General features: G+C 69.1%; 54 protein-coding genes and 2 tRNA genes (1 of these 56 running past the window's edge). 31 read left to right on the top strand and 25 right to left on the bottom strand.

Going from position 1 to position 57,092, the window contains the following annotated elements; translation table 11 throughout:
• Window positions 1-200, bottom strand: the 5' portion of a protein-coding gene (locus F0U44_RS20785) for a nitroreductase/quinone reductase family protein (protein WP_149730305.1). The gene continues 223 nt to the left of window position 1, outside the view; 200 of the gene's 423 nt are visible here — the first part of the coding sequence; the start codon lies at window positions 198-200; its stop codon lies off the left edge, out of view.
• Between the two features lie 118 nt (window positions 201-318).
• Between F0U44_RS20785 and F0U44_RS20780 the strand changes: the two genes are divergently transcribed.
• A complete protein-coding gene (locus F0U44_RS20780; RefSeq protein WP_188113599.1) occupies window positions 319-756 on the top strand; it encodes a DUF6069 family protein in 438 nt (145 codons plus the stop codon).
• Here F0U44_RS20780 and F0U44_RS20775 read toward each other — a convergent pair.
• Window positions 753-3,284 (bottom strand): replicative DNA helicase, encoded by a 2,532-nt coding sequence (locus tag F0U44_RS20775; protein ID WP_246160744.1) that lies wholly within the window; start codon window positions 3,282-3,284, stop codon window positions 753-755. The two genes, F0U44_RS20780 and F0U44_RS20775, sit on opposite strands and share 4 nt — an antisense overlap.
• Window positions 3,285-3,858: 574 nt before the next feature.
• Between F0U44_RS20775 and F0U44_RS20770 the strand changes: the two genes are divergently transcribed.
• A complete protein-coding gene (locus F0U44_RS20770; RefSeq protein WP_246160724.1) occupies window positions 3,859-5,226 on the top strand; it encodes an MATE family efflux transporter in 1,368 nt (455 codons plus the stop codon).
• On the top strand, window positions 5,223-5,792 hold the full coding sequence (locus F0U44_RS20765) for a hypothetical protein (protein ID WP_149730302.1): 570 nt from the start codon (window positions 5,223-5,225) through the stop codon (window positions 5,790-5,792). The genes F0U44_RS20770 and F0U44_RS20765 overlap by 4 nt, the downstream gene beginning before the upstream one ends.
• 159 nt (window positions 5,793-5,951) lie before the next feature.
• Here the strand turns inward: F0U44_RS20765 and rplI are convergent, their stop codons facing one another.
• From rplI to F0U44_RS20735, 6 genes are all read right to left on the bottom strand, one after another.
• On the bottom strand, window positions 5,952-6,398 hold the full coding sequence (rplI, locus tag F0U44_RS20760) for a 50S ribosomal protein L9 (protein ID WP_149730301.1): 447 nt from the start codon (window positions 6,396-6,398) through the stop codon (window positions 5,952-5,954).
• A 26-nt stretch (window positions 6,399-6,424) separates the two neighbouring features.
• Entirely contained in the window at window positions 6,425-6,661 is a 237-nt protein-coding gene (gene rpsR, locus F0U44_RS20755) for a 30S ribosomal protein S18 (protein WP_149730300.1), read from the bottom strand.
• A gap of 76 nt (window positions 6,662-6,737) precedes the next feature.
• On the bottom strand, window positions 6,738-7,295 hold the full coding sequence (locus F0U44_RS20750) for a single-stranded DNA-binding protein (RefSeq protein ID WP_149730299.1): 558 nt from the start codon (window positions 7,293-7,295) through the stop codon (window positions 6,738-6,740).
• 98 nt (window positions 7,296-7,393) lie between these two features.
• On the bottom strand, window positions 7,394-7,681 hold the full coding sequence (rpsF, locus tag F0U44_RS20745) for a 30S ribosomal protein S6 (RefSeq protein WP_149730298.1): 288 nt from the start codon (window positions 7,679-7,681) through the stop codon (window positions 7,394-7,396).
• A gap of 136 nt (window positions 7,682-7,817) precedes the next feature.
• Window positions 7,818-9,794 carry an FHA domain-containing protein gene (locus F0U44_RS20740; RefSeq protein ID WP_149730297.1) on the bottom strand — a complete coding sequence of 659 codons (1,977 nt, stop codon included), beginning with the start codon at window positions 9,792-9,794 and terminating at the stop codon, window positions 7,818-7,820.
• A 10-nt stretch (window positions 9,795-9,804) separates the two neighbouring features.
• Window positions 9,805-10,245 (bottom strand): hypothetical protein, encoded by a 441-nt coding sequence (locus F0U44_RS20735; protein ID WP_149730296.1) that lies wholly within the window; start codon window positions 10,243-10,245, stop codon window positions 9,805-9,807.
• An 82-nt stretch (window positions 10,246-10,327) separates the two neighbouring features.
• Between F0U44_RS20735 and F0U44_RS20730 the strand changes: the two genes are divergently transcribed.
• From F0U44_RS20730 to F0U44_RS20720, 3 genes are all read left to right on the top strand, one after another.
• Window positions 10,328-10,990 (top strand): TetR/AcrR family transcriptional regulator, encoded by a 663-nt coding sequence (locus F0U44_RS20730; RefSeq protein ID WP_149730295.1) that lies wholly within the window; start codon window positions 10,328-10,330, stop codon window positions 10,988-10,990.
• Between the two features lie 9 nt (window positions 10,991-10,999).
• Window positions 11,000-11,815: a deoxyribonuclease IV gene (locus F0U44_RS20725; protein ID WP_149730294.1), complete on the top strand. Its 816-nt coding sequence runs from the start codon at window positions 11,000-11,002 to the stop codon at window positions 11,813-11,815.
• A 93-nt stretch (window positions 11,816-11,908) separates the two neighbouring features.
• On the top strand, window positions 11,909-12,493 hold the full coding sequence (locus tag F0U44_RS20720) for a hypothetical protein (RefSeq protein WP_149730293.1): 585 nt from the start codon (window positions 11,909-11,911) through the stop codon (window positions 12,491-12,493).
• Here F0U44_RS20720 and F0U44_RS20715 read toward each other — a convergent pair.
• Window positions 12,481-13,725, bottom strand: coding sequence for an MFS transporter (locus tag F0U44_RS20715; RefSeq protein ID WP_149730292.1), 1,245 nt, complete (start codon window positions 13,723-13,725; stop codon window positions 12,481-12,483). The genes F0U44_RS20720 and F0U44_RS20715 overlap by 13 nt on opposite strands.
• Window positions 13,726-13,783: 58 nt before the next feature.
• Here F0U44_RS20715 and F0U44_RS20710 point away from each other — a divergent pair, with 58 nt between their 5' ends.
• Both F0U44_RS20710 and F0U44_RS20705 read left to right on the top strand, forming a co-directional pair.
• On the top strand, window positions 13,784-14,911 hold the full coding sequence (locus F0U44_RS20710; RefSeq protein ID WP_188113598.1) for a lipid II:glycine glycyltransferase FemX: 1,128 nt from the start codon (window positions 13,784-13,786) through the stop codon (window positions 14,909-14,911).
• Between the two features lie 2 nt (window positions 14,912-14,913).
• Window positions 14,914-15,978, top strand: coding sequence for an alanine racemase (locus F0U44_RS20705; protein WP_149730291.1), 1,065 nt, complete (start codon window positions 14,914-14,916; stop codon window positions 15,976-15,978).
• On the opposite strand, the gene F0U44_RS20700 is transcribed toward F0U44_RS20705, so the two are convergent.
• Window positions 15,883-17,370: a glycosyltransferase family 87 protein gene (locus tag F0U44_RS20700; RefSeq protein WP_149730290.1), complete on the bottom strand. Its 1,488-nt coding sequence runs from the start codon at window positions 17,368-17,370 to the stop codon at window positions 15,883-15,885. The genes F0U44_RS20705 and F0U44_RS20700 overlap by 96 nt on opposite strands.
• A 7-nt stretch (window positions 17,371-17,377) precedes the next feature.
• Window positions 17,378-19,795, bottom strand: coding sequence for a transglycosylase domain-containing protein (locus F0U44_RS20695; RefSeq protein WP_149730289.1), 2,418 nt, complete (start codon window positions 19,793-19,795; stop codon window positions 17,378-17,380).
• Between the two features lie 180 nt (window positions 19,796-19,975).
• Here F0U44_RS20695 and F0U44_RS20690 point away from each other — a divergent pair, with 180 nt between their 5' ends.
• Both F0U44_RS20690 and F0U44_RS20685 read left to right on the top strand, forming a co-directional pair.
• Complete coding sequence (locus tag F0U44_RS20690) at window positions 19,976-20,551, top strand: PadR family transcriptional regulator (protein WP_149730288.1); 576 nt, start codon at window positions 19,976-19,978, stop codon at window positions 20,549-20,551.
• 26 nt (window positions 20,552-20,577) lie between these two features.
• Window positions 20,578-21,663, top strand: a complete 1,086-nt coding sequence (locus F0U44_RS20685) for an inositol-3-phosphate synthase (protein ID WP_149730287.1) — start codon at window positions 20,578-20,580, stop codon at window positions 21,661-21,663.
• A 53-nt stretch (window positions 21,664-21,716) separates the two neighbouring features.
• On the opposite strand, the gene F0U44_RS20680 is transcribed toward F0U44_RS20685, so the two are convergent.
• Genes F0U44_RS20680 through F0U44_RS20670 form a run of 3 tightly spaced genes read right to left on the bottom strand, consistent with a single transcriptional unit; the run spans window position 21,717 to window position 25,040 of the window.
• On the bottom strand, window positions 21,717-23,039 hold the full coding sequence (locus tag F0U44_RS20680) for an adenylate/guanylate cyclase domain-containing protein (protein WP_149730286.1): 1,323 nt from the start codon (window positions 23,037-23,039) through the stop codon (window positions 21,717-21,719).
• 26 nt (window positions 23,040-23,065) lie between these two features.
• Window positions 23,066-23,530, bottom strand: a complete 465-nt coding sequence (locus tag F0U44_RS20675) for an SRPBCC family protein (RefSeq protein ID WP_149730285.1) — start codon at window positions 23,528-23,530, stop codon at window positions 23,066-23,068.
• Window positions 23,531-23,585: 55 nt separating this feature from the next.
• Window positions 23,586-25,040 (bottom strand): CCA tRNA nucleotidyltransferase, encoded by a 1,455-nt coding sequence (locus tag F0U44_RS20670; RefSeq protein ID WP_188113597.1) that lies wholly within the window; start codon window positions 25,038-25,040, stop codon window positions 23,586-23,588.
• Window positions 25,041-25,118: 78 nt separating this feature from the next.
• On the opposite strand from F0U44_RS20670, the gene F0U44_RS20665 reads away from it, so the two are divergent.
• The 8 genes from F0U44_RS20665 (at window position 25,119) to trxA (ending at window position 35,211) form a co-directional block, all read left to right on the top strand.
• Window positions 25,119-27,254 carry a DUF6049 family protein gene (locus tag F0U44_RS20665; RefSeq protein WP_149730284.1) on the top strand — a complete coding sequence of 712 codons (2,136 nt, stop codon included), beginning with the start codon at window positions 25,119-25,121 and terminating at the stop codon, window positions 27,252-27,254.
• Window positions 27,251-28,921 (top strand): murein biosynthesis integral membrane protein MurJ, encoded by a 1,671-nt coding sequence (gene murJ, locus F0U44_RS20660; protein ID WP_149730283.1) that lies wholly within the window; start codon window positions 27,251-27,253, stop codon window positions 28,919-28,921. The genes F0U44_RS20665 and murJ overlap by 4 nt, the downstream gene beginning before the upstream one ends.
• Before the next feature lie 36 nt (window positions 28,922-28,957).
• A complete protein-coding gene (locus F0U44_RS20655; RefSeq protein WP_149730282.1) occupies window positions 28,958-29,860 on the top strand; it encodes an alpha/beta hydrolase in 903 nt (300 codons plus the stop codon).
• 280 nt (window positions 29,861-30,140) lie between these two features.
• Window positions 30,141-32,135 carry a protein kinase family protein gene (locus F0U44_RS20650; RefSeq protein ID WP_149730281.1) on the top strand — a complete coding sequence of 665 codons (1,995 nt, stop codon included), beginning with the start codon at window positions 30,141-30,143 and terminating at the stop codon, window positions 32,133-32,135.
• Window positions 32,125-32,832, top strand: a complete 708-nt coding sequence (gene sigM, locus F0U44_RS20645; RefSeq protein ID WP_149730280.1) for an RNA polymerase sigma factor SigM — start codon at window positions 32,125-32,127, stop codon at window positions 32,830-32,832. The genes F0U44_RS20650 and sigM overlap by 11 nt, the downstream gene beginning before the upstream one ends.
• 20 nt (window positions 32,833-32,852) lie before the next feature.
• Complete coding sequence (locus tag F0U44_RS20635) at window positions 32,853-33,620, top strand: hypothetical protein (RefSeq protein ID WP_188113596.1); 768 nt, start codon at window positions 32,853-32,855, stop codon at window positions 33,618-33,620.
• Window positions 33,621-33,765: 145 nt separating this feature from the next.
• Window positions 33,766-34,773, top strand: coding sequence for a thioredoxin-disulfide reductase (gene trxB, locus F0U44_RS20630; RefSeq protein ID WP_149730277.1), 1,008 nt, complete (start codon window positions 33,766-33,768; stop codon window positions 34,771-34,773).
• A 111-nt stretch (window positions 34,774-34,884) separates the two neighbouring features.
• On the top strand, window positions 34,885-35,211 hold the full coding sequence (trxA, locus tag F0U44_RS20625) for a thioredoxin (RefSeq protein ID WP_149730276.1): 327 nt from the start codon (window positions 34,885-34,887) through the stop codon (window positions 35,209-35,211).
• Between the two features lie 39 nt (window positions 35,212-35,250).
• On the opposite strand, the gene F0U44_RS20620 is transcribed toward trxA, so the two are convergent.
• Entirely contained in the window at window positions 35,251-35,898 is a 648-nt protein-coding gene (locus F0U44_RS20620; protein ID WP_149730275.1) for a GNAT family N-acetyltransferase, read from the bottom strand.
• 70 nt (window positions 35,899-35,968) lie between these two features.
• On the opposite strand from F0U44_RS20620, the gene F0U44_RS20615 reads away from it, so the two are divergent.
• Together F0U44_RS20615 and F0U44_RS20610 are read left to right on the top strand one after the other, a co-directional pair.
• Complete coding sequence (locus F0U44_RS20615) at window positions 35,969-37,183, top strand: pyridoxal phosphate-dependent aminotransferase (RefSeq protein WP_149730274.1); 1,215 nt, start codon at window positions 35,969-35,971, stop codon at window positions 37,181-37,183.
• Between the two features lie 95 nt (window positions 37,184-37,278).
• The gene (locus tag F0U44_RS20610; RefSeq protein WP_149730273.1) at window positions 37,279-38,070 is read left to right on the top strand and encodes a lysophospholipid acyltransferase family protein; all 792 of its coding nucleotides are present in this window, start codon (window positions 37,279-37,281) and stop codon (window positions 38,068-38,070) included.
• Window positions 38,071-38,171: 101 nt separating this feature from the next.
• Here the strand turns inward: F0U44_RS20610 and F0U44_RS20605 are convergent, their stop codons facing one another.
• The 8 genes from F0U44_RS20605 to rpmH form a co-directional block, all read right to left on the bottom strand.
• A complete protein-coding gene (locus F0U44_RS20605) occupies window positions 38,172-39,197 on the bottom strand; it encodes a ParB/RepB/Spo0J family partition protein (RefSeq protein WP_149730272.1) in 1,026 nt (341 codons plus the stop codon).
• Complete coding sequence (locus F0U44_RS20600) at window positions 39,194-40,063, bottom strand: ParA family protein (RefSeq protein WP_246160722.1); 870 nt, start codon at window positions 40,061-40,063, stop codon at window positions 39,194-39,196. The genes F0U44_RS20605 and F0U44_RS20600 overlap by 4 nt, the downstream gene beginning before the upstream one ends.
• A 290-nt stretch (window positions 40,064-40,353) precedes the next feature.
• The gene (gene rsmG, locus F0U44_RS20595) at window positions 40,354-41,136 is read right to left on the bottom strand and encodes a 16S rRNA (guanine(527)-N(7))-methyltransferase RsmG (RefSeq protein ID WP_246160720.1); all 783 of its coding nucleotides are present in this window, start codon (window positions 41,134-41,136) and stop codon (window positions 40,354-40,356) included.
• 16 nt (window positions 41,137-41,152) lie between these two features.
• Entirely contained in the window at window positions 41,153-41,722 is a 570-nt protein-coding gene (locus F0U44_RS20590; protein ID WP_438616539.1) for a Jag family protein, read from the bottom strand.
• Entirely contained in the window at window positions 41,692-42,678 is a 987-nt protein-coding gene (gene yidC, locus F0U44_RS20585) for a membrane protein insertase YidC (protein ID WP_438616538.1), read from the bottom strand. The genes F0U44_RS20590 and yidC overlap by 31 nt, the downstream gene beginning before the upstream one ends.
• Before the next feature lie 33 nt (window positions 42,679-42,711).
• Window positions 42,712-42,987 (bottom strand): membrane protein insertion efficiency factor YidD, encoded by a 276-nt coding sequence (gene yidD / locus F0U44_RS20580; protein WP_149730269.1) that lies wholly within the window; start codon window positions 42,985-42,987, stop codon window positions 42,712-42,714.
• A complete protein-coding gene (gene rnpA / locus F0U44_RS20575) occupies window positions 42,984-43,355 on the bottom strand; it encodes a ribonuclease P protein component (RefSeq protein ID WP_149730268.1) in 372 nt (123 codons plus the stop codon). Before rnpA ends, yidD begins: the two co-directional genes overlap by 4 nt.
• A 37-nt stretch (window positions 43,356-43,392) precedes the next feature.
• Window positions 43,393-43,530: a 50S ribosomal protein L34 gene (gene rpmH, locus F0U44_RS20570; RefSeq protein ID WP_149730267.1), complete on the bottom strand. Its 138-nt coding sequence runs from the start codon at window positions 43,528-43,530 to the stop codon at window positions 43,393-43,395.
• Window positions 43,531-44,110: 580 nt separating this feature from the next.
• On the opposite strand from rpmH, the gene dnaA reads away from it, so the two are divergent.
• From dnaA to gnd, 3 genes are all read left to right on the top strand, one after another.
• Window positions 44,111-45,661 (top strand): chromosomal replication initiator protein DnaA, encoded by a 1,551-nt coding sequence (dnaA, locus tag F0U44_RS20565; protein WP_246160718.1) that lies wholly within the window; start codon window positions 44,111-44,113, stop codon window positions 45,659-45,661.
• A gap of 386 nt (window positions 45,662-46,047) precedes the next feature.
• Window positions 46,048-47,193 carry a DNA polymerase III subunit beta gene (gene dnaN, locus F0U44_RS20560; RefSeq protein WP_149730265.1) on the top strand — a complete coding sequence of 382 codons (1,146 nt, stop codon included), beginning with the start codon at window positions 46,048-46,050 and terminating at the stop codon, window positions 47,191-47,193.
• A gap of 47 nt (window positions 47,194-47,240) precedes the next feature.
• Window positions 47,241-48,122 (top strand): phosphogluconate dehydrogenase (NAD(+)-dependent, decarboxylating), encoded by an 882-nt coding sequence (gene gnd, locus F0U44_RS20555; protein WP_149730264.1) that lies wholly within the window; start codon window positions 47,241-47,243, stop codon window positions 48,120-48,122.
• 9 nt (window positions 48,123-48,131) lie between these two features.
• On the opposite strand, the gene F0U44_RS20550 is transcribed toward gnd, so the two are convergent.
• Both F0U44_RS20550 and F0U44_RS20545 read right to left on the bottom strand, forming a co-directional pair.
• Window positions 48,132-48,509: a DUF2752 domain-containing protein gene (locus tag F0U44_RS20550; RefSeq protein ID WP_188113594.1), complete on the bottom strand. Its 378-nt coding sequence runs from the start codon at window positions 48,507-48,509 to the stop codon at window positions 48,132-48,134.
• A gap of 76 nt (window positions 48,510-48,585) precedes the next feature.
• Window positions 48,586-49,020, bottom strand: coding sequence for an NINE protein (locus tag F0U44_RS20545; protein ID WP_149730262.1), 435 nt, complete (start codon window positions 49,018-49,020; stop codon window positions 48,586-48,588).
• Between the two features lie 110 nt (window positions 49,021-49,130).
• On the opposite strand from F0U44_RS20545, the gene recF reads away from it, so the two are divergent.
• The 8 genes from recF (at window position 49,131) to F0U44_RS20510 (ending at window position 56,963) form a co-directional block, all read left to right on the top strand.
• The gene (gene recF / locus F0U44_RS20540) at window positions 49,131-50,270 is read left to right on the top strand and encodes a DNA replication/repair protein RecF (RefSeq protein WP_149730261.1); all 1,140 of its coding nucleotides are present in this window, start codon (window positions 49,131-49,133) and stop codon (window positions 50,268-50,270) included.
• Window positions 50,257-50,844, top strand: coding sequence for a DciA family protein (locus F0U44_RS20535; protein ID WP_246160715.1), 588 nt, complete (start codon window positions 50,257-50,259; stop codon window positions 50,842-50,844). Before recF ends, F0U44_RS20535 begins: the two co-directional genes overlap by 14 nt.
• Before the next feature lie 268 nt (window positions 50,845-51,112).
• A complete protein-coding gene (gyrB, locus tag F0U44_RS20530; protein WP_246160742.1) occupies window positions 51,113-53,188 on the top strand; it encodes a DNA topoisomerase (ATP-hydrolyzing) subunit B in 2,076 nt (691 codons plus the stop codon).
• 135 nt (window positions 53,189-53,323) lie between these two features.
• The gene (gene gyrA, locus F0U44_RS20525; protein ID WP_149730402.1) at window positions 53,324-55,954 is read left to right on the top strand and encodes a DNA gyrase subunit A; all 2,631 of its coding nucleotides are present in this window, start codon (window positions 53,324-53,326) and stop codon (window positions 55,952-55,954) included.
• Window positions 55,954-56,523 (top strand): DUF3566 domain-containing protein, encoded by a 570-nt coding sequence (locus F0U44_RS20520; RefSeq protein ID WP_149730259.1) that lies wholly within the window; start codon window positions 55,954-55,956, stop codon window positions 56,521-56,523. The genes gyrA and F0U44_RS20520 overlap by 1 nt, the downstream gene beginning before the upstream one ends.
• Before the next feature lie 105 nt (window positions 56,524-56,628).
• Window positions 56,629-56,702: transfer RNA gene (locus F0U44_RS20515), tRNA-Ile, on the top strand.
• 44 nt (window positions 56,703-56,746) lie between these two features.
• Window positions 56,747-56,869, top strand: a complete 123-nt coding sequence (locus F0U44_RS23315) for a DLW-39 family protein (RefSeq protein ID WP_223163776.1) — start codon at window positions 56,747-56,749, stop codon at window positions 56,867-56,869.
• Between the two features lie 18 nt (window positions 56,870-56,887).
• Window positions 56,888-56,963 (top strand) — tRNA-Ala (locus F0U44_RS20510).
• Window positions 56,964-57,092: the final 129 nt, after the last annotated feature.

Below are 57,092 nucleotides of genomic sequence, written 5' to 3'. Positions count from 1 at the left end.
CCGCCGTGGTTGGAGGCCACGATCAACACGTCGGCGCCGTCGCGGGCGTAGACGAGGGCGGAGATGCGCTCGAGCCCGCTCTTGCGGCCCTTGGTGCGGAGCAGGATCGTCGGTACGCCGAGCAACCGGTGGCCGAGGCGTCCGTTGGTGCGCTCGTAGACCTTGCCGTGCCACTGGAGCATGCGCGTGTAGAGACTCATCGCGGCTCAGGCTATCGATCGTCAACGAATTCTGATGACTTGTCGTATCAGCGTCGGTCTCTTCGTGGAGAGGACATGAGCGGGTCACCGAGGCCCGCCACCGCCTGAGGAGAACGCCATGACCAGCACGATCCAGAACCCCGCCAGCACCACCACTGTCGCGCCGGCCGCACGTCCGACGATCTGGAAGCACGGCATCGGCGTCGCCGTCGCTGCCGCGGCGACGACCACCGCCCTCGCCGCCGCCGCGTCGGCCGCCGGCGTCTCGTTCGCCGACAGCACCGGGGAGTCGATCCCCGTGCCCGGCTTCGCGACCGTGACCCTCTTCCTGGTCGCGATCGGCGTCGGCATCGCCGCGGTGATGGCGCGCGTCGCCCGCCGGCCGCGCTCGACCTTCATCCGGACCGCCGTCGCCCTCGTCGCGCTGTCCTTCGTGCCCGACGCGACCTTCGGCTTCGACGTCGCTTCCGCCCTCACCCTGATGACGCTGCACGTCGTCGCGGCCGCGATCGTGGTGCCGGTGATCGCGGGTCGGCTCGTGGAGAAGCGCCGCTAGTGCGCCATGTCGACGAAGCGCGAGTAGTGACCCTGGAAGGCCACGATGATGTCGCGGGTCGCACCGTTGCGGTGCTTGGCGACGATCAGGTCGGCCTCGCCAGGGCGCGTCGACTCCTTCTCGAAGACGTCGTCACGGTGGAGCAGGATCACCATGTCGGCATCCTGCTCAATACTGTTGTGGAGCGGGATTCCGTTGGCGACAAAGTTGTGAACGCCGAGCACGGTTGCGTCGTAGACCGGCATTTCGCCGAGCGACTCAACTGAGGCGATCTCATCCCAAAAGATGTCATTCGTCGCAGTCAGAGCCAGGTCGTTGTCCCCCAGGATCGCGGCGACGTGGGCCAGCGTGTTTCGCCCAGGGGGTCGCCGCATCAATGTCGCTACCGATCCATACTCGGCCACGAGCTCTGCCACTGGAGTCGGCTCGCGGCTGATGGAGTCGCGAACCCGGTCCCAGACGCCAGCCGGCACCGTGTCCATACCCGGTTGCGCGATCACCGTCCTGAGGAAGTCCGCCAACTCGTGCGCCTTGTCCTCCCGCGCGCCTGACGCGCCCACGGCGTCGAGGAACCGGAGCTGGTTCTCTGCCCCGGAGACGTGCACCTGGTAGCAGACGCGGTAGTTGCCCTTCTTGTACGCCCTGATGCGAGTGAACACGTTGAACCGGAGCAGGAGCCGAGCGACATCGTCGGCCAAGCGACGGCTCGTTGTTCCATACATGATGACGCCGCGACGGGCCTTGGAGTCAGTGTGAATGCAACCGTCGGTCGCCCAGAGGCTGCGCAAGAACAGCGCCAACTGCTCCTTCGGCAACGCCGAGACCCAAGCGGGAACGAACTTTTCGTGACTACGAAGGCCGAACAACCCCATCTCGTCGAGCCACGAAGCGATCGGGTTTCGCTTACCGCGCGCCAGTCGATAAGGCGCCGGAAGCCGGAGCGAGGTCACCCGCGCCGCCGGGTATTCGTCACGCACTGCCGTGATGCCGAACAGTTGGCGAGCTGCCCACGCGACGGTCGCTAGGTTGTGCTCGTCGATGCTCGCGTATCGAATCGGTTGGCGCTTCACGAACGAGCCGTCGCCGATGAGATGTCCAAGGAGCACGATCTCGTTGGGATCGCGGGGCTTGATCTCAAGGGGCGGCGGAACATGCCTCGTCGAACCCACCCGGCTGCCAACGGTCAGTTCGGCTAGGGGCATCCAGCCCTCGTAGGTCAAGAAGGGATGATTGCCCGTCGCCTTGACCGTCCGACCGGACGCGAGTGTGACCTCGTAGACCTGCTTGGTCCCACTCGGGAACGCGTGCGTCAGGGTCCGCGGTACCAGCTTGAGGCGGTCGTCGAGCGCCCACACCGGGATGTCCTTGGCTCCGGACTCCATCAGCTCGCCGAGCGAGATCTCAGCGTTGGTGTCCGCGCGCATCAACCGCGTGTCGGCCGTCAGGCAGCCGGACTCACGAAGGTCGCTCATCATCGGACGCTTGTCGGCACGCTGCTCCGGACCACGGTTGAGCTGCGAGAGCGCGATGATCGGGACCTCGAGCTCCTTCGCCAGCAGCTTGATCTGGCGCGAGAACTCCGAGACCTCGAGCTGACGCGACTCGACCTTCTTGCCCGACGTCATCAGCTGCAGGTAGTCGATGACGATCAGCTTGAGGTCGTGGCGCTGCTTGAGCCGCCGCGCCTTCGCGCGGATCTCCATCATCGTCATGTTGGGGCTGTCGTCGATGAACATCGGCGCCGCCGACACCTTCGCCACGTGGCGGGCCAGCCGGTCCCACTCCTCCGTCGACATCTTGCCGTTGCGGATGTGGTTGAGCGGGATGCGTCCCTCGGCCGAGAGCAGACGCATCGTGATCTCGGAGCGCGTCATCTCGAGGCTGAAGAAGGCGCTGGTGAGGTTGTTGTGGATCGACGCCGCACGGCAAAAATCCAGAGCCAGCGTTGATTTGCCCATAGCGGGCCGAGCTGCGACGACGATCATCTGACCGGAGTGGAGACCGTTGGTCAGGTCGTCGAGGTCGTTGAACCCGGTGGGCACGCCGTAGATGCCGGCCTCACGGTTCTCGATGGCCTCGATCTCGTCGAGGACCGCGTCCATGATGTCGCTGAGGGGGGCGTAGTCCTCCTTCTTGCGGCGCTCGGTGACGTTGTAGACCTCGGCCTGCGCGGCATCGACGATCATGTCGACCTCGCCCTCGCCGGCGTAGCCGATCTGGACGATCTTGGTGCCGGCGTCGACGAGGCGGCGCAGGATCGCCTTCTCGCGGACGATCTCGGCGTAGTAGCCGGCGTTGGCCGCGATCGGCACGTTGGCCGCGAGCGTGTGGAGGTAGGGCGCGCCGCCGATCTTCTGCAGCTCGCCGCGTCGCTGGAGCTCGCCGGCCACGGTGACCATGTCGGCGGGCTCGCCGCGACCGTAGAGGTCGATGATCGCGTCGTGGATCGACTCGTGGGCGGGGCGGTAGTAGTCGGGGCCGCGGACACCTTCGAGCACGTCGGCGATGGCGTCCTTGGAGATGAGCATCGCGCCGAGCACGGACTGCTCGGCCGCCATGTCCTGGGGAGGCGTGCGCCCGCCCGAAGGAGCAGACCCCGGCGCGTAGGAGACCGGTCCGTCGCCCCACTCGTCGTCCGGCGGCGGTACCTCAGCGAGGCTCACCCGGCTCCCCTCCTCGTTGCTTGGTCGCTCCGTCTGGTCGTCCACGAGCAGGCTCCCGCCAGGGTCCGACACAACCCTTGAAGCGCCCCGTGGCGTGTCTCGCATGGAGTCGTGCGAGAGACTCGCCCCGCGAAACTACGGCCCCGAGGAGGGGCTTGGATAGTGGCCTATCCCCAGGCCATCGCCTGGCCTGGGGATAACTCGGGGTCGGTCGTGGAGGACACGCAAAAACGGTGTGCACGGGTTGGGGAGAAGTCTGTGGAACTGATGCGTCACGAAGGGGTCACCCCCCTCCTGACCTGCGGAAACGTAAATGCACACCTGTGGAACCAAGATTTTTGGCCAGAAATCTCGTTCACCTGGACGTCATCTGGCCGTAGCCGGCCCGTCAGCGCCCCCGTGGGCCGTCCGGGACGATATCCACAGTCCGGAGGTCGCCGTGGGTCGGCTCCGACTGACGGCTGACGACCGGGAGATCGGGCGGCTCGCCGTACCGGCCTTCCTCGCGCTCGTCGCCGAGCCGCTCTTCCTCCTCGGGGACGCTGCGGTGGTCGGTCACCTCGGCACCCGGGAGCTCGCCGGACTCGGGATCGCGGCCACCGTCCTGCAGACGCTCGTCGGCCTGTGCATCTTCTTGGCCTACGGCACGACCGCCGGGGTGGCACGCCAGCTCGGCGCTGGACGGCGGCAGGCAGCATTGGCCCAGGGCATCGACGGGCTGTGGCTCGCGGTCGTCATCGGAGTGCCGACGACGGCCGTCGCCATCGCCTTCACCGAACCCCTGATCAGCGCGTTCGGCGCCGGGGAGGCGGTCGGCGACCAGGGGGCGACGTACCTCCGCGTCGCCCTGCTCGGTGTCACCCCCCTCCTCCTCATGCTCGCCGCGACCGGCGTGCTCCGCGGTCTTCAGGACACCCGCACCCCGCTCGTGGTCGCCGTGGTCGGCAACATCGCCAACCTGGTCCTCAACGTTCTCCTCGTGTACGGCGTCGGGCCCGTCCCGCGCCTCGACATCGCCGGCTCGGCCCTGGGCTCGGTGGTGGCGCAGGTCGGGTCGGCGGCGGCCCTCGTCGCGGTCGTCGTCGTGGCGGCGCGTCGCGAGGGCGCCTCATTGCGTCCGGACCTCCCCGGCATCCGCACGGCGGCACGCGCGGGCGTCGCCCTGCTGGTCCGCACCCTGACCCTGCGCGCCTCGCTCCTCGTGACCACCTTCGCCGTCGTGCTGACCGCTCGGTCGCACGCCGATCAGGCGGTGCCGATCGCCACCCATCAGCTGGCGATGACGATCTGGGGGTTCCTCGCCTTCGTGCTCGACGCCATCGCGATCGCCGCCCAGGCGATCACCGGACGCCACCTCGGCGCCGGCGACGTCGCGGCCGCCCGTGCCGTGACCCGTCGGATGGTCGGCTGGGGTGTGGTCGGCGGAGTGGTCACCGGCATCGGGCTCGCGGCGCTCAGCCCGGTCCTCGGCGTGCTCTTCACGCCCGACCAAGCCGTACGCGACGCGTTGATCCCGGTCCTGGTCATCGCCGCCGTCGCCCAACCGGTCGCCGGCGTGGTCTTCGTCCTCGACGGCGTCCTGATCGGCGCCGGCGACGGTCGCTACCTGGCCTGGGCGGGGCTCGCCGTGCTCGGCGGCTACGCTCCGCTCGTGCTGGGTGCTGCGGCGATCGCCGACGACTGGGTGGGCGGTGGGCTGCCCTGGCTGTGGGCGGTCTTCTCCGTGGTGTTCATGGGGGGCCGGTTCCTCACCCTCACCCGCCGCGCTGCGGGTGACCGTTGGCTCGTCACCGGAGCGTCCCGATGAAGCCGCTCTACGCCATGGCCTTCGGCCTGATCCTGGTCGCCCTCGGCCCGACCGGCGCCAAGCCCGACACCTTCGACCCGATGCCCGACCCGCTCGGCTGGCTCTTCGTCCTCATCGGCCTGGTCAGCCTCGCCGCCGTCCTCGACGACGCCCGGATCGGCATCCTTCGCTTCCTCGGCGCCACGGCCATGGTCTTCTCGATCGCGCTCGTCGTGCCGGCGGTCGCCCGCTGGGTGGCGACCGACCCGTCGCTCGGCTGGACCGCCGACGTGCCGCGCTTCAGCTTCTTCGCCGTCCTCTGCTACGAGCTCAGCGCCGCCGCGCTCAAGCAGAAGGCGACCGTCGCAGCCTCGACGTTCAACCTCTCCGCGCTCGCGCTGCTCTTCGTCCTCGCCGCTCCGCCCGTCGCCTTCGGTGGCGGGATCGAGGAGGTCGGCAACGCGGGCGAGATCACCGCCGAGATCGTCCAGATCGTCCTGGTCGTCCTGTTCTTCATCTACGGGAGCCGGCCCTGGGCGGGCGCGCCCGTGGAGGCTGAGGCTGCAGGAGAGCCTGGGGCGGAATGAGGTCCGTTTCCCAAGGGATGTAGCCGAGTGATCGCTTCCCCGTGTGAATTCGCACTGGGAACCATTCGTTCGACTACATCCCTTGGGAAACGGACACCCGAAATGCAACGAGCGGCCGGCCCCATCGGGACCGGCCGCTCGTCAGCGACTGCGTAGGTGTCAGGCAGGGATCACGTTGAGCGCGACCGCGGCCGACACGTCGTCGTGCAGCTTGACCGAGACCTGGTGGGCACCGAGGGTCTTGATCGTGTTGCCGAGGACGATGGTGCGCTTGTCGATCGACTCGCCGGCAACCTCGCCGAGGGCCGACGCCACGTCACCGACGGTGACGGCACCGAACAGACGGCCGCCCTGGCCCGCCTTGACCTTGACGTCGACCGTGCCCTGCTCGAGCTTGGCCTTGATCTCGGTCGCGTGGGCCGCGTCGCGGACGGCGCGAGCGGAACGGGCCGCCTTGATCGCGTCGGCCTCGGTCTGGGCGCCACGGCTCCAGCGGATCGCGAATCCCTGCGGGAGCAGGAAGTTGCGGCCGTAGCCGTTCTTGACCTCGACCACGTCGCCGGCGGCACCGAGGCCGTCGACTTCCTGGGTCAGGATGATCTTCATGAGTTCTTCTCCTCCTTCAGCCCGGGTCAGCGGCCAGCGGCCGTGTAGGGCAGCAGGGCGACCTCGCGAGCGTTCTTGACCGCAATGGCCACGTCGCGCTGGTGCTGGACGCAGTTGCCGGTCACGCGACGCGCGCGGATCTTGCCGCGGTCGGAGATGAACTTGCGGAGAAGGGTGGCGTCCTTGTAGTCGACACCGGTCGCCTTCTCCTTGCAGAACTGGCAAACCTTCTTCTTCGGCTTGCGGATGACTGCCTTGGCCATTGTGGTGCTCCTCCTCAGAGCCCGCCCCCGCCAGTCGAGTGGGAGCGGAATGGTTGTTGGTTGATGTATTGCTAGATCAGAACGGCGGTTCTTCGCTGCCGACGCCCGGGGCTCCCCACGGGTCACCGGCCGGCGCGCCGCCGCCCTGGTTGCCGGCCGGAGCCGACGAGGCCCACGGGTCGGACGCAGGTGCGCCGCCGCCGTAGCCGCCGCCACCCTGGCCGCCGCCACCGTTGCCGCCGCCGTAGCCGCCGCCACCACCGCCGGAGCGCTGGGCGCGGGCGACCTTGGCCGTGGCGTACTTCAGGGACGGGCCGACTTCCTCGACCTCGATCTCGAAGACGGTGCGCTTCTCACCCTCGCGCGTCTCGTACTGCCGCGACTTCAACCGGCCCTGGACCACGACGCGCATGCCCTTGGTGAGGGACTCCGCGACGTTCTCCGCAGCCTGGCGCCAGACCGAGCAGGAGAGGAACAGCGCGTCGCCGTCCTTCCAGTCGTTGGTCTGCTTGTCGAAGGTGCGCGGCGTCGACGCGATCCGGAAGTTCGCCACAGCCGCACCCGACGGGGTGAAGCGCAGCTCCGGGTCGTCGACAAGGTTGCCGACGACGGTGATGACGGTCTCGCCTGCCATTTCAGGTCTCCCTAGCGTTCGTGATCGAGTGATCGTGTGGCGCTCATCGTGTACTGACCTGCCGACAATCGGTAGGGCCAGTCCACAGCGCCGCGCGGTCAGACGGTCGGACGCAGGACCTTCGTGCGCAGGATCGCCTCGTTCAGACCGAGCTGGCGGTCGAACTCAGCCACCGTGGCGGGCGTGGCCGTCAGGTTGATGACGGCGTAGATGCCTTCGGCGTTCTTGTTGATCTCGTACGCCAGACGGCGACGGCCCCAGATGTCGACGTTGTCGACGGTGCCGCCATCGTTACGGATGACGTTGAGGTACTTGTCGAGCGACGGCTCAACAGTGCGCTCGTCGAGGCTCGGGTCGAGGATGACCATGACTTCGTATGCACGCAAAGCGGTCTCCACCTCCTCTGGACTAGGCGGCCACGGACTTTCCGTGGCAGGAGGGCTCTGCTGTCACCACTCCCCCTTTGGGAGGGCGACGGGTCAGGTTAGCAACCGCGGGAGGCGCGCAACGAATCCGCGATGGTCACTGCAGAGTGACCTGGTTGTGCACCTCGAAGCCGCCGTCACCGGTCAGCACCGCGTCGATGCCCTCAACACCCACGCCGCCCACGACCACCTGGTAGGAGAAGCAACCGTCGGTGCCGCCGGCGACGATCGAGTCGCTGTAGAGCGCCGAGCCGTCGACACCCACCAACGTGAGCGACAGCGTGGTGCCCTCGGGGACGCCCCGGAAGTCCCACTCGGCGTAGATCGGCTCCTCGCCCGGCGGGTAGGGCAGCACGTCGGTGTCGGCGGCGCAGCCCTGACTCCCCTCCGAGGCCCAGCCGAGCGCCTCGATGGTGGCCTGCCCCGGCACCTCCTGCTCGGGCACGTCGCCGAGGTAGGGCGAGACGTAGTCCGTGCCCTGCTGGGCAGCGGCCAGCAGGGCTTCGGCGAAGTTGACCGGCCGCAGTCGCGCCGAACCACCGGTGAAGCTGCCGCCCGCACCGGAGTCGCCGACGGTCATGTCGGTCACGACGTTGTCGTTGATGCCGATGATCTCGCCGTCGTCGTTGATCGACGGACCGCCGGAGTTGCCCGACCCGATCCGCACGTCGCTGTCGATCCAGGCTCGCGCCGGGTCGATCGGCTCATCACCGAGGAAGGTCGAGACCACGCCGCGGGTGACGGTGAGGGCGTTCTGGGTGAAGTCCTCGGTCGTCGCCACGTGGGCGACGCCCGGGAAGCCGAGCGCCGTGATGCTGTCACCGGTGTGCACGTCATCGATGTTGCCGAGCGCGAGCGGCTCGGGCAGGTCGAGGTCGGCCGGCGCGATCGGGTTGCCCGCCACGTCGCCGGTGATCTGCATGATCGTGAGGTCGAGCGGGCCGTCGGAGACGACAGGCTCGGCGATGTACTCCGGCGCCGCGGGCTTGTCGTCCTCCGCGGACACCAGGGCGATCTGGTACGACGAGGGGCCCTCGCCCTCCTCCGGGAAGAGCGCCCCCGGCGTCGTCGGGTCACCCACGTGGGCGGCGGTCAGGATCTTGCCGTCCTCGCTGACGATCGCGCCGGAACCCTTGCTCGTGACCTCGCCGTTGGCGTCGAGGGCGATGATCAGCACGGTCGCGAGCTTGGCGCGGGTGAGCTCCTCGGTCGTCAGTCCGCTCTGTGCGGTCGGCTCGTCCTTGCCGCCCTTCTCGTCGTCGCCACCAGCAAGTACGACGGCCGCCGTCACGCCGCCGCCGACGATCACCAGGCCCCCGACGATGCCCCCGACAAGGGCTGCGGTCCGCTTGCGCTTCTTGCCGGCGAGCTCCTTCTGCGCCTGGCGTGCATCGACGATCGGCACGACCTCGACCTCGATGCCGGCCGTCGGGTGACCCAGCATCAGGGTCAGCGGTTCGATCACCTTGACCGCGGTGACCCGGTCCTCGCCGTCGAACGTGCCGGCGGTCGAGCGGTCGACGTACCACCACCCGTCGGGCCGGCTCTCGACCACGGCGTGCAGCCGCGAGACCGCCGCGTCGTCGGTGACAACCTCGTTGGCCGGGTCGCGACCGATCCGCACCATCGTGCCGGGGACGAAACGCTTGCTCTGACCGCCCGTGCGCACCAGCAGCGCGGGACCAGGCACGAACGACCCCGGTACGGCGCCTCCCGGCACGATCGTCTGCTGGAGCCCCGGCGCGGGCAGCGCCGCCTCGGGGAGGGGAGCAGCAGGTCGGGCGCCCGCGATCGAGTAGGTGAGCTGCTCACCCTCGAGGCCACCGATGCGCAGGGTGCCCTGGCCGGTCAGCCGGACCTCGGAGACCTGGGTGCCGTGGTGGAAGGTGCCGCTCGAGCTGCCGGTGTCGACCAGGGTCCACCCGGTCGCGTCGGGGCGGATCTCGGCGTGCTGGCGCGAGACCGTGCCTCCCATCAGGGTGATGTCGCAGTTGGGGTCGCGGCCGATGGTCACGACCTTCGTCCCGTCGAACATGAAGCTCTGGCCGCCGGCCTCGATCTGCAGGGGAGTCACGGAGAGAACGTTAGGGCTGCAACTGCTCCTGTGCCCGCAATTCGACGAGGCGTCGGTGCGTGACCAACGGGATCACCGCGGCCCGGCCGATCATCGTCGCGCAGGCGGTCGGCACACCGACGATCGCGCCGCCCAGGAGCGACCCCAGGATCCACGCGCTTCCGAGGCTGACGAGCACGACGGTCACGACACCAGTGAGGAGGACCTGCGCGGTCTGCGTCCGACAGGGGCTCGCCACGACATGGACCAGCGGGATGCCGACGAGGGCGAAGGGGAGCGACAACACCCCTGCGTAGGCGGACATCACCACCACCATCGCCGGGGCGTAGACCGCGTTGTCGGGCTCGAACGCCACCTCGACCGCGACCACGAACAGCACGACGCAGCCAACGCTGATCAGGTAGGCGAGCAGGTAGCCGTCGATCCCGGGGGTGGTGCGCTGCTGGCTCATGGATGCCTCCTCGGCTGTTTGAGCGTTCGCTCAACTTCATCATGCCCTACGATTGAGCGATTGCTCAAGACGGGAGACATGGGTGAGCACAGCGACCAGGGACAAGCTGCTCGACGCCACGCTTCAAGTGGTGGCGGAGCAGGGCATCGCCAAGGCGTCGGCGCGCACCATCGCGGCCGAGGCGGGGGTCAACCAGGCGCTGGTCTTCTACCACTTCGGATCGATCGACGAGCTCCTCGTCGCGGCGTGCGAGCACGGGGCTGCCCAGCGGGTCGAGGCCAACCGGCAGGCCCTGGCCGAGGTCCGCTCACTGCCCGAGCTCGTCGCCACCGCCCGCCAGCTGCACGAGACCGAGCGGGCGGCCGGCCACGTCGCGCTCATCGGTCAGCTCCTCGCGGGAGCACCGTCGCACGGGCCACTCGCCGGGGCGGTCGCCACCGGGTTGGGTCTCTGGGTCGCCGAGGTGGAGCTGGTCCTCACGCGCCTGCTCGCCGACACCCCGGTCGCCGATCTCGTCGATACGGGCGGGCTCGCCCGCGCGATCGCGGCGTCGTTCGTCGGCCTCGAGCTCTACGACGGCGTGGATCCGGCCGGCATGGCTTCCGCGCTCGGGGCGCTCGAGCAGCTCGCGGGCCTGGTCGCCGTACTCACCGATCTCGGGCCGCTCGAGGCTCGTGCGGTCCGCCGTCGGCTGCGGCGGGCGACCCCCACGGCCGCCAAGGGAAAGGTCGGCGGTGCCTCCTAGGCTGGCCGCATGACCGAGACCAGTGCCATCAGGATCGGCGCCCACGTCGAGCAGACCGACCCGATCGCCGAGGCGACGGCGCGCAACGCGCCCCTGGTGCAGTTCTTCCTCGGCAACCCGCAGTCCTACAAGGGTCCGGTCCTGGCCTACGAGGGTGGCGCCGACAAGCTGCGGACCGACGCCGAGGCTGCCGGCGTCGACCTCTACGTCCACGCGCCCTACCTGATCAACGTCGCCACGACCAACAACCGTCAGCGCATCCCGAGCCGCAAGCTGCTCCAGCAGCACATGGACGCCGCCGCCGAGATCGGCGCGAAGGGCCTGATCGTCCACGGTGGCCACGTAGAACAAAGCGACGACCCGGCTGTGTTGTCGGCGGGCTTCGACAACTGGCGCAAGGCCATCGAGGCGACCGACCTCAAGATCCCGCTGCTGATCGAGAACACCGCGGGCGGCACCAACGCGATGACCCGCTACCTCGAGCGCATCGCCGGCGTGTGGGCGGCGATTGACGGCACCGAGGGTGCCGACATGGTCGGCTTCTGCCTCGACACCTGCCACGCCCACGCCGGCGGCAACCCGCTCGAGACGATCGTCGACGACGTCCTCAAGATCACCGGCCGCATCGACCTGGTCCACTGCAACGACAGCCGCGACGACTTCGACTCCGGTGCCGACCGTCACGCCAACTTCGGTAATGGCCGGATCGACCCCGACCTGCTCGCCGCCGTCGTGCGCGACGCCGGGGCGCCGGTCGTGTGCGAGACGCCCGGAGGCGCGAGCGAGCACGTCGCCGACTTCGCCTGGTTGCGCGAGCGACTCTGAGGCCGAGTAAAAGTTGCCCCGGGTCGGGCTCAGCGACCCGCGATCGGTCCTAGCGTCGGAGCCATCACCCCCTTCGGCTCCAGGAGGACCGTCATGAAGCTGCCCCGTTGGTCGCCTCGGCGTGGGAACTACGCCAACATCACCTCCACCGCCGCGCTCGTCATCGCGCTCGGCGCCGGGGGCGCCTACGCCGCCAACACGATCTCCAGCGCCGACATCATCGACGGGGAGGTCAAGACCGCGGACCTCGGCGACGGAAGCGTCGTCACGGCCAAGCTGAGCCCCAGCGCCCGGAGCACGGTCTACACGACATCCCACGCCGACTACCTCACGATCGGCAGCCCGCCAGGATCGAGCGTCCTGTCCCTGACGGTCCCGGCCGCGGGCAGCTACCTGGTCACAGCGAAGGCGGTGACCGCGAGCCAGACCCTGAGCACCAACCTGCAGGCCTACTGCACGCTGGTCGCCGGCGCCCACGAGGACGTGGTCGCTGCGACCGCACCGGCCAGCGGCAGCGCCATCGCGATCCCGGCGATCCCGATCTCCGCGCAGATCGTCCACAAGTTCACCGCCGGCGAGACCGTCGACCTCAAGTGCAGCAGCGGCAACAGCACCCAGATCGGGCTCATCAGGATCACCGCCCTCAGGGTCGCAGCGTTCGTCACCTATCCGGGCTGAGGCAGGTCGGCGGCCCGCTTGTTCATCTCCTTCCATCGCGGGCTGAGCGCGGGGGCGATCGTCACGAGGAAGTAGGTGGCTCCGACGGCGAGCATTGCGAAGCTCAGCCCCTGCCACGAGACGAGCGCGCCGCCGACGAGGCCGCCGAAGGGCATGAGGGCGAAGCACATGGCGGTCGTCAGCGAGGAGACCCGCCCCACCAGCGGAGCGGGGATCCGCTCGAAGATCACCGCACCCAGGACCGGGTTGAGGAAACCGGAGGCGAAACCGCTGGCGATCACCACCGACCCCAGCAACCAGAGCGGGCTGTCGTAGGCGAGCACGACGAAGCGCGGCGCACCCGTGATCAGGAAGGCGACGAGGTAGACCGGGTAGCGCGGCAGTCGCGCTCCCCAGGCTGCCGCGCAGATCGAGCCGATCGCCGAAGCGCCGGCGAAGACCGCGAAGTAGAGCCCGAGACCGGCCGCCCCGGCGCCGTACTCCTGGGCCCAGACCGGCATCAACACCGTCGCCCACGCGACGTCGAGCAGGTTGTTGAGCGCGACCATGATCGCGATGCCGAGGAGCAGCGGGTCGCTGCGCAGGAAGTCCCAGCCCTGCCGGAGCTGGTGGAGGTACGGCGTCCGCTCGGTCTCGGCGGCGTCCGGCTCCGCCACGGGACGCATCGACATAGTCGCCCAGGCGAGCAACCCGGCGGAGAGTCCGAAGCTGGCGGCATCGACCGCGATCGCGTTGGCGGCACCGACGATGGAGACGAGCGCGCCGGCCAGCCCCGCACCGACGAGGGTCGCCGTCCGTTCGACGGTGCTGCCCAGGCCGGTGACCCGTTCCATCGGCACCTGCGCGGTCTCCGCGAGCCGCGGCACCAGGGAGTGCTTGGCCGCGTCGCCGGGTCCGCGCAGCGCGCCCGCACCTGCGACGAGCACGAGCAGCACGGGGAGGGTCAACAGGTCGGCGTGGTGGAGCAGCGGGATCGCGCCGACCACCACGACGCTCGCCAGGTCGCAGGTGATCGCCACCCGGCGGGCGCCGAGCCGGTCGATGATCGGCCCGCCGAGCACCTTCAGGACGACCAGCGGCAGCATCTCCGCGAGCGCGACCAGGCCGGTCTGGGTGGCGCTCCCGGTCGTCGTGAGCACGAACCACGGGATCGCGATCATGGAGACCCGGGTGCCGATCAACGACACCGCGTCGGCGCCGAGCCAGCCGTAAAGCGGTCTGCGGTGGCTCATGTGTGTCGCCTCCCTCGCGATCTGCAGGTTCACCTTGCCGGCCGATAGCCTGACACCCATGCCGAGCATCCGGGTGATCTCAGCCGACGACCACCGCGCCTACTTGGCGACCCTCCCGTCGGCGAGCTTCCTGCAGACACCGGGCTGGGCGAAGGTGAAGAGCGAGTGGCGCTCCGAGCACCTGGCGTGGGTCGACGACCAGGGCACGACGGTCGGCGCGGCGCTGGTGCTCTACCGCCAGCTCCCCAAGCTGAAGCGCTACCTGGCCTACCTCCCGGAGGGGCCGGTGATCGACTGGTCGACCGCCGCGCTCGGCGACTGGCTCGGGCCGCTGGTGCGCCACCTCAAGGGCGAGGGGGCGTTCGCCGTACGCATCGGGCCGCCGGTCGCGACCCGCCGCTGGTCCGCTGCGCAGATCAAGGACGGCATCGCCGATCCGGAGGTCAACCAGCTCGGCCAGGTGGCTCCGCTCGACCGCTCGGCCGCAGGCGCGCGCGTCGTCGCCCAGCTGCACGAGCTCGGCTGGCGTCACCAGGGTGCCGAGGGTGGCTTCGCCGCCGGCCAGCCCCAGTTCGTCTACCAGATCCCGCTGGTCACCGCGGACGGGAGCGCCCACACCGAGGAGTCGCTCCTCAAGGGCATGAACCAGCTCTGGCGCCGCAACATCAAGAAGGCCGACAAGGAGGGCGTCGAGGTCACGACCGGCACGAAGGCAGACCTCAAGGCCTTCCACGACCTCTACGTGCACACCGCGGAGCGCGACCACTTCACCCCGCGGCCGCTGCGCTACTTCGAGGTCATGTACGACGCCCTCAACGCCGACGAACCCGATCGACTCAAGGTCTGGCTCGGTCGCCACGACGGCGACCTCGTCGCCGCGACGCTCGCGGTGCGGGTCGGCCAGCACTCCTGGTACTCCTACGGCGCCTCCTCCACCGAGAAGCGCGAGGTCCGCGGCTCCAACGCGGTCCAGTGGGCGATGATCCGCGACGCCCTGGCCGAGGGCGCCACGGTCTACGACCTGCGGGGCATCACCGACACCCTCGACGCCGACGACCCGCACGTCGGCCTGATCCAGTTCAAGGTCGGCACCGGCGGCGAAGCGGTCGAATACGCCGGCGAGTGGGACCTGCCCGTCAACCGGGTGCTCTACAAGGCCTTCCAGGTCTACCTGGCCCGGAGGTAGCGATGAGCCTGACCCTCACTGTCGACGGCACGCGCTGGCGGTCCCACCTGGAGACCGTCGCCGACGCCAACCCCGGCATCGTCCCGGTCGCGAAGGGCAACGGCTACGGCTTCACCGTCGGCCGGTTGGCGCGCAAGACCCAGTGGCTGGCCGACCGCGGCCACGACGTGACGGCTCTGGCCGTCGGCACCTACGGCGAGATCGCGGAGGTCGCCACCCGGTGGGAGGGCGACATCGTCGTGCTCACGCCGTGGCGTCCCTTCATCGAGCCCCTCGACCCGGCGCTCGCCAAGCGGGTGATCCACACGGTCAGCCGGCTCGTCGACCTCGACGAGCTCCTGACCGCCTCGCCCCAGGCCCGGATCGTGCTCGAGCGCACGACCAGCATGCGCCGCCACGGCATGGAGGGCCGCGAGCTGTGGGAGGCCGGCGAGGTGCTCCGCCGCCACCCCGGCGCGCGACTCGAGGGCGTCGCCCTCCACCTCCCGCTGCAGCAGGGCAACCACCTCGGCGAGGTGAGCCGCCTCCTCACCGACGCGATCGCGGCCGACTGCGGCATCGACACCGTGTGGGTCAGCCACCTCACCGGCGCCGAGCTGACCACGCTGCGCGAGCAGTACGGCGACTTCACCATCCGGCCGCGCATCGGCACCCAGCTCTGGCTCGGTGATCGCGGTGCGCTCCACGTGACGGCCACCGTCCTCGATGTCCACCCGGTCGAGAAGGGCGACAGCTTCGGCTACCGCGCCCGCACCGCGCCGAAGTCCGGGCACCTGCTCGTCGTCAGCGGCGGCACCGCCCACGGCATCGGCCTCGAGGCGCCCACCGGCGAGTCGTCCATCAAGGCCCGGGCCGCGACCCTTGCCCGCGGCGGCCTCGACGCGGTCGGGTTCGTGCGGTCGCCGTACTCCATCGACGGCAAGCAGCGACTCTTCGCCGAGCCCCCGCACATGCAGGCCTCGATGCTCTTCCTACCGCACGGTGCGCGTGTGCCGGCCGTGGGCGACATGATCGACGTGCGGGTGCGCTACACCGCCACCGCTTTCGACAAGATCGTGATCGCCTAGCTCCTCCGGCTCCGGCCGATCCCCCGCCGGGTCGTGCTGCGGCAGGAACAGGTCGCGCACGACCATGACGACGAGATAGAGCTCGCAGGCCATCCGCACGACGATGCCGACCCAGTAGAAGCCGACGTCGCCGCCACCGGCGGGCTGCAGGTAGCCGCCGAGGTACCACCACACGGTGCAGAAGTAGAAGACCTCGCCGGCCTGCCAGATGATCTGGTCGCGCCAGCGCGGGCGGGCGAGCACGGCGAGCGGCAGCAGCCACAAGACGTACTGCGGCGAGTAGACCTTGTTGACGAGCAGGAAGCCGGCGACGATCAGGAAGCCGAGCTGGGCCAGCCGCGGGACATGGCCGGTGCGACGTCCGGCCAGCAGTCCGACGACGAGGACGCCGAGGCACCACGCACCGAAGAACGCCCACGACCAGGTGTTGATCGTGTCGACCTGCACGCCGCTGTCGCGCACCTGGTTGATGATCAACCAGACCGACCCGAGGTCGGCGCCGCGGTCGGCGTTGAAGGACCAGAAGACCTTCCACTCGTCGGGTCCGGTCAGCACCGCCGGCAGGTTGACCGCCGCCCAGCTGACCGCGGCCCACAGCGCCGCGAGTCCGAACGCCCCGAAGCGCCGTTGTCGGATACAGATGATGAGCAGCCCGCCGAGCAGGAACAGCGGATAGAGCTTGGCCGCCGTCCCGAGCCCGATGAGTACGCCGGTCAGCACCGGCCGGGCTCTCGACCAGGCCAGCAGCGCGCCCGCCACCAGGGCCACGGCGATCAGGTCCCAGTTGATGAGGCCGGTCAGGATCAGTGTCGGAGAGAGGGCGAAGGCGGCGGCGTCCCAGGGCCGCCCACGATCGACCCGCGACAACGCCCAGGCCGCTATCAGCGCCAGCATCGCGAAACCGGCCGCATTGACCAGGACGAAGATCGTCAGCTCGCGGTCGACGTCCTTGTCGCCGTACAGGTCGGTGACCGGACGGTCTGACCGGGCGCTGACGTCAGGACCACCGCTGATCTTCTGCGTCACCCACGCGGTGCCGTAGGCCCAGTAGGAGATCCCGACCGGATACTCCATCACCTGGTAGCGGTTGCGGGTCTCCTCGTCGTGGCTGTAGGGCCACGTCAGCTCCGCCAGCCCGCGCGGGACGTAGAGCGGGCGGAGGTCGGTGTAACACATGTGGGAGTAGACCCACGGCTGGTCCTTGCCCTCCGCGAGCGAGCAGGGAGCCTTCTGCACGAGCCCCAGCGTGAAGATGACCGCGGTCATCAGCAGCAGCACGCGGGTCGGGGTCCACCAGGGGTGCCGGCCGGCGTGGTCGCCGACCGGCCCGCCGACCGCCTCGCTGACGGCGGCCACCACCCGGTCGTCCCGAGTGGGGTGGACATGGGTCATGCGCAGGTCATCCCCGCCGGGTCCGGCGGCGCGCCAGCTGTCGGTCGTGGCCGGTCGCGGCCCGACCGTGGCCCCGGCTCTCCCCCTCGGCCGGTTGGCAGGTGCCGCCCTCGACCGGGACGTCCGGGTTGAGCGGGTTGTCGTCGGCGCCGTCGAGGATGCAGTCGCCGTCGGTGTCGGGGTTGTTGGGGTCCGTGCGCCGGATGATCTCCTGGCCGTCGGTGAGCCCGTCGCCGTCGGTGTCGTTGTCGGTCGGCGTCGGGGTGTCGGTCGGCGTCGTCGGAATCTCCGTCGTCGGGGTCTCCGTCGTCGGCTCCTCGGTCGGCGTCGTCGTCTCCGTCTCGGGAGTCTCCGTCTCCTTGGTCTTCGTCGGCGACGGCTTCGGCGTGAACGGCTCGTGGCCGTCGTCGGGCGCGTCGCCATCGACGTAGGCCGGCTCCGGGAACTCGACCGGGTCGAGACCCGCCATGTCGCGCTCCATCACCGCTCGCCACGTGCGCGCCGGGTAGGCACCACCGAAGTACTCCGGCAGCCAGCCCTTGAGCTGCTCGGTGCCGTCACCGCGCACATACATGACCGCGGTGGCGAGCTGGGCTGTGTAGCCGGCGAACCAGGCCGAGGAGACCTCGCCACGACCGTTGGTCGCCGTACCGGTCTTGCCAGCCGCGGGCCAGGCGAACCCGCTGAGCGAGCCGGCCGCGGTGCCGGCCTTCACGACCTCCTGCATCGCGTAGGACACGTCGGAGGCGATGTCCTCCGGGAGCGCGCGGTGGTCCTGGACCTTGTGGTCGTAGCGGACGTCGTCGTTTTGATCGACGACCTTCTCGATGATGAACGGCTCGGCCGCGACGCCGCCGTTGGCGACGGTGGCGTAGGCGTTGGCCATGTTGATCGGGCTCACCGTCTGGAACCCGAGGGTCACCCCGGGGATCGCCTGCAGACCGTCGGTGAAGTCCGGGAAGCCGAAGGCCGGGCGGGCGGGCTCGGCCGGCGGGATGCCCATCGAGACCGCGGCATCGATGACCTTCTGCGGCCCGTCCTCCATTGACTCCGTCAGGTCGATGTACGCCGTGTTGATCGAGTCCTCGGTCGCCTTGATCATGTTGACCCGGCCGTAGTCGGTGTCGAACTCGTTGATGACGTCGCTGCCGTCGGGGAACTCGTAGGGCGAGTTGCCGTCGAAGGTGTCCTTGAGGGAGAAGCCGTCCTTGATGCCCGCCGCGAGCGCGAAGGGCTTGAACGTCGAGCCGGCCTGGCCGCCCTCCACCGCCCAGTTGAGCTGGGACAGCAAGTAGTCCTGACCGGCGTAGATGCCGCGGACCGCACCGGTGCCGGGCTCGACGGTCGCGACCGCGACGTGGAGGTTCTTGTAGCTGTAGCCGTCGGGGCGGGCCTCCTCCATGCCGTCCTTGGCCGCGTCCATGGCCTTCTTGGTGAAGGTGGTGGTCACCTTGAGGCCGCCGCCGTTGATCTCCTGCTCGCTGAAGCCGAGCCGGAGCAGCTCCTTCTTCACCATCGTCAGCACGTGACCGCGCTGCTGGCCGTAGGAGTCCTCGGTCTTGAACTCGGGGAACTCCGGCAGCTTCTTGTAGGCCCGGTTCTGCTGGGCACCGGTGATCGTGTCCATGTCAGCCATCGCATTGATGACGTATTGGTAGCGCCCCTTGAGCTCGGCCTTGGCCGCCTTGCTGTTGGCGGGGTCGAGGTTGTTGGGGTCATTGAGGATCGCGGCCAGCACAGCGCTCTGCTGCAGGTCGAGGTCCTTGGCGTCGACCTTGAAGTAGGCCTGCGCGGCGGCCTGGATGCCGTAGGCACCGCGACCGAAGTAGATCGTGTTGAGGTAGCCCTCGAGGATCTCCTGCTTGGAGAGCTGGTTCTTGATCTTGAGGGAGAGGATCGCTTCCTTCACCTTGCGCTTCCAGGTGCGCTCCTGGCTCAGGTAGAGGATCTTCACGTACTGCTGCGTGATGGTCGACGCACCCTGGGTGAGGTTGCCCGACGCGTTGCTGAAGGCCGCGCGCAAGATGCCCCTGGGGTCCAAGCCCGAGTTGGACCAGAAGGACTGGTCCTCGGCCGCGACGACGGCGTCCTTGATGGTGTCGGGCATATCGGCGTAGTCGATGACGTCACGCTTCTGGACCGCGAAGTCGCCGAGCGTCGTCTTGCCGTCGGAGTAGTAGACGTGGGTCGTCTCGGTGAGGAAGTCGGCGTTGGGGTTGGGGATGTCGATCGACCGGTAGGCGATGTAGAAGAGGCCGGACATCACCAGGGCCATCACGAGGCCGACGATCGAGCCCCACTTGGCAACCGTCAGCAGGCGCTGCTTCCAGGTCCGCGGCTCCTCCGGCCCAGCCGGCCCCGCCTTGCCGGGCTTTTTCGCCGACGACTTCGACGCCGTACCTGACTTGCGCTTGCCGTCGGCCAAGGTCCTGCCTCACTCGGTGGATCGGGGTGGATCGGGGGGTGCTTCCGGGGGTCCGGATCGGTCCGGCGTGCCGCAGATCAGGGTACGGGCCCGCGTGGCGTCTCCCTATCCGGCACTGACTCGACACTGTCGATCCATCGAAAGTTCAGATTCCGCGGATATATCGCTACGATAGATCGCATGGCACGGCGTGGCGACACCATCGAGTTGGCAGTCCTCGGACTGCTGCACGAGGGACCCATGCACGGCTACGAGCTCCGCAAGCGCCTCAACCTGATGCTCGGGTGGGGTCGGCTGCTCTCTTACGGGTCGCTCTACCCGGCACTGAAGAAGATGCTCCGCGGCAACCTGATCTCGGAGGTCGCCGTCCCGGTGACCGCGACGTCGCGCCGTCCGCGGATCACCTACCAGGTGACCGAGCGGGGCACGACCGAGTTCCACCGGCTCATGTCGGAGGTCGGTCCCACCGCGTGGGAGGACGACAACTTCGACATCCGCTTCCGGTTCTTCTCCTCGACCGACATGGAGATCCGGTTGCGCGTGCTGGAGGGTCGCCGTTCGCGCCTGCAGGAGCGGCTCGACCGGGTGCAGCGCGAGCTGTCGATGACCCAGAAGGAAGTCGACCGGTATGCCACCGAGCTCCAGCGGCACGGTGTCGAGTCCGTAGAACGCGAGGTCCGGTGGCTGTCGGACCTGATCAATGCAGAACGCGGTGTCGTGGGGCCCACCCCCGCCGCTGCAACAGATAACGACTGAGACAAGAAGACCGAGGAAGGGATCCCATGGGTTCGGTACGAGTAGCGATCGCGGGCGTCGGCAACTGCGCCACGTCGCTCATCCAGGGCGTGCACTACTACCGGGACGCCGACCCCAGCGGCACCGTCCCGGGTCTGATGCACGTGAAGTTCGGCGACTACCACGTGAGCGACGTCGAGTTCGTCGCCGCGTTCGACGTCGATGACAAGAAGGTCGGCAAGGACCTGTCCGAGGCCATCAACGCCTCGGAGAACAACACCATCCAGATCTGCGACGTCCCCACGCTCGGCGTGGAGGTGCAGCGCGGCCCGACGCTCGACGGTCTCGGCAAGTACTACCGGATGACCATCGACGAGTCGACCGCCGAGGCTGTCGACGTGGTCCAGGCGCTCAAGGACTCCGGCGCCGACGTCCTCGTGTCCTACCTCCCGGTGGGCTCGGAGGAGGCCGACAAGTTCTACGCCCAGTGCGCGATCGACGCCGGCGTGGCCTTCGTCAACGCCCTCCCCGTCTTCATCGCCTCCGACCCCGAGTGGGCCAAGAAGTTCGAGGACGCTGGCGTCCCGATCGTCGGTGACGACATCAAGTCGCAGGTCGGTGCCACCATCACCCACCGCGTGATGGCGAAGCTGTTCGAGGACCGCGGCGTGGTGCTCGACCGCACCTACCAGCTCAACGTCGGCGGCAACATGGACTTCAAGAACATGCTCGAGCGTGAGCGTCTGGAGTCCAAGAAGATCTCCAAGACCCAGGCCGTGACGTCCAACCTCAACGGCCCGCTCGCCAACGTCGGTGCCGACGACCGCAACGTCCACATCGGCCCGTCCGACTACGTCGCGTGGCTCGACGACCGTAAGTGGGCCTACGTCCGCCTCGAGGGTCGCGCCTTCGGTGACGTCCCGCTCAACCTCGAGTACAAGCTCGAGGTCTGGGACTCGCCCAACTCGGCCGGCATCATCATCGACGCCGTCCGTGCCGCGAAGATCGCCAAGGACCGCGGCGTCGGCGGCCCGATCATCCCCGCGTCGGCTTACCTGATGAAGTCGCCGCCGGTGCAGATCGAGGACACCGAGGGTCGCCTCCTGCTGGAGAAGTTCATCGCCGGCGAGTGACCATCCGTTCCACGTGGAACCGCGGATCCTTCGGGATCCGCGGTTCTCGCGTTTTAGGCCAAGACGTAGGCCTTCTGCACGCCGAGGCCTTTGAGCTCGAGCCCCTCGACCGGCTTGCAGACCGCGGTGCCGTCGAGCTCGGCGTAGGTGGCGTGGTCGACCAGCACCTGACCCGCACCCGCCTGGCCGCAGAGCCGTGCGGCCAGGTTCACCACCCCGCCCAGCGGCGTGTAGTCGTACCGACCGTCGAAGCCGACCACACCGAGCGTGGCGTAACCGCAAGCGACCCCGATGCCGTAGCTCAGGTCATGACCACGCCGCTGCCACTCATCGACCAACACGTCGAGCGGCTCACGCAGCTCCGCAACCATGCCGATCGCCGCCCGCGCGGGCTGCTCGTGCGGCACCGGGTCGCCGACGTACGCCATGATCCCGTCACCCGCATAGCCACCCAACGTCGCGCCGTGACGCTGGAGCACCTCACCCACGGTCCGGTAGTACTGGTCGAGATCAGCCACGACCTCCTCCGGCTCCGACTCCTTCGTGAAAGCCGTGAAACCCCGCAGGTCGCAGAAGAACACCGCGATCCGCGCCCGGTGCGGAGCTGTGACCGTCGCCGCGTCGGCAGACATCACGGCATCGGCCACCTGCGGCGGCAGGAACCGACGCAGCTCCCCCAGCCGCTCGATCTCCTCGACCTGCCCGGCGACCCGGTCCTCCAGGGTGTGGTTGAGATCAGCCAGCTCCACCCGCGCCTCATGCTCGGAGTCCGCCAGCCGCTCGGCGCGCTCCGCCGCGATGCCGACGATCCACGCCACGCCCACGACCGTTGAGGTCACCATGACCCACTGGAGGAGCGGGTAGTCCCACCCGTCCTGGAGGAACATCACCGCACCACAGCCGACGACGACGTTGGCGGCACACATCGCGGCCCACCGGGGGCGCAAGGCGTAGAACGCGAACGGGAGTGCCTCGAGGTAGAACACCACGCTGATGCCGAACTCGGGACCGATCGCCCAGACCGCGGCGGTCGAGATCAGTCCCATCGTGGGGACGACGGTGACCATGAAGAAGGCGGCGTACCGCCGGATGACGCGGGCGGACAGCACCACGAGCCCGACGGCCATCGCCAGCCCGGCCGTCGCAGTGAACAGCCCGAGCGCCAACGACGTGTCGGGATGCGCTGCGCCATCACCCGCCACCTGCGAGTAGACGATCGCGATGGTCCCGGCCTGGAGCGACAGGGCGATCGCGGCCAAGGTCATCCGGACCAGCGCGAGACTGGGCAGTGGTCGGACCGCACCGGAGAGCGGGCCGTCCCACGGCTCGGCGTCCGCGGCGGCGACCTCCGGGGAGCCCAGGTCCCAGAACCGCATGCTCGAGGCTAGCGCCGGGCGTCTGCCTAGCGCTCGGCTTCGACCTTGATCCGCTCCAGCGTGGTGCGCATGCCGGCGAGCAGCTCCTCGTCGAACTTCGCGAGACCGCCCATCATCAGGCCCTGAAGCTTCGCCGAGGCCGGGGCGAGCCCGTCGGGTGCCTCACGGCGCTGGACGACCCGGGTGCCGCCATCGGCGAGCGGCTCAAGCGTGTAGGACCAGATCGTCTTGTTGTCCTTCACCCGGAAGGCGAACTCCCGCGGCGCCTCGTGACGGATGACCTTGGCCCGGGTGGGCCACACCTTCCAGCCGCTGCGGTTGATGTTGACGGTCGTCGTACCGACGGTGCCGTCACCGGTCTGGAAGGACCGCACCACCTGCGGGCTCCGCTGGGCCATGCCCGGAAGGTCGGCCACGAGGGGCCACACCCGCTCCGGGTCAGCCGCGATGTCGATGGTTGCTTCGAGCGTCTTCGCCTCGATCGTCGTCATGCTGCGCGACCCTAGGCGAACACCGCGTCGCGGACATCCGACCCAGGTAGCAGTCTCAGCGTGAGGCCCACCACGCCCGAAGCGCGGCGGTGGCCTCCTCCTCGCTCATCGGACCGTTGTCGAGGCGGAGCTCGAGCAGCATCTTGTAGGCGTCGCCGACTTCGCGACCCGGCGCAATGCCGAGGATCTCCATGATCTGGTTGCCGTCGAGGTCGGGCCGGATCGAGGCCAGCTCCTCCTCCTGCGACAGCCGGTCGATGCGGTCCTCGAGGTCGTCATAGGTACGACGGAGCCGCTCGGCCTTGCGTTGGTTGCGAGTCGTGCAGTCGGCCCGGGTCAGGACGTGCAGCCGGGCGAGCTGGTCGCCGGCGTCACGGACGTAGCGACGGACCGCCGAGTCGGTCCACTCGCCGGAGCCGTAGCCGTGGAAGCGCAGGTGCAGCTCGACGAGGTGGCAGACCGCGGCGGTCTCGTCACCGGAGAAGCGCAGCGCCTGCATCCGCTTGCGGGTGATCTTGGCGCCGACGACGTCGTGGTGGTGGAAGGTCACGGTGCCGTCGTCGAGGAAGCGTCGGGTCTTCGGCTTGCCGACGTCGTGCATCAGCGCCGCGAACCGCGACACGAAGTCGGGCTCACCGCCGAGGCGGTCCTCGAGGTCGATCGCCTGCTCGAGCACCGTCAGCGTGTGCTCGTAGACGTCCTTGTGACGCTGGTGCTCGTCGCGCTCGAGCTTGAGTCTCGGCAGCTCGGGCAGCACGTGGTCGCCGAGCCCGGTGTCGACGAGGAGCGTCAGTCCCAGGCGGGGGAAGGGCGCGCAGATCAACTTGACCAGCTCGTCGCGCACCCGTTCGGCCGAGACGATGGTGATCCGGTCCGCCATGTCGCGCATCGCCGCGACCACCGACGGATCGACCGCGAAGCCGAGCTGGGCCGCGAACCGGGCCGCGCGCATCATCCGAAGCGGGTCGTCGGAGAAGGAGTCCTCGGGCCGACCCGGCGTGCGGAGCACCTTGTTGGCGAGGTCGACCACGCCGCCGTACGGGTCCTCGATCGCCTGACCGGGCAGCCGCACCGCCATCGCGTTGACCGTGAAGTCGCGACGGCCAAGGTCGCCGGCGAGCGTGTCGCCGTACTTGACCTCGGGCTTGCGGGAGTCGGGGTCGTAGGCCTCGGAGCGGTAGGTCGTCACCTCGACGACCCAGTCGCCCTTGCGGCAGCCGATGGTGCCGAAGTCACGGCCCATGTCCCACCAGGCGTCGCCCCAGGACTTCAAGATCTTGTCGGTCTGCTCGGGCCGTGCCGAGGTCGTGAAGTCCAGGTCGTTGGAGCGGCGCCCGAGCATCGCGTCGCGCACGGGACCCCCGACGAGGGCGAGCTCGTGACCGGCGGCAGCGAACAGCGCGCCGAGCTCGTCGATCACCGGCGCGACGCGGTCCAGCTCCGCGGCCACCGACTGCTGCACGTCGACGAGCCGCAGCGGCTCGGACGAGGGCGAGTGAGGCTCGGACACGCCCGGGAGTCTACGGACGACCGCCCGTCGGGCAGCGCCCTCCCCTGTCCTCACAGCAGCCCCCACTACCCTCGGGGCGTGGTCTTCCGCCGACTGACGCTGCACGCTGCCCTGGCAGCAGTGTCGGCCGGCCTCCTGATCGCCGCCCCGGCGAGTGCCGAAGGCACGGCCAAGGCCCGGGCCTACGACGCCCCGCTCCTCATCACGATCGACGAGCTCACGCCCGGCGAGGTGCCCGACCGAGGCCCGGTAGTCGTCTCCGGCACGGTGACCAACCGCGACGTGGAGACCTGGTCGGGGATCAGCCTCTACCCGTTCATCAACGCGGGCGACTGCCCCGGCTGCCCGGCGCCGATGACGACGTCGCGGGAGCTCGTCGCTGCTGCCGAGACCGATCCGGAGACGGTGGTCGGCAACCGGATCACCGACGTCAGCGCAAGCATCGAGGAGCTCGAGCCGGGCGAGGTGGCGCCGTACTCCATCTCGGTGCCGCGCCGACTCCTGCCCGTCACGACCCCGGGGGTCTACTGGTTCGGCGTCCACGCCTCCGGCCAGAGCGAGAGCACCCCGCGCGACGACTTCGCCGACGGCCGGGCGCGGACCTTCTTGCCCTATGTCCCCCGCGGACCCGGCGGCGTCAAGGGCGCCGTCGACACCGCGATCGTCGTGCCGCTGCGCTACCGGATCCGCTACCTGCCGAGCGGCGCCCTCGCGCACCGCCAGGAGTGGGCCGACGCGTTCGACACCACCGGCGAGCTCGGCGGTCCCCTCGCCTTCGGCTCCTCGGCGATCGGCAAGCCCGTGAACTGGCTCGTCGACCCCGCCGTGCTCGACGCCGCGCGACGCCTGCGCCGCGGCAACCCGCCGCGCGACCTCGGTCCGGAGTCCGACGACGCCGGCACCGAGCCGACCGACGCTCCGAGCGACGAGGCCGAGGACGAGACCGACCCCACCGACGACCCGATCGCCCAGGCAGCGGGCCGGTGGCTCGACTCCGTCGAGGTCCAGCTGCGTGACGAGGAGGTCCTCGAGCTCCCCTACGGCGACCTCGACATGTCGGCGACGCCCCAGTGGCTGCCGGACCTCTACCCGATCGCCCGGGAACGCACGAGCGACGTGCTGTCGGCATGGGAGACCCCGACCATCCCGGTCATCGCCTCGCCCGGCGGCTACCTCGACCCGTCGGCACTGCCCGGCATCGACGACGACAGCACCCTCCTGGTCACCGACCGGATGTTCGGCCGCACCGAGTTTCCCAACGGCGCCCCGGTCGTCGGTGACTACGACGGCCACGCCGTCGCAGCGACGTCCTACGGCGCCGCCACCGGCGGACCCGGCCCCGAGCCGCGGCTCAGCGCGATCTCCTTCCGCCAGCGGGTGCTCGCGGAAGCGGCCGTGCGCCTCACCACGCCCGGCAAGCGCCACCCGCTGATCGTCGTCGTGCCGCGTGACGTCGACATCCACCGCGCGGTGACCTTCTGGGACGGGTTGGAGGCCGACTGGCTCCACCTGACCACCGTCTCCGAGGCGACCGACCGCACGCCGACCACCGTCGACCCCTCCTCGCTGAGCTACCCGGCCAACCAGGAGACCGCCGAGCTCGACTCCACGGTCTTCCACGAGGTGAGTCGGCTCATCAACGACGGCCGCACGCTCCAGAACCTCCTCACCGAGGCAGGTGCGGTCGCCGGCGACGTGCGCGACGAGGCCCTGGCCGGGGCGTCCTACCACTTCCGCACCGCGCCCGCGGGCGACGCCGAGCGGCTGGCGCGCTCGCGTCGCTGGATCGAACGTCGGCTGGGATCGGTCGACATCAAGGGCCCGCCGGGGGTGACGCTCGCCAGCGCCGACGGCACCTTCGCCGTGACCGTCAACAACCACCTCAACCGCACGGTCACCGTGCGCATCGCCGCCACGAGCGAGGACGGCGAGCTCACCATCGACGTCGGCGACGAGGTCGTCCTCGCGGCCGGCAGCCGTACGACGATCCCGCTCGAGGCCCACGCGAAGGACACCGGCGTGCACAACGTGACGCTGTCGGTGACCGACGTCGACGGCACCGAGCTCGGCTCGAGCGTCGAGGTGCCGATCCGGTCCGGTCAGGTCAGCGAGGTGATCTGGCTGATCCTCGGGTCGGGCGTCGCGATCTTGTTCGTCGCGATCGCCCTGCGCCTCTACCGCCGGTTCCGAGGGCGCAAGAAGGCCGCTGCATGACCGAGCCCACGGACGCGGGCGAGCAGCGCGGGATCCTCGCCAACAGCGCGGTGATGGCAGCCGGCACGGTCGTCTCCCGGTTCAGCGGCTTCATCCGCTCGACCCTGCTCCTCGCCGCCCTCGGCGGAGGTCTGCACGCCGACCTCTTCACGATCGCCAACACCGTCCCCAACATGCTCTACATCTTGTTGGCGGGCGGCGTCTTCAATGCCGTGCTCGTGCCTCAGCTGGTCCGCGCGATGAAGTCCGACGACGACGGGGGCACTGCCTACGTCGACCGCGTCTTCACCCTCGCCGTGCTCTTCCTCGGCGCGGTCACCGTGCTCCTGGTCCTCGCGGCGCCGTGGGTGATGCGCCTCCTGCTCGACACCCAGTTCACCGAACCCGGGCTCGCCGAGCAGCGTCAGTCGGCCGTCGACTTCGCGCGCTACTGCCTGCCGCAGGTCTTCTTCTACGGCATGTTCGTGCTGGTCGGTCAGGTGCTCAACGCGCGCGGCCGGTTCGGCCCGATGATGTGGGCGCCGATCGCCAACAACGTCATCGCCGTCGGCGTGCTCGTCGTCTACCTCTTCGCGTTCGGACCGGCCTCCACGAGCGAGCAGTACGGCGCCTTCTCGACCAACGAGGAGCTCCTCCTCGGGGTCGGATCGACCCTCGGGATCGTCGCCCAGTTCGTGATCCTCGTGCCCTACCTGCGGGCCGCGGGCATCCGGATCCGACCGCGCTTCGACTTCCGCGGCACCGGCCTGAGCCACACCCTGCGCCTGGGCCTGTGGACCGTCCTGTTCGTGGTGGTCAACCAGGCGGCCTTCGTCGTCGTCGTACGCCTGGCCTCGGGCGGTACGGCCGCCTCCGCCGAAGGCACTGGCATCACGATCTACTCCTCGGCCCAGCTCGCCGTGATGGTGCCGCACTCGATCATCACCGTCTCGCTGGCGACGGCGATCCTGCCCCGGCTCTCCGCACACGCCGCGGCCGGCGACAACGCGGCGCTCGCGCGCACGTTGGTGAGCACCATCCGCACCGCGCTCGCCGTCGTCATCCCCTTCGCGATGGTCCTGCCCTTCATCGCCCTGCCGATGTCGCAGGTGCTCTGGGGCCACGGCGCGACGGCCGACACCTACCCCCGCTTCGAGACCACGGTGTCGCTCTTCGGCATCGGGGTCGTCTTCTTCACGCTGCACTACCTGACGCTGCGCGGTTTCTACGCCCTCGAGCAGAACCGCACTGTCTTCCTCATCCAGTGCGTCATCGCCGCCGTCAACATCACCGCGGCTCTGGTCCTGGTCCACCGCGCCGACCCCGACCACACCTCACCGATGCTGGTCCTGGCCTACAGCGCCGCCTACGGCATCGGCTCCCTGATCTCCTTCGGCGTCCTGTCGCGCCTGCTCGGCGGGCTGCCGATCGGCTCGATGCTCGGCTTCCTCGCCCGGCTCCTCGTCGCCGGAGGCGTGGCCGCCGCCGCTGCGTGGGGTGTCGACCTGGTCCTCGACGAGCTCCTGTCGCACGCCCCCGACGCGGAGGCCTGGTGGTGGTCGGCCGTCGAGGTCGCCTTCCTCGGGGTCGTCGACCTCAGCGTGCTCGTCGCTCTCGCCAAGCCGCTCCAGCTGCGCGAGATCACCTCGGTGATCGACACCGTCGCCGGTCGCCTGCGTCGAGGCTGATGACAACCTCCGGGCACCCACGCGCGTGGAACGTCCGTGACTGACCCGCGCCGCCCGCGCCTCAGCCGCCGTGGCCTGCTCATCGGCGGGGTCGTGGGCACCGGCGCCGCGGTCGGCGGCGGCTACGCCGTCGAGCAGGACTGGCTCCCCGGCCGGGTCTGGGCTTACGAGCACCTCGGCCTCAACGGCCCCGACGGTGAGGTGCCCGATATCGTGCCGGGCTCGATATCCACGGGCGGCTTCACGACACCGCACATGCCCGGCCGCGAGGTCGGCTGGGCCGTCGTACTCCCACCGGACGTAGGGCCCCGCGGCCTCCCGGTCGTGATCGCCCTCCACCCGCTGGGCGCCGACCACACCTGGGCGATCGACGTCGGCATCGACCGCTTCCTCGCCGCGGCCGTCGCCGACGGGGTCACGCCCTTCGCCATCGTCACGGTCGACGGCGGCACCGGTTACTTCCACCCCCACGACGGCGAGGACGCCGGCGCGATGGTGCACGACGACCTCCTCCAGGCCGTCACCGCCGACCCGACCTTCGCCGACCTCGACCTCACCCGCCTGGGCATGATCGGCTGGTCGATGGGCGGCTACGGCGTCCTCCACCTCGCCCCCTCGATCGGCACCGAGGGCGTCCGCGCCGTCGCCGCCGCCAGCCCCGCGGTGTGGAGCGACCCCAACGAGGCCTCGAGCAGCGGCTTCGCCTCCACCGAGGAGTACGACGACTACACCGTCTTCGGCCACCAGGAGTCCCTGGTCGGCACCGACATCCGCATCGACTGCGGCAAGGGCGACCCCTTCCTCCACGACGTCGAGGACTACGTCGCCGGCTTCGCGGTCCCCGTCGAAGCGGTCTACGCCCCCGGCGGCCACGACAGGGGCTACTGGAGAAGGATCCTCCCCGACCAGCTCGCCTTCCTCGGCCACGCGCTCACCTGAAGCGACGAGGACATCTCCGCGGGGGTCAGGAGAGGTGCCCGGGGCGCTTCGGCTGCGACGCTCGCGGCTCGGAACCGACGACGGCGCGCAACCAGGCAATGGCCGCGCGCGGCGCAGACGCGTTGCGCCTGTAGGGCTCCTCTCCTGACCCCCGCGGAGACGTCCCCCACCCGCGAAGACCGGCCCGACACCCAACTCCCACCACACCCCACCTCCCCGCCCTACGATGGAAAGTGCAGGCGCCTCGAGCGAACAAATGCAGTCGGGACAGAAGGACTGGATGGCGACGTCGACTCGGCCGGGCGACGTGCTGGCCGGCCGCTATCGGTTGATCGACCTGTTGACCGAGAGCGGCGGCGGGCGGTTCTGGCGTGCCCACGACAACATCCTCGAGCGCTACGTCGCCCTGCACGTCATCTCTGCCGAGGACCCGCGCGCACCGCTGTTGATGGCCGCTGCGCGCGAGTCGGCGACGGTGCTGGATGCGCGGATCCTGCGGGTCCTCGACGCGGAGATCCTGGACGGCAAGTGCTTCGTGGTCAACGAGTGGGGCACGGGCACGTCGCTCGACATCTTGGTGACGGCGGGTGGCCCGTTGGGGCCGCGTCGCTCGGCCTGGCTCGCGGCGGAGGTGGCGGGCGCCCTCGCGGCGGCGCACTCCCGCGGGGTCGCGCACGGGCGCCTCAACCCCGAGAACGTCCTCATCGACCGGCTGGGCGCGGTCCGGCTGATCGGTTTGTGCGTCGATGCCGCCCTGCACGGCCTGCCGGCCGGCCGGATCGACCAGGACCGCCACGATCTCGGCGGGGTCCTCTACTGCGCGCTGACGGCGACCTGGCCGGGTCCGTCGGACTCGATCGTGCCGGGGGCGCCGCACGATCATGACGCCGTACTCCCGCCGCGGCGGGTGCGAGCGGGGGTGCCGCGGCCGCTCGACCTGTTGTGGACCGAGATCTCCGACGACGCCCCTCACCGGCGGCGGTGGCCGGGCCCCCAGCACCAGGAGCTGGAGGTGTCGACCGCGGGTGCGGTGCGGGAGCGGCTGATGGACTACCTCGGCGGTGATCCGTCGGGGTTGCCGGAGGCGTTGGCCGGTTCGATCCCGCCGATCAACGAGATCCGGCCGGTGGTGCTGCCGCAGGTGCCGGAGATGACGGTCCGCGACTTCGAGCGGGCGGCGCAGGGCGAGCCGGATCCTGAACCCGCGCCGCTCCCCGCGCTCGACGAGCCGCCGATCCCGTCGGTCGCCGAGCTGCGCCATTCCGCCGACCCGACCGCCTTCGCCAGCGTCGACCCGATCGGCGCCCTCGATTCCGTCGAGGTCGATATCCCGACCGAGGCCGGCATGCCGGTCTTCGCCGACGAGGACGACGAAGTCGAGTGGCTGCGCGCCCGCAGTAGCCCACCGCCACCGCCGCCGCCGTTCGAGCCGCCTCCGGAGCGGCCGCTCTTCGCGCCGGAGCCGCCCGAGGGCGCGCCCTCGCGGCGCCTCCGCATCGACCCGTCGGCGATGCCCCACGCCACCGACCCGTCGGTAGCGGCGGCGGGCTTCTGGCCGTGGGACACGGGCACCGGCCAGGCCGGACCTGGCAGGACAGCCGATCACACCGCTGAGCACGAGGTGGTCCCGGGCCGCAACTGGCTGCGACTGGCGATGGTCATCGCCGCGACGCTGTTGCTGTTGGTCGCCGTGGTGGTCGCCTTCAACCTCGGCCGCGGCCGCACGCCGCTCGGAGCCGAGCGCGACGAACCGTCAGGCAACGCCTCCCGGAACTCCCGAACGACCGACACCACCGCGTCGTCGGACTCGCCGCTCGCCGGCGTCACGGCGGCGTCGTTCGACCCGCTCAGCAGCGACGGCGAGGAGAACGACGCCGAGGTCGGCCTGGCGGTCGACGGCGACCCGGCGACGTCCTGGACGACCTCGACCTACCAGGACCAGCTCGGCCCGTCGGCGCCCGCCCTGAAGTCCGGGGTCGGCCTCTATCTCGACCTCGGCGCCGTGCGGGAGATCGCTGCTGTCGACCTCGACCTGGTGGGATCGCCCACCGACGTCCAGCTCTTCGTGACCGACACCCTCCCGGAGGCTGCCCCGACGGGCGAGCCCGTTGCCGCCGACACCGCATCTGCCGGCGACCTGACGCTCGAGCCGGCGTCGCCTGAGGGTGACACCGCGGTGACCGGTCGTTACGTGGTCGTGTGGTTCACTTCGCTGCCCGTCGTGTCCGGCGGTTACCGGGTCGGGCTGGCGGAGGTGGTGGTCCATGGACGATGAGGCAGTCAGCACCGACGCCGAGCTGCTCGCCGCCCATGTCGCCGGCGATCCCGAGGCGTTCGGGGTGCTCTTCGCCCGCCACCGCGACCGCTTGTGGGCGGTCGCCCTGCGCACGACCGGTGATCCCGAGACGGCCGCCGACGGCCTCCAGGACGGGCTGGTCGCGGCGTTCCGGCGTGCGGGGAGCTTCCGTGGCGAGGCTGCGGTCACGACGTGGTTGCACCGGGTCGTGGTCAACGCGTGCCTCGACCGCCTGCGGGCGGCGAAGGTACGACGCGCCGAACCCCTGCCCGACGACCTCGATGAGTCGGGGCGCGGGTCGCTGGCGTCGGCGACGTCTCCGTCCGACGACGAGCTCGATCCCGCCGAGCACGGCATCCGCAACGAGCGTCGGGCGGTGGTGCTCGCCGCGCTCGCCCAACTGCCGGCCGAGCAGCGGGCGGCGCTGGTGCTCGTCGACATGGAGGGTTATCCGGTCGCCGAGGTCGCCGAGATCCTCGACTGTGCCGAGGGCACGGTGAAGAGCCGTTGTGCCCGCGGGCGGGCCAAGCTCGCCGTCATCTTGCGACCGCTGCTCGACGACGAGGGCGAGGAGACCGGGCCGACGACCGTTGCCGGGAACCCCCGCGCGATCCCGGACGTCGGATCGGTGTCCCGACGCGGACCACCCGGCGATCCTGCCGCTGATCCCGTCTGACCCCGCAGCTAGGACCCCTGATGACCGACGAGCACGACGAACAGCTCGACCCCGTCTCCCCGCGCGACGAGGAGCGTCTCCGCGCGCTCCTGTCCGACGCTCGCGTCACCGACCCGATCCCGCCCGACGTCGCTGCCCGCCTCGACGAAGCCCTGGTGGGCCTGGCCGCTGAACGCTTCGTCAGTGGTCCCGAGCCGACGCCTGCGACCGGGTCTGAGGCGAGCATCCATCCTTTCGTCCGGACCCGGCGGCACCGGGTCGTCGCGCTGCTGGGAGCGGCAGCGGCGGTGGCGGTCCTGGGGCTCGGCGTCGGCGCGCTCGTCAACTCGGGCTCCGAAGGCATGGACGACTCCGCGGCGACCGGGACCAGCGTCGAGCGCGGAGAAGACGCCGCCGCGGCTGACGACAAGGGCCTCCGTCCCGAGACGGCCGACGGCGACGAGCTGAACGGCGAGTTCGCCGACGCGCCGTGGGAGAAGCGCGTCCCTGCGGAGCGTGCCTACGTCGTACGGTCCCAGCACCTGACCCACGACCTGGCCCGGATCCAGGCGGAGTTCCTCCCCTCGCCGGCCACTGCTCGCTATGGCAAGACCCTGATCCACGCGCCCGTCGGCTTCACCTGTGCCGACGCGCCGTGGAACCGCGGCGTGCTGGTGGCGGTCCGCTACGACGGCGCTCCGGCCTACGTGAAGTTCCGGCAGCCGATGGGCGCTTCGCAGGTGGTGGAGGTGCTGCAGTGCGGCACCGCCGAGGTCCTGCGGTCGACGACGCTGCCCACGAACGGCTGACGCGCCGCTGTCGGACGGCTCCTCCCGTCCTACCGAGGGTCACTCCCCTCACACCCGGGAATGCCGCCCCTTACGATCGGGGTTGCACAGGTGTCGCGTCCGTTCGACGCGACCCGACCACCCGCCAGCATCGAGGTTCCTCACCATGTCCGACAGCACCGCTACCGACCTGCGCAACGTCATCGTGATCGGCTCCGGCCCGTCCGGTTACACCGCTGCGGTCTACGCCGCGCGGGCCCAGCTCGCCCCGCTGGTCTTCGAGGGTTCGGTGACCGCTGGCGGCGCGCTGATGAACACCACCGAGGTCGAGAACTTCCCCGGTTTCCGCGACGGCATCATGGGTCCGGCCCTGATGGACGAGATGAAGGCCCAGGCCGAGCGCTTCGGTGCCGAGCTGATCGCCGACGACGTGGTCGAGGTCGACCTGACCGGCGACGAGAAGATCGTGAAGACCGCGGACGCCACCTACCGGGCCCGGGCGGTGATCCTCGCGACCGGGTCGGGCTACCGCAAGCTCGAGCTCGACAACGAGGAGAAGCTCTCGGGCCGCGGCGTCTCCTATTGCGCGACCTGCGACGGCTTCTTCTTCCGCGAGCAGCACATCGCCGTGATCGGCGGTGGCGACTCGGCCATCGAGGAGGCGACGTTCCTCACCCGCTTCGGCAGCAAGGTCTCGCTGATCCACCGTCGTGACTCGCTGCGCGCGTCGAAGATCATGCAGGAGCGGGCGTTCGCCGACCCCAAGCTCGAGATCGTGTGGAACTCCGAGGTCGCCTCGATCAACGGCGAGGAGTCGCTCGAGTCGATCACGTTGCGCGACACCGTCACCGGGGAGACGCGCGACCTGGCGGCCACCGGCCTGTTCATCGCGATCGGCCACGAGCCGCGCTCCGAGCTGCTCCAGGGCCAGGTCGACCTCGACGACAACGGCTACGTGCTCGTGAAGCACCCCAGCACCGCCACCAACCTGCCGGGCGTCTTCGCCGCCGGCGACGTGGTCGACCACCACTACCGCCAGGCGATCACCGCAGCTGGCACCGGTTGCGCGGCCGCGCTCGACGCCGAGCGCTACCTCGCGATGCTCGACCACACCGCGTCATCGGCCGGCTCGGCCGACGACACGGCCGCCGAGGTCGGCGCCCAGCCCGTCTGAACCGTCACCATGGGCGAGGGAACATCCCCCCGCCACTCCGTGTTGAGCAATCATTCCAACTGATCCACCCCCCGGATCCACCCGGATCCACCACCGCCGAAGGGAAGCACCGTGGGCAACATCCCCGCCGTCACCGACTCCGAGTTCGACACGCAGGTCCTCAAGTCCGACAAGCCCGTGCTCGTCGACTTCTGGGCCGAGTGGTGCGGTCCGTGCCGCCAGGTCGCCCCGATCCTCGACGAGATCAACGCCGCGCACGGCGACAAGATCACCTTCCTGAAGATGAACGTCGACGAGAACCCGGTCACCCCCGCGTCCTACCGCGTCACCGGCATCCCGACGATCAACGTCTACCAGAACGGCGAGGTCGTGAAGACCATCGTCGGCGCCCGTCCGAAGGCCGCGATCCTCAACGAGCTGGCCGACTTCATCGCCTGATCCGTCCCCCGGCTTCATTGCCCGGCGCCCGGCACCGCTCTACTCGCGGTGTGCGGGCGTCGGGTTCTTTTTGGGCCGTACGGCGCCCACGAGCCGCTCGATCGCTGCCTCGACCTCGTCGCGCCAAGTGACCAGCGAGCGCAGCTCCATCCGCATCCGAGGGGTGCGGGGGTGCGGTCGGTGCGTCTTGAAGCCGACCCGGGCCAAGAACTCCGCGGGCAGCAGGCACCCGGTCTCCGCGGTGAGCCGGTTGCCGCCGGCAGCGAACGCCTCGACGGCACGGATGCCGCCCCGGCCGACGAGGTCGCGCGCCATCCCCTGCACGAGCAGCCGGCCGATGCCGACCCCGTCGTAGCCATCGGCGACGAACGCCGTCGTCAGCAGCACCGCATCGGGCGAGGCGGGGGCGGTCGGAAACTGAGCGGCGCCCGGGACGTACGACGGCGGCGCGTAGGTCAGGTAGCCGACCGGCTCCCCGTCGACCAGTGCCACCCGACCGCACGATCCCCACTCGCGCAGGACCTCGGAGACCCAGGACTCCTTGACCTCCGCGCGGGTCTCGGGCTCGGTCAGGCGGTCGCGCCGGACCGGGTCGAGCTCCCAGAACAGGCAGGAGCGGCACGGCACCCCCAGCGCGTCGAGCGCGGCGAGGTGATCGAGCGTCAGAGGGACCGTCGTACGGGCCACATCATCAAGAGTAGATCTCCACGGGCGATATCTCCGTGGAGTCGCACACGCGGGGCTGCGAGAATGCCGTGTGCGCAAGATCCGCCAGAGCAAGAAGCTCCGCAACGTCCGCTACGACGTGCGCGGCCCGATCCTCGTCGAGGCGCAGCGCCTCGAGGCCGAGGGGCACCGCATCCTCAAGCTCAACATCGGCAACCCGGCACCGTTCGGTTTCGAGGCACCCGAGGCGATCCTGGCCGACGTGATGCACCACCTGCCGGAGTCGCAGGGCTACAGCGACTCGCAGGGCATCTACTCCGCCCGCACCGCAGTCGCGCAGTACTACCAGTCGCGCGGCCTGAAGGACACCGACGTCGAGGACGTCTTCATCGGCAACGGTGTCTCCGAGCTCATCTCGATGGTGCTCCAGGCCTTCCTCGACGACGGCAACGAGATCTTGGTGCCGGCACCCGACTACCCGCTCTGGACGGGCGCGGTGACGCTGTCGGGCGGCACGCCGGTGCACTACCGGTGCGACGAGGACAACGGCTGGATGCCGGATCTGGAGGACATCGAGTCCAAGATCACCGAGAACACGCACGCCATCGTCATCATCAACCCCAACAACCCCACGGGTGCCGTCTACAGCAAGCAGATGGTCGAGGCGCTCGTCGACATCGCCCGCCGTCACCAGCTGGTCGTCTTTGCCGACGAGATCTACGAGAAGATCCTCTTCGACGACGCCGTGCACCATCACGCGGCGGCCGCGGCGGGCTCTGACGTCCTGTGCCTGACGTTCAGCGGCCTCTCCAAGGCCTACCGCGTCTGTGGCTACCGCGCCGGCTGGGTGATGATCTCGGGCCCCAAGGAGATCGCCGAGGAGTTCCTCGAGGGCCTCACGCTCATCGCCAACATGCGCATGTGCGCCAACGTGCCGGCCCAGCACGCGATCCAGACCGCCCTCGGCGGCTACCAGTCGATCAACGAGCTGATCGTGCCCGGAGGCCGCTTCTACGAGCAGAGCATGCTCGCCCACCGGCTGCTCAACGAGATCCCGGGCGTCACGTCGGTGAAGCCCCGGGGCGCGCTCTACTGCTTCCCGCGGCTCGATCCCGAGGTCTACGCCATCGACGACGACGAGCAGTTCGTCATCGAGCTGCTGCGGGCCAAGAAGATCCTGGTCACCCACGGCACCGGCTTCAACTGGCCGACGCCCGACCACTTCCGGCTCGTGACGCTCCCCGACGTCGACGTCCTCGAGGAAGCGATCGGGCGAATCGCAGAGTTCTTGGCTACTCGCCGGTAGATCCGCCGCTTTTTGTTCGAACGGGACAGGTTTTCGGACCGGTTCTGCCGTGGACCGCAGTTTCATCTGCTAGCGCCGGCTGTCAGACTCGCTCGGTGCGAGACATCACCTACCCGCCCGTCATCGTGACCGCCAAGGTCCTCTTCCGCGTCCTCGGCCAGCGGTTCCAGCTCTCCGGCACGGAGAACGTCCCGAAGCAGGGCGGCGCGCTGCTCGCGATCAACCACACCGGTTACGTCGACTTCATCTACGGCGGCCTCGGCGCCAACCCGTCCAAGCGCCTGGTCCGGTTCATGATCAAGCGCGAGATGATGGACAAGCCCGGCGTCGGCCACCTGCTCCGCTCGTTCCACCACATCCGGGTCGACCGGGCCTCGGGCCTGCAGTCGATGGAGGACGCCAAGCGCTACCTCGAGATGGGCGAGGTCGTCGGCATCTACCCCGAGGCCACCATCTCGCGCTCCTTCGAGATCAAGGAGCTCAAGACCGGTGCCGTCCGGATCGCCGCGGAGACCGGTGTGCCGCTGATACCCGTCATTGTGTGGGGTGCACACCGCCTCATGACCAAGGACCACCCGCGGGACTTCTCGCGCTCGCGCAAGACCATCGCCGTCAAGGTCGGTGAGCCCCTCTACCCGACCGGTGAGGACCCGACGGCCGAGTCCGAGGAGCTGCGTGCGCGGATGGCCGCCATGCTCGACGAGGTCATCGCGGCCTACCCCGAAGACGAGAAGAAGCCCGGCTCCTGGTGGACGCCGGCCCGCTTCGGTGGCTCCGCTCCGACGCCCGAGGAGGCGGCGCGCCTCGACACCGAGGAGCTCGCTGCACGCAAGGCCGCTCGGGCCGCGAAGGCAGCTGAGAAGGCGGCCGAGAAAGCCGCCGAATGAACAAAGCGACTTGTAGATAGGTCTACAAGTCGCTTTGTCGACTTTCGGTGGTTGAGGTGCGAGCGAAGCGAGCCTCGAAACCCGTTTCCGCAGGTCAGAGGCTAGATCGGCCGGTCCGAGCGGTTGCGTGGGTCCATGATGTCGACAATCCGACGCAGATCCTCGAGCGTCGCGAACTCGACCGTGATCTTGCCCTTCGCCTTGCCGATGTCGATCTTGACCCGCGTCTCGAGCCGATCGGCGAGCCGGTCCGAGATCTCCGTGAGGCCCGGCGCGTAAGGCTTGGCGTGGGTCGCTCGCGCCTTCGTCGAGCCGGTGTCGCCCACCGCCACGATCTCCTCGAGCCCGCGCACGCTGATGCCCTCGGCAATGACCCGAGCCGCCAGGCGGTCCTGGATGTCGGCGTCGTCGACGGCCAGCAGGGCCCGGGCGTGACCGGCCGACAGCACGCCGGCCGCCACCCGTCGCTGGACCGCCGGGCTCAGCTTGAGCAGCCGCAGTGTGTTGCTGATCTGCGGGCGGGATCGGCCGATCCGCTGAGCCAGCACGTCATGGGTGCAGCCGAAGTCCTCGAGCAGCTGGGCATAGGCCGCTGCCTCCTCGAGCGGGTTGAGCTGCGAGCGGTGGAGGTTCTCCAACAGCGCGTCGCGCAGCATGTCGGAGTCGTCCGTGGCACGGACGATGGCCGGGATCTTCTCCAGGCCCGCCTTCTGGGCCGCACGCCACCGACGCTCGCCCATGATGAGCTCGAAGGCACCCGGCTCGATCTCGCGCACGACGATCGGCTGGAGGAGGCCGATCTCGCGCACGCTGTGCACCAGCTCGGCCATCGCCTCTTCTTCGAAGACCTGACGGGGCTGGACGTGGTTGGGTCGGATCGAGGTGGGGTCGAGCTCGATGAAGTAGGCGCCCTCGACGGGCACGAGCTCGCGAGAGCCGGTGCGAGCGGACGCCACCGGGGTCGACACGACCGGCGGCTGCGTGGTCACCGTGCCCGGCACGCCCGCGGAGGGGGTGCCGTCAGCGGTACCGTCGCCGACCGGCGGGGGAGTCGCCTCGGGCGGCGCCGTCGGGATCAGGGACCCGAGGCCGCGGCCCAGTCCACGGCGCGGCGCGTTGTTGCTCAAAGCAGGCTCCCTCGGGTCGCGATCTCCCGTGCGGCTTCCAGATAGCTGAGTGCGCCCGGCGAACCCGGATCGTAGGTCATGACGGTCTGCCCGTAGGACGGGGCCTCCGAGACCCGCACCGAGCGCGGGATCGCGGTCTTGAGCACCTGGTCGCCGAAGTGCTCGCGAACCTCCTGGGCCACGCCGGCCGCCAAGCGGGTGCGGGCGTCGTACATCGTCAGCACGATCGTCGACACCGCCAGTTCGGGGTTGAGGTGAGCCCGGACCATGTCGACCGTTGAGAGCAGCTGTCCGAGGCCCTCAAGTGCGTAGTACTCCGCCTGGATCGGGATCATCATCTCCACGCCGGCGACGAGCGCGTTGAGCGTCAGCAGGCCGAGCGACGGCGGGCAGTCGATGAGGACGTAGTCGTAGCGGTCCTCGCCCGCCTCCGCGGCAGTGCCGACCTTGGGATGGGCCAGGATCGCCTTCTTGAGGCGCCCCTCGCGCGCTACGACGCTGACGAGCTCGATCTCGGCGCCAGCAAGGTCGATCGTGGCCGGCACGCAGTCGAGCCCCTCGCAGTCGGGGCAGCTCTTGATGGCTTCCTCAATGGAGAGCCCTTCGACCAGGACCTCATAGGTGCCCGGCGTGCCCTGGCGGTGCTCGATGTTGAGCGCGGTCGACGCGTTGCCCTGCGGGTCGAGATCAATCACGAGGACTCGCTGGCCAAGCTCGGTCAGCGCCGCCGCGATGTTGACGGTCGACGTGGTCTTGCCGACGCCGCCCTTCTGGTTGGCGACCACGAAGATCCGGGTGCCGTCAGGACGGGGGACCGTCTGCCGCTGAATTCCTTGGCGGTAGAACACCGACTGGTGGGCCGCCACCGCAAGGGGAGTCTGGTGGTCATCCAGCGGAGGCGGGAAGTCGGCGAGATCGCCGGCAGTGCGGATCGCGTACCCGGTTTCACGTGAAACGTTGGCTGCCGCTGTTTCACGTGAAACGTCGTCAGAAACTACGTCGTGGGTCTGCTCGGTCGGTTCACCCGACACCGGGGCCTCCTGTGGAAAAGTCGCGTCTAGCTGTGGAAGTTCAGGCTCAGCATGAGGGTTTGGAGCGGTGGAAAACTCTGGGCCGGCTCTGTCGTCGGTGGGTCGCTGCCCACCGAACCGCTCGGTCACGAAGGTCTCCTCTTCCGGCGCGAAGGCCGGTTGTTGTGGCTGGACCGAGCTCCGCCGCGACCCCCAGAAGTCGGCAACGATACTCGCGCTGGGTCCGCCCAGGTAACCCGTACCACCCGGGTCTGTGGACCCTCGTGATCAGCGCCTTGCTCCGGATCGCGAGCATCGCCGGTGAGACCCAGGACCTCGATGAGGGGAGTGGCGCAACCCAGCTTCTTCAGCGTCGCGCCAGCCTCGGCGATCTCGGCCTCAGCGGAGTCCCCCTTCATGGCGATGAGCGCGCCTCGGGGAGCGACCAGAGGCATGCACCAGCCGAGCAGGCGCTCGAGCGGCGCGACCGCACGGGCCGTGACCACGTCGAAGGTCGCGGACCCGTGGAGTGCGTCGGCGCGATCCCGCCGCACCGTCACGTTGGTCAGCTCCAACGACGCCACCACCTCCTCCAGGAAGGTCGTGCGCCGAAGGAGCGGCTCCACGAGAGTCACCTGCAGGTCGGGCCGCGCCATGCCGATGACGAGGCCAGGAAGGCCGGCACCGGAGCCGATGTCGGCCACCGTCGCGTCTTGGGGGAGCGCCGAGGCCATCAGGCCGCAGTTGACCAGGTGCCGCTCCCACAAGCGCGGGACCTCGCGCGGACCGATCAGCCCGCGCACCACCCCGTCGGTGGCGAGGAGAGAGCAGTACTGCTCCACGAGCGAAAGGCGCTCAGCAGGGAACAGGGCCCGTGCCGCAGCCGGCACGGGCCCTGCATCGCCAGCGTCGCCAGCGAGATGTTTCACGTGAAACGCCTGCGGATCATTCCGCCGGGAGCACCACGACGTAACGCCGCGGCTCCACGCCCTCAGACTCGGACTGCAGGCCCGCGGCGGCGACAGCGTCGTGCACGATCTTCCGCTCGAAGGGGGACATCGGCTCGAGGGAGACCGACATACCCGACTCCTTCACCTGGGCCGCGGTCTCCTCGCCGAGCTTCGTCAGGCGGGACCGCTTGTCCGCGCGGAAGCCCGAGATGTCGAGCATCAGACGCGACCGCTCACCGGTCTCGCGGTAGACGGCGAGGCGGGTCAGCTCCTGGAGAGCCTCGAGCACCTTGCCGTCGCCCCCGACCAGCTGCGCCAGGTCAGCGCCCACGATGGAGACCGCGGCACGGTCGGCCTCGACGTCCATGTCGAGGTCGCCGTCGAGGTCAGCGATATCGAGGAGCTCCTCGAGGTAGTCGGCGGCGATGTCGCCCTCACGCTCGAGCCGGGCGACCAGGCTGCTGTCGTCGGTGACGATCTCCGCAGCGGCGGTGTCGGTCGTGGTCTCGTCGAGCTCGGTCTCGGTCTCGGTGCTCACTTGCTGCCTCCCTGGTTGGGCTTGGATCCAGTGCCCGGCTTGCCGGACTTCCGCTGTGCGCGCGTCTGCCGCGAGGGCTGCTGGCGCTGTGCGGGACGACGTTCGGTGTCCTCGACCTCGGCACCTTCCGCGCCGGGCTCGTAGGACGGGTACTTCTCGGGGTGCTTCGCGGCCTTGGCCTTGTCCCGGTCCTGCTTCGCCTTGAAGGCGGGCGTGCCGGGAGCGGGGTTGTTGCGGATGACGTAGAACTGCTGGCCCATCGTCCACAGGTTCGAGGTCGTCCAGTAGAGGAGGACACCGACCGGGAACGCGACACCACCGAGGCCGAAGGCGACCGGGAGGATGTAGAGCAGCATCTTCTGCTGCTGCGCGTAGGGGCCGCTGAGGGCGTCGGCCGGCATGTTCTTGGCCATGAGCTGACGCTGGGTCGTGAAGGTGGTCGCCGTCATCGCCAGCACCAGGATCGCCGCGACGATCATGACGGGCGCGTTGGCCGCGTCGCCCCACGTGCGGGAGCCCCAGAAGGTGTCGGCGAGCGGAATCTTGTTGAAGACCTCGGCGTTGGCAAAGCTCTTCGCTCCGTCGGAGTCGAGGAAGCCGTGCGCCTTGCCGCTCTTCGCAGCCTGGTCGATGAGGCGGAAGAGAGCGAAGAAGATCGGCATCTGAAGCAGGATCGGGAGGCACGAAGCGAACGGGTTGGTGCCCGCGTCCTTGTAGAGCTTCATCGTCTCCTCGGCCAGCTTCTGCCGGTCGTGGCCGTACTTCTTCTGCAGCTCCCGCACCTTCGGCTGGATCAGCTGCATGTTGCGGCTCGACTTGATCTGCTTCACGAAGAGCGGGATCAGGGCTGCACGGATCACCAGGGTCAGGCCGATGATCGACAAGGCCCAGGAGGCGCCGCCATCGGGATCGAGACCGACGAGGGTCAGCAGCTCGTGCCAGCCGAGCAGCACCGCCGAGATGATGTAGTACAGCGGCACCATGATGAAGTGGCCGATGTCGCCGAGGATGCCCACTCAGACTCCTTGTTCGATGTGTTCACAGTGCGCCGCACTGCTGCGGCCCCGTGATGCAGGGGATTTGGGGGGGACGTGGTCGACCCCGCCGGCCGCCCACGGGTGACAGCGGGCCAGGCGGCGGACGGTCAACCAGCTGCCCTTGACGCTCCCGTGGGTCTGCACTGCCTCGAGTGCATAGGCCGAGCAGGAGGGGTAGTAACGGCAGACCTCGCCGTAGAGCGGGCTGATCAACGCTCGGTAGCCGCGCAGCAGCGCGACCAAGACCCACTTCACTGACCCGCCTGTCCGGAGCCGGCGTCCGCGCCGAGGCTCCTGTCCAAGCAACGGTCGAGGTCGGAAGCGAGTTCCTCGAAGGAGGCGGCGCCCGCCGCCGGTTGCGCTCGTACGACGACCAGCGCGTCCGGCTCCAGGCGAGAGACCCGCGCTCGGGCCAGGTGGCGGAGTCGGCGCTTGACCCGGTTGCGCACCACGGCGTTGCCGACCGCCTTGCTCACCACGAAGCCCACCTGAGCCGGAGCTCCGGTGGGCGTGGCCGCGACAGCGACATGGGTGACCAGGGTGCGCGAACCCGACCGACGGCCCGCCTTGACGGCGTGTCGGAACGCGGTGGGATGCGCCATCCGTTGGTCGGCAGGCAACACGGTGCCCTCCAAGGGGCGGGGGCGTGAGCCCGCCGATTCAGACCGCGAGGTCCTTGCGGCCCTTCCGGCGACGGTTCGACAGGATGCTGCGGCCGGCGCGGGTGCGCATCCGCAGGCGGAAGCCGTGCACCTTGTGACGACGACGGTTGTTCGGCTGGTACGTCCGCTTGCTCACGATGGACCTCTCAAATGGAAAGTCTTGGGAAGGGCCATCCGACGTAGCCCGGTGACGGCGCGCAGGGAAGCGCTCCGCCCGATGTACCTGGTGACAGCTTCGGCTGGCACCGCGCGTCCGCGGAACACCCCCTCCGAAGAGGGAGACGGCCACGGACATGCGGCACCGGTCGACACCGGATGACCGCCCAACGGTACGCGGCACGCGACAGACGGGTCAAACCGGCGAACCGTCGAACCTACGCCAACTCGGCGCATGGGCGCCGACACCCCGCCGAAAGAATGTGGACGGCATCGTGAGAACCTGTGGAGAACCGGTTGATCCACAGGTCATCCGGGTCTAGGTTCGACCTCTCCGGGATTCCCCGCCGGTTCGGGTGGCACCAGCACCCACGCGTCGACGTCGACGTCGGCTGTAGATCAACGAACTAGCGGTTGACCTGCGCAAACGCGTGATGTGAGGCCCTCCGGGACGGCCTCGGCAAGGCGTTGCCCAGGGCAACGACCACCAGTGCACAGCCTGTGGACAAAGTTGTGGAGGTAGCACCCGCCGAGGGGTGCACGAGTCGGGAGAGGACGCCGTGACGGGCAGCGACGAGCACGTGGACAACCGCATCGACCACGGGAGCGAGGCACCCGGTGCCGACCCGGCACTCGCCCGCCTCGAGGAGGCCTGGCGTGCCGTGATCGAGGAGCTGCAGGCGCCTCAACGCGCCTGGCTCCAGGCGAGCCGGCCGGTCACCCTGCACGGCACGACCGCGATCGTCGCCGTCCCAGACGACTTCACCCGCAAGCGTCTGGAGGGCCGGGTCCGGGGTCATCTCGAGGACGCACTGACCGATCGGTTCGGTCATGACGTGCAGCTCGCGGTCACCGTCGACCCGACGCTTCTCTCCGAGCACCCCGACGTCGCACTCGTCCAGGACCCGCCGCCCGTCGACGCCCCGGCACCGGAGACAAGTGGATTGAGCGACATGTCGACAAATCGACATGTCGATTCATCGACGTACGACGGTGCGCCCGTCTTCGACACCGGGCGCAACACGTTCCCGCCGGCGGCGCCCACCTCGAGCGGCCAGACGCCGCACCCACCCGAGTCGCGCCTCAACCCCAAGTACACGTTCGAGACCTTCGTCATCGGCTCGTCCAACCGCTTCCCCCACGCCGCAGCGGTGGCCGTGTCCGAGGCGCCGGGCAAGTCCTACAACCCGCTGCTCGTCTACGGAGACTCAGGACTGGGCAAGACCCACCTGCTCCACGCGATCGGCCACTACGTCCGCAGCCTCTATGCCGGCGCCAAGGTCCGCTACGTGAGCTCCGAGGAGTTCACCAACGAGTTCATCAACTCGATCCGCGACGACCGGCAGGACCGCTTCAAGAAGCGCTACCGCGAGGTCGACGTCCTTCTCATCGACGACATCCAGTTCCTGCAGGGCAAGACCCAGACGCAGGAGGAGTTCTTCCACACCTTCAACTACCTGCACAACGCGCAGAAGCAGATCGTGCTGACGTCCGACCAGGCGCCGAAGAAGCTCGAGGCGCTCGAGGACCGTCTGCGCAATCGGTTCGAGTGGGGCCTCATCACCGACGTGCAGCCGCCCGACCTCGAGACCCGGATCGCGATCCTGCGTAAGAAGGCCGCGATGGACCGCCTCACGGCGCCCCCGGACGTGCTGGAGTTCATCGCCAGCAAGATCCAGACCAACATCCGTGAGCTCGAGGGTGCGCTGATCCGCGTCACCGCCTTCGCCAACCTCAACCGGCAAGACGTCGATCTGACGCTCGCGGAGATCGTCCTCAAGGACCTCATCCCCGAGGGCGGCGAGCCCGAGATCACCGCTCCGCTGATCATCGCCCAGACCGCTGCCTATTTCGGCCTCTCCATCGAGGAGCTCACCGGACCCAGCCGCGGCCGTCACCTGGTCATGGCACGACAGATCGCGATGTATCTCTGCCGCGAGCTCACCGGGCTGTCGCTCCCCAAGATCGGCGCCCAGTTCGGCAACCGCGACCACACGACGGTCATGTACGCCGAGCGGAAGATCAACCAGCTGCTCGGAGAGCGACGTGCGGTCTTCAACCAGGTCAGCGAGCTCACCAACCGCGTGAAGATGACAGCCCGCCAGGGCTGATCCCGAAGCGCGCACTGGCCTGTGGACGAAACACACGAATTGGTGCGAACTACACGGGGAGGATTCTGTGGTCGCACCGGTCCTGTCATTCCACAGCCGCCAGCGCTCCACACCTCGCCCTACGAAGTGCCGCCGAACTCCACACCCGATTGCACAGCCCAAAACCCGCTCTCACCTGCGTCGGGACGTGTTCTCCACAGATTCCACCGACGCTATGACCACTCCCATAATTCCTACGCTCCGAATCGACATCAACAATCTCTGCGCCTCCCCACTGTGGACAACCGCCCTCGTGGCAGGATGCTCCCACCGCGACACGCGTGTAATTCCCCGCACGACGGTGTCTCCCGTGCCGCTGCACCACCGACTTCCTCTAAGGACGCATCGTGAAGTTCCGTGTCGACCGTGATGTCTTCGCCGACGCCGTCGCCTGGGCTGCTCGCAGCCTCCCGGTCCGCCCGAGTGCTCCGGTGCTCGCTGGCCTGCTGATCGAGGCGGGCGACGAGGGTCTGGTCCTCTCCACCTTCGACTACGAGACGTCGGCTCGTGCGACGTTGCTGGCGGAGGTCAACGACGAAGGCTCTGCCCTCGTCAGTGGCCGACTCCTGGCTGACATCTGTCGCAGCCTCCCGGCCAAGCCGGTCGACGTCGTGCTCGAGGGCACGCGTGTGTCGCTCACCTGCGGCTCCGCGCGCTTCTCCCTCCAGACGATGCCCGTCGAGGACTACCCATCCATCCCCTCGATGCCCGCTGCTACCGGCACCGTCGCCAGCGACGAGTTCGCCCACGCTGTCAGCCAGGCGGTCACCGCCGCCGGCCGCGACGACATGCTCCCGGTCCTCACCGGCGTGCGCATCGAGATCGAGGGCGACACCATCGCCCTTCTGGCCACCGACCGGTTCCGCCTCGCTCAGCGTGAGCTGTCCTGGAACCCGGGTCAGCCCGACGCAAGCCTCGCGGCCCTCGTCCCGGCCAAGGTGCTCGGCGACACCGCCAAGTCGCTCACGGCCGGTCCCGAGGTGACCATCGCGCTGTCGGCCAGCGGCACCGGCGACGGTCTCATCGGTTTCGAGGGCAGTGGTCCCGGCGGCGTCCGTCGTACGACGACCCGCCTCCTCGACGGCGAGTTCCCGAAGGTCCGCAGCCTCTTCCCGAGCGAGCGCCTCACGACCGCGAAGATCGACAAGCTCAAGCTCATCGAGTCGCTCAAGCGCGTCTCCCTCGTCGCGGAGCGCAACACCGCGGTCCAGTTGGCGTTCAAGGACGGTGTCCTCACGCTCGACGCCGGCTCGGGTGACGAGGCGCAGGCCTCGGAGTCCGTGGAGGCGCAGATCGAGGGCGACGACCTGGTGACGGGCTTCAACCCGCAGTTCCTGCTCGACGGCCTCGGTGCGATCGACGAGTCGATCGTCGAGCTCGCCTTCACCCAAGCCTCGAAGCCGGTGGTCCTCACCGGCACCGCGGACGAGGACGCGTCCGACACCGCTGGGTCGTTCCGCTACCTGCTCATGCCGCGCCGCCTCCTGGGCTAGCCGCGCTAGCGTCCCTCCCAACACGTCGACCAGGTTGGGGAGCGCACATGGACATCGGACTCATCGGTCTCGGCAAGATGGGCGGCAACATGCGCACGCGGATGCGCGACGCCGGCCTGACGGTCGTCGGTTATGACCGCAATCCCGAGCTCTCCGACGTCGACAGCCTCGAGGCGCTGGTCGACGCGCTCCCCAGTCCGAAGGTGGTCTGGCTGATGGTGCCGGCAGGCGATCCCACGCGGTCGACCATCGCCGACCTCAAGGAACTGCTCGGCGAGGGCGACCTCGTCGTGGACGGCGGCAACTCCAAGTACACCGACGACGCGATCAACGCTGCATCCCTCGCGGAGAAGGGCATCGGCTTCGTCGACTGCGGTGTGTCCGGCGGGGTGTGGGGCCTCACGAACGGCTACGCCCTGATGTACGGAGGCGCGGAGGCCGACGTGGCGAAGGTGATGCCGGCGTTCGAGGCGCTCAAGCCTGCCGACACCACCGATGGCCTCGTCCATTGCGGCACGACGCCGGGCGCGGGGCACTTCGCCAAGATGGTTCACAACGGCATCGAGTACGCCATGATGCAGGCCTACGCCGAGGGCTGGGAGCTGCTCGACAAGGTCGACATCGTCGACAACGTGCCCGAGATCTTCGCCTCCTGGCGCACGGGCACCGTCGTCCGTTCCTGGTTGCTCGACCTGCTCGTCGACCAGCTCCGCGCCGACGAGCACCTCGACCAGCTCAAGGGCTACGCCGACGATTCCGGCGAGGGCCGGTGGACCGTCGAGGCGGCGATCGAGAACGCCGTACCGATGCCGGCCATCTCCGCCAGCCTCTTCGCCCGCTTCGTCTCGCGCCAGGAGGACGACGTCGCGATGAAGGCGATCGCCGCGATGCGCAATGGTTTCGGCGGCCACGCCGTCAAGAAGGGCTGACGCCTGCCGCTAAATGGCGAGGACGAGCCTGACCAGGCCGAAGGCCAGCCAGACTCCGCCGATCGTGAGTGCGACCGGATGGCGCAGGACCTTGTCGAGGTCGGGCGGCGCCTGTCGTTGAAGCCGGCGGCGGACGACAACCACCGCGAGCGCGAGGATGCCGGCGACGACCACCAGGCCGAAGGGGTTGGACGCGAAGGAGTCGCGCCACCAGCCGTGGGCGGCGTAAACCCAGGACCGGGTGAGACCGCAGCCAGGACAGGGCAGCCCGGTCAGCGCGCGGAACGGGCAGATGACCGGCCCGTCCTCGATGTGCTCGGGGGACAGCGCGAAGGACACCCCGATGCCGACGACCCCGGCCGCAGCGACGGCGTCCGCGAAAGTCACGCGGGACTGCCGTCGGAGGAGGCCAGCTACCTGGGGCTCCTCAGAAGCGGACGGGGTCGTCTGGGTCATCTCGAGATCAGCGGAAGGGGCGGCCGTCGACGTCGTGCTGCTTGCGCAGCGCGAACATGATCAGGTCGTAGATCGCCCAGATGCCGCAGCCACCACACGTGAACAGCTTGCCGAGGCCGAGGCCGGTCTGGCCGAGGTAGAACCGGTCGACGCCGAAGCTGCCGAGCAGCCACGACAGCAGGACAACGGTCAGCCACTCCTTCTCGGAGTAGAGCCCGGGCACGTCCTTGGCCGCGATGTACTGCTGCGCGTCGGCCGAGCGGACGGGGGTGTCGGCCTTGATCTGGTTGGAGACCGCCATCTGGGCCAGGGTGTTGAAGTCCAGCGGACCCTGCTCCTGGCCGAGAAGCGAGATGTAGAACGGGCCGCCCGGGTTCATGGGGGCGGCGGGGACGGGGGCGCCATAGCCACCCGGCGGCGGCGGAACAGGAGGTTGAGTCATGAGACGCAGCCTAGGTCGCTGGGGAGCACTTCAAACATCATTCGCGCGACGCGGTCGTAAATCCGGGGCCGCCGCGCCGCGCTGTCCGCACCGAGAGGGATGATGGCGACGTGCACGTCTCGCACCTGACCCTCCACGACTTCCGGTCGTACGGCGACGTCGAGGTCCCCCTCGAAGCCGGCGTCACGGCTTTCGTCGGTCGCAACGGTCAGGGCAAGACCAACCTGGTGGAGGCGATCGACTACCTGTCGCGCCTCTCGTCCCACCGCGTCGCGACCGATGCGCCACTCATCCGGGCCGGCGCCGACCAGGCCCTGGTGCGGGCGGCGGTCGTCCGCGACGGGCGTACCGCTGTGCTCGAGGTCGAGCTCAACCCCGGGCGTGCCAATCGGGCGCGCATCAACAAGTCGCCGCTGACCCGCGCGCGCGACATCGTGGGCATCCTGCGCGCGGTGGTGTTCAGCCCCGAGGACCTCGCGCTCGTGAAGGGCGACCCGTCCGAGCGGCGACGGTTCCTCGACGACCTCCTCGTCCTCCGCACCCCGCGGCTGGCGGGCGTCCGGGCCGACTACGACCGGGTGCTGAAGCAGCGCAACAGCCTGCTCAAGACGATCTACGCCGCTCGCGGCAGCAGCCGCGACGCGGCGCTCGCGACCCTCGCCGTGTGGGACGACCAGCTGATCGCCACCGGCACCGAGCTGCTCGAGGCGCGTCTCGCGCTCGTGGCCGACCTGGCGCCGTACCTGGGCAAGGCCTATGAGGCGGTTGCTCGGGGCGCGAGCCGGGACGACGCGCGGGTCGTCTACAGCGCGAAGGTCGAGGCTGCGCCCGACCAGTCGACGAAGGACGCCTTCCGGGCCGAGCTCGACCGCCGGCAGCACGAGGAGATCGGCCGCGGGCTGACCCTGGTCGGCCCGCACCGCGACGACCTGCTGCTCACGCTCGGTCCGGGGGAGGACAACCGACTGCCGGTCAAGGGATATGCATCCCACGGGGAGTCGTGGTCGTTCGCGCTCGCCTTGCGGCTGGCGTCCTACGACCTGTTGCGCGCCGACGGCGACGACCCGATCCTGATCCTCGACGACGTCTTCGCCGAGCTCGACAGCGATCGTCGCGATCAGCTCGCCGAACTGGTGGCCGGGGCCGAGCAGGTCCTTGTCACCGCGGCGGTTGAGGCGGACGTCCCGGGCATGCTGTCGGGGACGACCTACGCAGTGGCCGGAGGGGAGGTGACGCGTGTCCACGGATGACGAGGCTGACAAGACGCCCAGCAAGACGGCCGCCGAGTCGCCGGACGAGAGTCACCGCACCGACGGGCTCGACCTGGCGCGGGCGATGATGCGCGGTGCCGTCGTCCCCGGCGCACCGGCTGCGCGGTCCAACCGCTGGAAGCGCAAGCCCGGTTCACCGACGCAGCGCGCTCGCCGCGGGAGCGAGGGTGGGATGAGCGGCGCCTACCCCGACGACCGGGACCCCCAGCTGCTCGGCGGAGAGATCAGCCGGCTGGTCGGCCAGCGCGGGTGGGGGCTCGACCTGCAGGTGCGGGGCGTCTTCGCGCGGTGGACCGAGGTCGTCGGCGCAGAGATCGGCGCCCACTCCGTCCCCGAGACGCTGACCGACGGCGTGCTCGTGGTCCGGACCGATTCGTCGGCCTGGGCCACCCAGCTCAAGCTGCTCGCGCCGACCTTGGTCAAGCGCCTCAACACCGAGCTCGGCGACGGCACGGTGACAGTGGTCGAGGTGCTCGGACCCAACGCGCCGAGCTGGAAGCACGGTGCTCGCGGACTCCGCGACGGACGCGGCCCCCGCGATACCTACGGCTGAGCGATCTGGGCGGCCCAGGAGCCCCGGTCGTCGTACCCGGGGCTGGACCGGCCCCTGTTCGGGCCTCTCAACCGCCTCAGATCGGCGCTCAGCGGCACATTTCATCCACAGACCCCCCACTCACGGGATGGGCAACGTGTTCTGAGCCACTTTGAGCGGTATCATGGCGCTGAGGCCGGGCGCACGCCCCTAAAGCGTGAGCGACGGCCTTCTGTGTGTCCAGATCCTGACCATATGAGGTGCCGTGACCGACGAGCAGAACCCCAACCTGAGCCCGATCCAGGGCAATGGCAACACCCCGCTCGGCGACTACGACGCATCGGCGATCCAGGTCCTCGAAGGACTGGAAGCAGTCCGCAAGCGCCCCGGCATGTACATCGGGTCGACCGGTGAGCGTGGTCTCCACCACCTCATCTGGGAGATCGTGGACAACGCGGTCGACGAGGCCCTCGCCGGCTACTGCGACACGATCAACATCACGCTCCGCGCCGACGGCGCGGTGAGCGTCACCGACAACGGTCGTGGCATCCCGACCGACACGGCCCCGGGCCAGGAGCTGCCGGCCGCCACGCTCGCACTGACCGTGCTCCACGCCGGTGGCAAGTTCGGCGGCGCCGGCTACAAGGTCTCCGGTGGTCTCCACGGTGTGGGCTCGTCGGTGGTCAACGCGCTGTCGTCCAACCTGCACCTCGAGGTCAAGAACCGCGGCTTCCTGTGGGAGCAGTCGTTCACCCTCGGCACCCCCGACTACCCGCTGCGTCAGGTGCGTCCTCTCGAGGAGGGCGAGCAGACCGGCACGACGGTCACATGGACCGCGTCGAGCGAGATCTTCGAGACGACCAACTACAGCCTCGAGACGATCACCGCGCGGTTCCGCGAGATGGCCTTCCTCAACAAGGGCCTGCGGATCGTGCTGCGCGACGAGCGCCCGGCCGCCGAGGAGATCGCTGAGGCGATCGAGGACCCGACCATCGTCGGTGACACCGACGCGCCCGACGACCTGCACGCTGCCGACGGCGACGGACACCGCGTGCTCGAGCAGGTGTTCCAGTACGACCGCGGTCTGGCCGACTACGTCGACTTCATCAACCGGCGCAAGAACGTCATCAGCTCGGTCATCTCCTACGAGGCCGAGACCGGCGACGCTGTCCCCAACCCGATGAGCCTCGAGCTCGCGATGCAGTGGCAGAGCACCTCCTACAACGAGTCGGTGCACACCTTCGCCAACACGATCAACACCCCCGAGGGCGGCACCCACGAGGAGGGCTTCCGCGCCGCACTCACCTCACTGGTCAACCGGTGGGGCGAGGAGTGGGGCCTGATCAAGAAGAAGGAGGACCGGCTGACCGGTGACGACATCCGCGAGGGTCTCACCGCGATCATCAGCCTGAAGATCTCCAACCCCCAGTTCGAGGGTCAGACCAAGGCCAAGCTCGGCAACACCGAGGCCAAGGGCTTCGTCCAGTCGGTCGTCAACGACCAGATGGGCGCCTGGCTCGAGCAGAACCCCGCCGAGGGCAAGGACATCATCCGCAAAGCCCAGGCCGCGGCGACCGCCCGCATCGCCGCGCGCAAGGCGCGCGACCTGGCTCGCAACCGCAAGGGCCTGCTCGGCGGCGGCAGCCTCCCCGGCAAGCTGTCGGACTGCCAGTCGACCAACCCGGAGGAGTGCGAGGTCTTCATCGTCGAGGGTGACTCGGCCGGTGGGTCCGCGCGCCAGGGCCGCGACCCGCGGATCCAGGCGATCCTGCCGATCCGCGGAAAGATCCTCAACGTCGAGAAGGCGCGCATCGACAAGGTCCTGGGCAACCAGGAGGTCCAGTCGATCATCTCCGCGCTCGGCACCGGCATCCACGAGGAGTTCGACGAGGCCAAGCTGCGCTACCACAAGGTGGTGCTCATGGCCGACGCTGATGTCGACGGCCACCACATCAACACCCTGCTGCTGACGCTGCTCTTCCGGTTCATGAAGCCGCTCATCGAGCACGGCTACGTCTACATGGCGCAGCCGCCGCTCTACCGCCTGCGCTGGAACAAGCCGCACGAGCACGAGTTCGTCTACTCCGACGCCGAGCGCGACCTGCTCATGCGTGACGGCACCGAGCAGGGCAAGAAGCTGCCCAAGGAAAACCCGGTCCAGCGCTACAAGGGTCTCGGTGAGATGAACGCCAAGGAGCTGTGGGAGACCACGATGGACCCGTCCCAGCGACTGATGCTCCAGGTGACCCTGGAGGACGCTGCCCAGGCCGACGAGATCTTCTCGATCTTGATGGGGGAGGACGTCGAGCAGCGTCGGTCCTTCATCCAGCGCAACGCCAAGGACGTTCGCTTCCTCGATATCTGAGTGTCTAGCAGATTCCTTAGATATCGATAGAACGACGCAGAAAGAGCAATCGTGACTGAGACCCAGAGCAACCTCGGCGGCGGCGACGGACCGGGCCCCGGCGGCCGGATCGAGCCCATCGAGCTGCAGACGTCGATGCAGCGGGCCTACATCGACTACGCCATGGCCGTCATCGTCGGCCGCGCGCTGCCCGACGTACGTGACGGCCTCAAGCCCGTGCACCGCCGCGTGCTCTACGCGATGTACGACGGCGGCTACCGCCCCGACCGCGGTTTCTCGAAGTGCTCGCGCGTCGTCGGTGACGTCATGGGTCAGTACCACCCCCACGGTGACACCGCGATCTACGACACCTTGGTGCGGCTCGCGCAGCCATGGGTGATGCGGGCACCGCTCGTGCAGGGGCAGGGCAACTTCGGCTCGCCGGGTAACGACGCCGCCGCCGCGATGCGTTACACCGAGTGCCGGATGGCGCCGCTCGCGATGGAGATGGTCCGCGACATCGAGAAGGAGACCGTCGACTTCCAGCCCAACTACGACGGTCGCTCGGAGGAGCCGGTCGTCCTGCCGGCGCGCTTCCCCAACCTGCTCGTCAACGGGTCCGCGGGCATCGCCGTCGGCATGGCCACGTCGATCCCCCCGCACAACCTGCGTGAGGTCGCCGCCGGAGCGCAGTGGGCGCTCGAGCACCCTGACGCCTCGCGGGAGGAGCTCCAGGACGCGCTCATCGAGCGCATCAAGGGCCCCGACTTCCCCAACGGCGCCCTGATCGTCGGTCGCGAGGGCATCGAGACCGCCTACCGCACCGGCCGCGGCTCGATCACCCAGCGCGCGGTCATCGAGGTCGACGAGGACGCCAAGGGCCGCACCTGCCTGGTCGTGACCGAGCTGCCCTACATGGTCAACCCCGACAACCTGGCGCTCAAGATCGCCGAGCTCGCCGACTCCGGCAAGGTCCAGGGCATCAGCGACGTCCGCGACGACACCTCCGACCGCACCGGTCAGCGCCTGGTCGTCGTCCTGAAGCGCGATGCGGTCGCGCGCGTCGTACTGAACAACCTGCTCAAGCACACCGAGCTGCAGACCAACTTCAGCGCCAACATGCTCGCGCTGGTCGACGGCGTGCCGCGCACCCTGAGCGTCGACCAGTTCATCAGCAACTGGGTCGAGCACCAGATCGAGGTCATCCGGCGTCGGACCGAGTATCTCCTGCGCGAGGCCGAGAAGCGGGCCCACATCCTGCGCGGCCTCGTCAAGGCACTCGACATGCTCGACGAGGTGATCGCCCTGATCCGGCGGTCCCCGGATGCCAATGAGGCACGCGAGGGCTTGATCGCCCTCCTGGACATCGACGAGATCCAGGCCACCGCGATCCTCGACATGCAGCTCCGCTCGCTCGCCGCGCTGCAGCGCCAGCAGATCATCGACAACCTGGCCAAGATCGAGATCGAGATCGCGGACTACCAGGACATCCTCGCCAACGTCACCCGCCAGCGGGCGATCGTCTCCGAGGAGCTCGCCGAGATCGTCGAGAAGTACGGCAACGACCGACGCACCCAGATCATCGCGGCCGACGGCGACCTGTCCATGGAGGACCTGATCCCCGACACCGAGCTGGTCGTCTCGATCACGCGCGGCGGCTACGCCAAGCGGACGCTCGCCGACCAGTACCGCACCCAGAAGCGGGGTGGAAAGGGAGTGCGCGGTGCCAGCCTGCGCGGCGACGACGTCGTGGAGCACTTCATCGCCACGACCAACCACCACTGGCTGCTCTTCTTCACGACGGCCGGTCGTGTCTACCGGACCAAGGCCTACAACCTCCCCGAGGCGTCGCGCGACGCCAAGGGTGGTCACGTCGCCGGCCTCCTGAGCTTCCAGCCCGACGAGTCGATCGCGCAGGTGCTGGCGATCCGCGACTACGAGCAGGCGCCGTACCTCGTCCTCGCCACGCGCAACGGCCTGGTGAAGAAGACCCGCCTGGGCGACTACAACAGCCCGCGCCAGGCCGGCGTCATCGCTATCAACTTCCGCGAGGAGGACGACGAGCTGATCGGCGCCGAGCTGGTCAGCCCCGACGACGACATCCTGCTCGTCTCCCGCAAGGGTCAGGCGATCCGCTTCTCCGCTCGCGACGATCAAATCAGGCCGATGGGGCGCGCCACCTCGGGCGTGACCGGGATGAAGTTCCGCGACGGCGACTCGATGCTGTCCATGTCCGTCATCCGCTCGGGCGCCGAGGTGACCGCACCTGACGTGCCGACGCACTTCGTCTTCACCATCACCGACGGGGGCTTTGCCAAGCGGACCCCGCTCCTCGTCAACATCGACAAGGACGGAGCCCCGCGACCCACCTACCGGACGACCGGTCGAGGCGGTGTCGGCATCAAGGCGATGAAGCTCGAGAACGAGGCCCGTGGCGTGCTCGTCGGTGGATTCATCGTGGAGGAGGGCGACGAAATCCTCTCGATCACTGCTAATGGTCAGGTGGTGCGCAGCCCGATCGACGACAACTTCCGGTCGACCGGCCGCGACTCCATGGGTGTGAAGTTCGTGTCGCCGAAGTCCGGTGACTCCGTCGCGGTGGTCGCCCGCTCCGTCGAGTCCAAGGTCGACGACGAGGACGAGACCGCAGGCGCGACGCCCGCCGAAGGTGCTGATGGCGGCGAGACGGACGAATCGTCGGTTTCCACCCCGGATGCAACAATCGAGGCGGAAGAGCCCGTCGACTCGGGCGACAGCGGGGACAGCCCCGGCGAGAGTGAGGCTTGATGACGGACCGCATCAAGGAGCCGTCGACGGTGCCCGTGCCCACGAGCGCACCGGAGAACAAGACCAGTGACGCTCCGCGCCCGAGGTTCGGCAAGAAGGCGCAGGCAGCGGCTCAGGCCGCCACCCCGGTCGGCGCTCCGCTGCCGCCTCCGCCGCACGCGGCCGTCTCGCCCGACCACCGCCCCGCAGCTCCGCGCGGCCCGCGCCGCGCCCGGCTGCGGCTCACCCGGATCGACCCGTGGTCGGTCATGAAGACGTCGTTCCTGCTCTCGATCGCCTTCGCGGTCGTCACCGTGGTCTCGGTCGCGATGGTGTGGCAGGTCCTCGGCGCCGCTGGTGTGTGGGAGTCGATCAACAGCACGATCCAGGAAGGCATCGGCGGCGAGGACGTCTCCACCTTCGCGATCCAGGACTACGTCGGCACCAGCCGGGTCCTCGGCTTCACGATGTTGGTCGCGGCCATCGACGTCATCCTGATCACCGCCAGCGCCACCCTCACGGCCTTCCTCTACAACATGGCCGCCGCCCTGCTGGGTGGCATCGAGGTCACCCTGGCCGAGGACGTCTGAGCCGGACCGTTCCAGGGCGGCGCCCGATTCGGTCCCTCCGCCCATCGTCCGGTAACGTTCCTCCTCGGTCTACGGATGGGGCTTCCACCCTGACGTAGACCACCCGGGCCTATAGCTCAGACGGTTAGAGCGCTTCCCTGATAAGGAAGAGGTCACAGGTTCAAGTCCTGTTAGGCCCACTCAACGCAAGGTCCATCCGTGGCCAACTCCAGAGGAGGAACGCATGCTCAAGAAGCTCGTTCTCACGGCACTCGCCGCGGCTGGCGTCGCGTTCGCAGTCAGGAAGCTCCAGGAGAGCAAGGCGGAGCAGGCCCTCTGGGCCGAGGCCACCGACCAGCTCTCCTGACCTGGCTTTCCCCACCCGGGGGCCTTGGCGCAATTGGTAGCGCACCTGCTTTGCAAGCAGGGGGTTAGGGGTTCGAGTCCCCTAGGCTCCACCATGTGATGTGTCGAGACAAAGGGGACACCTTAGTCGCGGCACATGTGTCAGTCAAAGAGCTCCCGGCCCTCGGCCCGGGGCTCTTTGCGTGTTGCGCCAGTAGGTCTTGGTCGGGTCCATGCAGTTGGTG

It is taken from the genome of Nocardioides humilatus, assembly GCF_008373755.1.
Taxonomy (GTDB): Bacteria; Actinomycetota; Actinomycetes; order Propionibacteriales; family Nocardioidaceae; genus Nocardioides; species Nocardioides humilatus.
The sequence above is the reverse complement of the archived record's forward strand: the minus strand, read 5'-3'. Positions and strand labels throughout refer to the sequence as shown.

What these genes read in the sequence shown, in the direction of transcription:
- F0U44_RS20720 (WP_149730293.1), top strand. Translation starts at nt 11,909, where the DNA reads ATGAAGCTGCCCCGTTGGTCGCCTCGGCGTGGGAACTACGCCAACATC.
- F0U44_RS20520 (WP_149730259.1), top strand. Translation starts at nt 55,954, where the DNA reads ATGACGGACCGCATCAAGGAGCCGTCGACGGTGCCCGTGCCCACGAGC.
- gnd (WP_149730264.1), top strand. Translation starts at nt 47,241, where the DNA reads ATGGACATCGGACTCATCGGTCTCGGCAAGATGGGCGGCAACATGCGC.
- F0U44_RS20725 (WP_149730294.1), top strand. Translation starts at nt 11,000, where the DNA reads ATGACCGAGACCAGTGCCATCAGGATCGGCGCCCACGTCGAGCAGACC.
- rpsR (WP_149730300.1), bottom strand. Translation starts at nt 6,661, where the DNA reads ATGGCCAAGGCAGTCATCCGCAAGCCGAAGAAGAAGGTTTGCCAGTTC.
- trxB (WP_149730277.1), top strand. Translation starts at nt 33,766, where the DNA reads ATGTCCGACAGCACCGCTACCGACCTGCGCAACGTCATCGTGATCGGC.
- murJ (WP_149730283.1), top strand. Translation starts at nt 27,251, where the DNA reads ATGACCGAGCCCACGGACGCGGGCGAGCAGCGCGGGATCCTCGCCAAC.
- rplI (WP_149730301.1), bottom strand. Translation starts at nt 6,398, where the DNA reads ATGAAGATCATCCTGACCCAGGAAGTCGACGGCCTCGGTGCCGCCGGC.
- F0U44_RS20650 (WP_149730281.1), top strand. Translation starts at nt 30,141, where the DNA reads ATGGCGACGTCGACTCGGCCGGGCGACGTGCTGGCCGGCCGCTATCGG.
- gyrA (WP_149730402.1), top strand. Translation starts at nt 53,324, where the DNA reads ATGCAGCGGGCCTACATCGACTACGCCATGGCCGTCATCGTCGGCCGC.
- F0U44_RS20685 (WP_149730287.1), top strand. Translation starts at nt 20,578, where the DNA reads ATGGGTTCGGTACGAGTAGCGATCGCGGGCGTCGGCAACTGCGCCACG.
- F0U44_RS20780 (WP_188113599.1), top strand. Translation starts at nt 319, where the DNA reads ATGACCAGCACGATCCAGAACCCCGCCAGCACCACCACTGTCGCGCCG.
- sigM (WP_149730280.1), top strand. Translation starts at nt 32,125, where the DNA reads ATGGACGATGAGGCAGTCAGCACCGACGCCGAGCTGCTCGCCGCCCAT.
- F0U44_RS20750 (WP_149730299.1), bottom strand. Translation starts at nt 7,295, where the DNA reads ATGGCAGGCGAGACCGTCATCACCGTCGTCGGCAACCTTGTCGACGAC.
- F0U44_RS20675 (WP_149730285.1), bottom strand. Translation starts at nt 23,530, where the DNA reads ATGACGACGATCGAGGCGAAGACGCTCGAAGCAACCATCGACATCGCG.
- F0U44_RS20635 (WP_188113596.1), top strand. Translation starts at nt 32,853, where the DNA reads ATGACCGACGAGCACGACGAACAGCTCGACCCCGTCTCCCCGCGCGAC.
- F0U44_RS20705 (WP_149730291.1), top strand. Translation starts at nt 14,914, where the DNA reads ATGAGCCTGACCCTCACTGTCGACGGCACGCGCTGGCGGTCCCACCTG.
- yidC (WP_438616538.1), bottom strand. Translation starts at nt 42,678, where the DNA reads ATGGTGCCGCTGTACTACATCATCTCGGCGGTGCTGCTCGGCTGGCAC.
- F0U44_RS20735 (WP_149730296.1), bottom strand. Translation starts at nt 10,245, where the DNA reads ATGAGCCAGCAGCGCACCACCCCCGGGATCGACGGCTACCTGCTCGCC.
- F0U44_RS20715 (WP_149730292.1), bottom strand. Translation starts at nt 13,725, where the DNA reads ATGAGCCACCGCAGACCGCTTTACGGCTGGCTCGGCGCCGACGCGGTG.
- F0U44_RS20765 (WP_149730302.1), top strand. Translation starts at nt 5,223, where the DNA reads ATGAAGCCGCTCTACGCCATGGCCTTCGGCCTGATCCTGGTCGCCCTC.
- F0U44_RS20690 (WP_149730288.1), top strand. Translation starts at nt 19,976, where the DNA reads ATGGCACGGCGTGGCGACACCATCGAGTTGGCAGTCCTCGGACTGCTG.
- F0U44_RS20680 (WP_149730286.1), bottom strand. Translation starts at nt 23,039, where the DNA reads ATGCGGTTCTGGGACCTGGGCTCCCCGGAGGTCGCCGCCGCGGACGCC.
- F0U44_RS20545 (WP_149730262.1), bottom strand. Translation starts at nt 49,020, where the DNA reads ATGACTCAACCTCCTGTTCCGCCGCCGCCGGGTGGCTATGGCGCCCCC.
- F0U44_RS20710 (WP_188113598.1), top strand. Translation starts at nt 13,784, where the DNA reads ATGCCGAGCATCCGGGTGATCTCAGCCGACGACCACCGCGCCTACTTG.
- F0U44_RS23315 (WP_223163776.1), top strand. Translation starts at nt 56,747, where the DNA reads ATGCTCAAGAAGCTCGTTCTCACGGCACTCGCCGCGGCTGGCGTCGCG.
- F0U44_RS20775 (WP_246160744.1), bottom strand. Translation starts at nt 3,284, where the DNA reads ATGCTCATCTCCAAGGACGCCATCGCCGACGTGCTCGAAGGTGTCCGC.
- F0U44_RS20700 (WP_149730290.1), bottom strand. Translation starts at nt 17,370, where the DNA reads ATGACCCATGTCCACCCCACTCGGGACGACCGGGTGGTGGCCGCCGTC.